Origin of the sequence: Prosthecobacter algae, assembly GCF_039542385.1 — a bacterium.
GTDB lineage: Bacteria > Verrucomicrobiota > Verrucomicrobiia > Verrucomicrobiales > Verrucomicrobiaceae > Prosthecobacter > Prosthecobacter algae.
This window is the reverse complement of the sequence record NZ_BAABIA010000008.1, coordinates 114,348-170,936: the sequence shown is the minus strand read 5'-3', so window position 1 is coordinate 170,936 and position 56,589 is coordinate 114,348. Positions and strand designations below refer to the sequence as shown.

51 protein-coding genes and 1 tRNA gene (2 of these 52 running past the window's edge) are annotated in these 56,589 nt (G+C 58.8%); 34 read left to right on the top strand and 18 right to left on the bottom strand.

Annotated elements, in window-relative coordinates:
• A protein-coding gene (locus tag ABEB25_RS18685; protein WP_345737954.1) for a PAS domain S-box protein crosses the window boundary here: on the top strand, positions 1-1,343 show its end. 1,903 nt of this gene lie to the left of the window's left edge; only the last 1,343 of its 3,246 coding nucleotides appear in the window; its start codon lies off the left edge, out of view; its stop codon occupies positions 1,341-1,343.
• An 18-nt stretch (positions 1,344-1,361) separates the two neighbouring features.
• Here ABEB25_RS18685 and ABEB25_RS18680 read toward each other — a convergent pair whose 3' ends face one another.
• Positions 1,362-2,249 carry an MBL fold metallo-hydrolase gene (locus tag ABEB25_RS18680; RefSeq protein ID WP_345737953.1) on the bottom strand — a complete coding sequence of 296 codons (888 nt, stop codon included), beginning with the start codon at positions 2,247-2,249 and terminating at the stop codon, positions 1,362-1,364.
• Between the two features lie 97 nt (positions 2,250-2,346).
• Here ABEB25_RS18680 and ABEB25_RS18675 point away from each other — a divergent pair, with 97 nt between their 5' ends.
• Positions 2,347-2,934 (top strand): LOG family protein, encoded by a 588-nt coding sequence (locus ABEB25_RS18675; RefSeq protein WP_345737952.1) that lies wholly within the window; start codon positions 2,347-2,349, stop codon positions 2,932-2,934.
• A 97-nt stretch (positions 2,935-3,031) separates the two neighbouring features.
• The gene (locus ABEB25_RS18670) at positions 3,032-9,145 is read left to right on the top strand and encodes a Calx-beta domain-containing protein (protein ID WP_345737951.1); all 6,114 of its coding nucleotides are present in this window, start codon (positions 3,032-3,034) and stop codon (positions 9,143-9,145) included.
• A gap of 2 nt (positions 9,146-9,147) precedes the next feature.
• Here ABEB25_RS18670 and cutA read toward each other — a convergent pair whose 3' ends face one another.
• Positions 9,148-9,474: a divalent-cation tolerance protein CutA gene (cutA, locus tag ABEB25_RS18665; RefSeq protein ID WP_345737950.1), complete on the bottom strand. Its 327-nt coding sequence runs from the start codon at positions 9,472-9,474 to the stop codon at positions 9,148-9,150.
• Between the two features lie 12 nt (positions 9,475-9,486).
• Between cutA and ABEB25_RS18660 the strand changes: the two genes are divergently transcribed.
• The gene (locus tag ABEB25_RS18660) at positions 9,487-10,650 is read left to right on the top strand and encodes a two-component system sensor histidine kinase NtrB (RefSeq protein ID WP_345737948.1); all 1,164 of its coding nucleotides are present in this window, start codon (positions 9,487-9,489) and stop codon (positions 10,648-10,650) included.
• Positions 10,647-12,077 (top strand): sigma-54-dependent transcriptional regulator, encoded by a 1,431-nt coding sequence (locus tag ABEB25_RS18655; protein ID WP_345737947.1) that lies wholly within the window; start codon positions 10,647-10,649, stop codon positions 12,075-12,077. Before ABEB25_RS18660 ends, ABEB25_RS18655 begins: the two co-directional genes overlap by 4 nt.
• A 70-nt stretch (positions 12,078-12,147) precedes the next feature.
• Here ABEB25_RS18655 and ABEB25_RS18650 read toward each other — a convergent pair whose 3' ends face one another.
• Positions 12,148-14,358, bottom strand: a complete 2,211-nt coding sequence (locus tag ABEB25_RS18650) for an ABC transporter substrate-binding protein (RefSeq protein WP_345737946.1) — start codon at positions 14,356-14,358, stop codon at positions 12,148-12,150.
• Positions 14,359-14,446: 88 nt separating this feature from the next.
• Between ABEB25_RS18650 and ABEB25_RS18645 the strand changes: the two genes are divergently transcribed.
• On the top strand, positions 14,447-15,499 hold the full coding sequence (locus ABEB25_RS18645) for an NAD(P)/FAD-dependent oxidoreductase (RefSeq protein ID WP_345737945.1): 1,053 nt from the start codon (positions 14,447-14,449) through the stop codon (positions 15,497-15,499).
• On the opposite strand, the gene ABEB25_RS18640 is transcribed toward ABEB25_RS18645, so the two are convergent.
• From ABEB25_RS18640 to ABEB25_RS18625, 4 genes are all read right to left on the bottom strand, one after another.
• Positions 15,496-16,374, bottom strand: coding sequence for an HAD family hydrolase (locus tag ABEB25_RS18640; protein WP_345737944.1), 879 nt, complete (start codon positions 16,372-16,374; stop codon positions 15,496-15,498). The genes ABEB25_RS18645 and ABEB25_RS18640 overlap by 4 nt on opposite strands.
• A gap of 102 nt (positions 16,375-16,476) precedes the next feature.
• On the bottom strand, positions 16,477-17,373 hold the full coding sequence (locus tag ABEB25_RS18635) for a TIGR01777 family oxidoreductase (protein WP_345737943.1): 897 nt from the start codon (positions 17,371-17,373) through the stop codon (positions 16,477-16,479).
• Between the two features lie 51 nt (positions 17,374-17,424).
• Positions 17,425-17,739: a hypothetical protein gene (locus tag ABEB25_RS18630; RefSeq protein ID WP_345737942.1), complete on the bottom strand. Its 315-nt coding sequence runs from the start codon at positions 17,737-17,739 to the stop codon at positions 17,425-17,427.
• 60 nt (positions 17,740-17,799) lie between these two features.
• Positions 17,800-18,267, bottom strand: coding sequence for a GNAT family N-acetyltransferase (locus ABEB25_RS18625; RefSeq protein ID WP_345737941.1), 468 nt, complete (start codon positions 18,265-18,267; stop codon positions 17,800-17,802).
• 465 nt (positions 18,268-18,732) lie between these two features.
• Here ABEB25_RS18625 and ABEB25_RS18620 point away from each other — a divergent pair, with 465 nt between their 5' ends.
• The 4 genes from ABEB25_RS18620 to ABEB25_RS18605 are packed head-to-tail and all read left to right on the top strand — an operon-like array spanning position 18,733 to position 23,316.
• Positions 18,733-21,192, top strand: a complete 2,460-nt coding sequence (locus ABEB25_RS18620) for a hypothetical protein (RefSeq protein WP_345737940.1) — start codon at positions 18,733-18,735, stop codon at positions 21,190-21,192.
• Positions 21,193-21,206: 14 nt separating this feature from the next.
• On the top strand, positions 21,207-21,830 hold the full coding sequence (locus ABEB25_RS18615; protein ID WP_345737939.1) for a GTP-binding protein: 624 nt from the start codon (positions 21,207-21,209) through the stop codon (positions 21,828-21,830).
• 35 nt (positions 21,831-21,865) lie between these two features.
• A complete protein-coding gene (locus ABEB25_RS18610; protein WP_345737938.1) occupies positions 21,866-22,222 on the top strand; it encodes a hypothetical protein in 357 nt (118 codons plus the stop codon).
• Positions 22,219-23,316 (top strand): glycosyltransferase family 4 protein, encoded by a 1,098-nt coding sequence (locus ABEB25_RS18605; protein WP_345737937.1) that lies wholly within the window; start codon positions 22,219-22,221, stop codon positions 23,314-23,316. The genes ABEB25_RS18610 and ABEB25_RS18605 overlap by 4 nt, the downstream gene beginning before the upstream one ends.
• Here ABEB25_RS18605 and ABEB25_RS18600 read toward each other — a convergent pair.
• Entirely contained in the window at positions 23,313-24,170 is an 858-nt protein-coding gene (locus ABEB25_RS18600; protein WP_345737936.1) for an alpha/beta hydrolase, read from the bottom strand. The genes ABEB25_RS18605 and ABEB25_RS18600 overlap by 4 nt on opposite strands.
• Positions 24,171-24,237: 67 nt before the next feature.
• Here ABEB25_RS18600 and ABEB25_RS18595 point away from each other — a divergent pair, with 67 nt between their 5' ends.
• The 7 genes from ABEB25_RS18595 to ABEB25_RS18565 all read left to right on the top strand — a co-directional run bounded on the left by ABEB25_RS18595 (position 24,238) and on the right by ABEB25_RS18565 (position 29,185).
• On the top strand, positions 24,238-24,699 hold the full coding sequence (locus ABEB25_RS18595; RefSeq protein ID WP_345737935.1) for a GNAT family N-acetyltransferase: 462 nt from the start codon (positions 24,238-24,240) through the stop codon (positions 24,697-24,699).
• A 55-nt stretch (positions 24,700-24,754) separates the two neighbouring features.
• A complete protein-coding gene (locus tag ABEB25_RS18590) occupies positions 24,755-26,008 on the top strand; it encodes a type II secretion system F family protein (protein ID WP_345737934.1) in 1,254 nt (417 codons plus the stop codon).
• A 68-nt stretch (positions 26,009-26,076) separates the two neighbouring features.
• Positions 26,077-26,526, top strand: a complete 450-nt coding sequence (locus tag ABEB25_RS18585) for a type II secretion system protein GspG (RefSeq protein WP_345737933.1) — start codon at positions 26,077-26,079, stop codon at positions 26,524-26,526.
• A gap of 30 nt (positions 26,527-26,556) precedes the next feature.
• A complete protein-coding gene (locus ABEB25_RS18580) occupies positions 26,557-27,018 on the top strand; it encodes a pilus assembly FimT family protein (RefSeq protein WP_345737932.1) in 462 nt (153 codons plus the stop codon).
• Positions 27,019-27,023: 5 nt separating this feature from the next.
• A complete protein-coding gene (locus ABEB25_RS18575; protein ID WP_345737931.1) occupies positions 27,024-27,467 on the top strand; it encodes a type II secretion system protein in 444 nt (147 codons plus the stop codon).
• 12 nt (positions 27,468-27,479) lie between these two features.
• Positions 27,480-28,247, top strand: a complete 768-nt coding sequence (locus ABEB25_RS18570; RefSeq protein WP_345737930.1) for a prepilin-type N-terminal cleavage/methylation domain-containing protein — start codon at positions 27,480-27,482, stop codon at positions 28,245-28,247.
• On the top strand, positions 28,247-29,185 hold the full coding sequence (locus tag ABEB25_RS18565) for a type II secretion system minor pseudopilin (protein WP_345737929.1): 939 nt from the start codon (positions 28,247-28,249) through the stop codon (positions 29,183-29,185). The genes ABEB25_RS18570 and ABEB25_RS18565 overlap by 1 nt, the downstream gene beginning before the upstream one ends.
• A gap of 9 nt (positions 29,186-29,194) precedes the next feature.
• On the opposite strand, the gene ABEB25_RS18560 is transcribed toward ABEB25_RS18565, so the two are convergent.
• From ABEB25_RS18560 to ABEB25_RS18550, 3 genes are read right to left on the bottom strand one after another with little or no spacing between them, the layout of a single operon-like run.
• Positions 29,195-30,415, bottom strand: a complete 1,221-nt coding sequence (locus ABEB25_RS18560) for a DUF1501 domain-containing protein (RefSeq protein WP_345737928.1) — start codon at positions 30,413-30,415, stop codon at positions 29,195-29,197.
• Between the two features lie 4 nt (positions 30,416-30,419).
• Complete coding sequence (locus ABEB25_RS18555; RefSeq protein WP_345737927.1) at positions 30,420-31,919, bottom strand: DUF1800 domain-containing protein; 1,500 nt, start codon at positions 31,917-31,919, stop codon at positions 30,420-30,422.
• A 9-nt stretch (positions 31,920-31,928) separates the two neighbouring features.
• Complete coding sequence (locus ABEB25_RS18550) at positions 31,929-32,435, bottom strand: hypothetical protein (RefSeq protein ID WP_345737926.1); 507 nt, start codon at positions 32,433-32,435, stop codon at positions 31,929-31,931.
• A gap of 132 nt (positions 32,436-32,567) precedes the next feature.
• On the opposite strand from ABEB25_RS18550, the gene ABEB25_RS18545 reads away from it, so the two are divergent.
• The gene (locus ABEB25_RS18545) at positions 32,568-33,806 is read left to right on the top strand and encodes an alpha/beta hydrolase family protein (RefSeq protein WP_345737925.1); all 1,239 of its coding nucleotides are present in this window, start codon (positions 32,568-32,570) and stop codon (positions 33,804-33,806) included.
• Positions 33,807-33,848: 42 nt separating this feature from the next.
• Here ABEB25_RS18545 and ABEB25_RS18540 read toward each other — a convergent pair whose 3' ends face one another.
• Both ABEB25_RS18540 and ABEB25_RS18535 read right to left on the bottom strand, forming a co-directional pair.
• Complete coding sequence (locus ABEB25_RS18540; RefSeq protein WP_345737924.1) at positions 33,849-35,003, bottom strand: AraC family transcriptional regulator; 1,155 nt, start codon at positions 35,001-35,003, stop codon at positions 33,849-33,851.
• A 12-nt stretch (positions 35,004-35,015) separates the two neighbouring features.
• Positions 35,016-36,158: an ROK family protein gene (locus ABEB25_RS18535; RefSeq protein ID WP_345737923.1), complete on the bottom strand. Its 1,143-nt coding sequence runs from the start codon at positions 36,156-36,158 to the stop codon at positions 35,016-35,018.
• Between the two features lie 164 nt (positions 36,159-36,322).
• Between ABEB25_RS18535 and ABEB25_RS18530 the strand changes: the two genes are divergently transcribed.
• From ABEB25_RS18530 to ABEB25_RS18520, 3 genes are read left to right on the top strand one after another with little or no spacing between them, the layout of a single operon-like run.
• Positions 36,323-37,477: an LLM class flavin-dependent oxidoreductase gene (locus ABEB25_RS18530; RefSeq protein WP_345737922.1), complete on the top strand. Its 1,155-nt coding sequence runs from the start codon at positions 36,323-36,325 to the stop codon at positions 37,475-37,477.
• Positions 37,478-37,505: 28 nt separating this feature from the next.
• Positions 37,506-38,552, top strand: coding sequence for a Gfo/Idh/MocA family protein (locus tag ABEB25_RS18525; protein ID WP_345737921.1), 1,047 nt, complete (start codon positions 37,506-37,508; stop codon positions 38,550-38,552).
• A 46-nt stretch (positions 38,553-38,598) separates the two neighbouring features.
• Positions 38,599-39,870 (top strand): MFS transporter, encoded by a 1,272-nt coding sequence (locus tag ABEB25_RS18520; protein ID WP_345737920.1) that lies wholly within the window; start codon positions 38,599-38,601, stop codon positions 39,868-39,870.
• 3 nt (positions 39,871-39,873) lie between these two features.
• On the opposite strand, the gene ABEB25_RS18515 is transcribed toward ABEB25_RS18520, so the two are convergent.
• Entirely contained in the window at positions 39,874-40,899 is a 1,026-nt protein-coding gene (locus ABEB25_RS18515; RefSeq protein WP_345737919.1) for a hypothetical protein, read from the bottom strand.
• Between the two features lie 801 nt (positions 40,900-41,700).
• On the opposite strand from ABEB25_RS18515, the gene ABEB25_RS18510 reads away from it, so the two are divergent.
• Positions 41,701-41,997 (top strand): hypothetical protein, encoded by a 297-nt coding sequence (locus ABEB25_RS18510; protein ID WP_345737918.1) that lies wholly within the window; start codon positions 41,701-41,703, stop codon positions 41,995-41,997.
• A 24-nt stretch (positions 41,998-42,021) separates the two neighbouring features.
• On the opposite strand, the gene accD is transcribed toward ABEB25_RS18510, so the two are convergent.
• A complete protein-coding gene (gene accD, locus ABEB25_RS18505; RefSeq protein ID WP_345737917.1) occupies positions 42,022-42,906 on the bottom strand; it encodes an acetyl-CoA carboxylase, carboxyltransferase subunit beta in 885 nt (294 codons plus the stop codon).
• Between the two features lie 90 nt (positions 42,907-42,996).
• Entirely contained in the window at positions 42,997-43,791 is a 795-nt protein-coding gene (locus tag ABEB25_RS18500) for a ComFC family protein (protein ID WP_345737916.1), read from the bottom strand.
• Between the two features lie 75 nt (positions 43,792-43,866).
• Between ABEB25_RS18500 and ABEB25_RS18495 the strand changes: the two genes are divergently transcribed.
• Together ABEB25_RS18495 and ABEB25_RS18490 are read left to right on the top strand one after the other, a co-directional pair.
• Positions 43,867-44,673, top strand: coding sequence for a fibronectin type III domain-containing protein (locus ABEB25_RS18495; RefSeq protein ID WP_345737915.1), 807 nt, complete (start codon positions 43,867-43,869; stop codon positions 44,671-44,673).
• Between the two features lie 8 nt (positions 44,674-44,681).
• Entirely contained in the window at positions 44,682-44,969 is a 288-nt protein-coding gene (locus ABEB25_RS18490) for a hypothetical protein (protein ID WP_345737914.1), read from the top strand.
• Positions 44,970-45,058: 89 nt separating this feature from the next.
• Here the strand turns inward: ABEB25_RS18490 and ABEB25_RS18485 are convergent, their stop codons facing one another.
• A complete protein-coding gene (locus tag ABEB25_RS18485) occupies positions 45,059-45,958 on the bottom strand; it encodes a sigma-70 family RNA polymerase sigma factor (RefSeq protein WP_184204544.1) in 900 nt (299 codons plus the stop codon).
• Positions 45,959-46,452: 494 nt separating this feature from the next.
• Between ABEB25_RS18485 and ABEB25_RS18480 the strand changes: the two genes are divergently transcribed.
• The 7 genes from ABEB25_RS18480 (at position 46,453) to ABEB25_RS18450 (ending at position 53,083) form a co-directional block, all read left to right on the top strand.
• A tRNA-Gly gene (locus ABEB25_RS18480) sits at positions 46,453-46,526 on the top strand.
• A 183-nt stretch (positions 46,527-46,709) separates the two neighbouring features.
• A complete protein-coding gene (locus ABEB25_RS18475) occupies positions 46,710-47,120 on the top strand; it encodes a hypothetical protein (protein WP_345737913.1) in 411 nt (136 codons plus the stop codon).
• Positions 47,121-47,168: 48 nt separating this feature from the next.
• Entirely contained in the window at positions 47,169-48,365 is a 1,197-nt protein-coding gene (locus ABEB25_RS18470; protein WP_345737912.1) for a DUF481 domain-containing protein, read from the top strand.
• Between the two features lie 113 nt (positions 48,366-48,478).
• Complete coding sequence (locus ABEB25_RS18465; RefSeq protein ID WP_345737911.1) at positions 48,479-50,671, top strand: exopolysaccharide transport family protein; 2,193 nt, start codon at positions 48,479-48,481, stop codon at positions 50,669-50,671.
• An 18-nt stretch (positions 50,672-50,689) separates the two neighbouring features.
• Entirely contained in the window at positions 50,690-51,253 is a 564-nt protein-coding gene (locus ABEB25_RS18460) for a polysaccharide biosynthesis/export family protein (RefSeq protein ID WP_345737910.1), read from the top strand.
• Between the two features lie 5 nt (positions 51,254-51,258).
• A complete protein-coding gene (locus tag ABEB25_RS18455) occupies positions 51,259-51,705 on the top strand; it encodes a YkgJ family cysteine cluster protein (RefSeq protein WP_345737909.1) in 447 nt (148 codons plus the stop codon).
• A gap of 49 nt (positions 51,706-51,754) precedes the next feature.
• Complete coding sequence (locus tag ABEB25_RS18450; protein ID WP_345737908.1) at positions 51,755-53,083, top strand: c-type cytochrome domain-containing protein; 1,329 nt, start codon at positions 51,755-51,757, stop codon at positions 53,081-53,083.
• Position 53,084: 1 nt separating this feature from the next.
• Here ABEB25_RS18450 and rtcR read toward each other — a convergent pair whose 3' ends face one another.
• Positions 53,085-54,668 carry an RNA repair transcriptional activator RtcR gene (gene rtcR, locus ABEB25_RS18445; RefSeq protein ID WP_345737907.1) on the bottom strand — a complete coding sequence of 528 codons (1,584 nt, stop codon included), beginning with the start codon at positions 54,666-54,668 and terminating at the stop codon, positions 53,085-53,087.
• A gap of 493 nt (positions 54,669-55,161) precedes the next feature.
• Here rtcR and ABEB25_RS18440 point away from each other — a divergent pair, with 493 nt between their 5' ends.
• The 3 genes in view from ABEB25_RS18440 to ABEB25_RS18430 are tightly spaced (at most 56 nt apart) and all read left to right on the top strand, a layout consistent with a single transcriptional unit that may run on beyond the window.
• On the top strand, positions 55,162-55,896 hold the full coding sequence (locus ABEB25_RS18440) for a slipin family protein (RefSeq protein WP_345737906.1): 735 nt from the start codon (positions 55,162-55,164) through the stop codon (positions 55,894-55,896).
• A gap of 56 nt (positions 55,897-55,952) precedes the next feature.
• Entirely contained in the window at positions 55,953-56,495 is a 543-nt protein-coding gene (locus tag ABEB25_RS18435) for a hypothetical protein (protein WP_345737905.1), read from the top strand.
• Positions 56,492-56,589, top strand: the beginning of a protein-coding gene (locus tag ABEB25_RS18430) for an RtcB family protein (protein ID WP_345737904.1). 1,390 nt of this gene lie beyond the right edge of the window; the window shows 98 of its 1,488 coding nt (coding positions 1-98); it begins with the start codon at positions 56,492-56,494; its stop codon lies beyond the right edge, outside the window. Before ABEB25_RS18435 ends, ABEB25_RS18430 begins: the two co-directional genes overlap by 4 nt.

Sequence of the window (56,589 nt, the reverse complement as noted above, 5' to 3'; positions counted from 1 at the left end):
TTGACCGCTGGTATCATTCGGTGAATACGGGGGAGTCTTTTGATAGCCGGTTTCGCCTGCGGAACCAGTCCACAGGTGAGTTCCGCTGGTTTCTCTCACGGGCACTGCCTTTGAGAAATGAGAGGGATGAAATCGTGCGTTGGTACGGTACCTCTACAGACATTGATGACCTGGTGCGCGCCGAAGAATCCACCCGGCAGGCCAGGGCAGAGGCTGAGCGCGCGAACCGAGCCAAGGATGATTTTCTAGCCGCGCTGTCGCATGAGCTGCGCACTCCCCTGACCCCCGTCTTGTTGGCCGTAGAGGATCTCTGTGGCGATCCTAACCTGCCCGCCAGCGTGAACTCAACGCTGCGCATGATGCAACGAAATATTGGACTGGAAGCAAGGCTGATTGATGATCTTCTGGATCTCACCCGCATCGCTCATGGCAAGATGGTGCTCCGGCTACAGGAGGGAGATGCGCACATACTCTTTGATCATGCTCTGGAAATCGCCCGTGAGGATGCCCAGGCAAAAGGGCTCGCCATTCGCGTGGATCTCTCCGCTACAAAGACACTCGTCCGTTGCGATCCGGCGCGCATCCAGCAGGTGTTTTGGAATCTTCTCAAGAACGCCATCAAGTTCACTCCTACCAACGGCAATATCACCGTGCGTTCCTATGATGAAGGCGGTTTCCTCGTCCTGGAAGTTCGTGATACAGGCATCGGCATTGCTGCGGAAATGGTGGAGCGTATTTTCAGGCCCTTTGAGCAGGCGGACCTGACGACCGCTCATCGTTTTGGCGGGCTCGGACTGGGGCTTTCCATTTCGAAGGCGATTGTGGACATGCATGAAGGGCAAATCACAGCGGAGAGCGCAGGGGCAGATTCGGGTGCCACCTTTCGGGTTAAACTTCCGTCCGTCGGTGTTTACAAGGAAAAGGCTGCCTCATCAGGCTCAGGCCATGGAACGGCAGCCCGATCCTCGCAGATCGGTCACACCCGTTCATTGCGGCTGCTGGTGGTGGAGGATCATGAACCCACATTAACCGTTCTGGAGCGGCTGCTGAAGCGTGCCGGACATCAGGTGACCTGTGCAGGCAGTCTGGCCACGGCGCAGGCGGCTGCCACTGGCTTAACTTTCGACTTGGTGGTCAGTGACATCGGCCTGCCCGATGGCACGGGGATGGATCTCATGAGAAGCCTGCGGGAGCTCTATGGCCTGCGCGGAATCGCGCTCACCGGCTACGGCATGGAGGAGGACCTCCGTCTAGCCTATGAAGCGGGGTTTGTGGCCCACCTGACCAAGCCGGTGGAGTTCGTCGAATTGCGCCGTCTGCTGGCCGGGCTGACTCCTGGCTAGGCTTGAGGAAGGCCGCAGTTACGGATTTTTCTCCACATATAGCCGCACTCCGTCCGCACACATGCCGGTGGCATTGCTCATCTGGTGGAGTTGCCAGTCTGCGGGGGAAAGGCCGGTAGCGGTGGCCAGTGCGTGCTCCGTTTCGCCGTAACGTTTTTCGATCTCCGCAGGCGTGCAGCCTTGCTGCATCCAGGTGCGGACGTTTTGATGAACTTCCTCAATGCGCTGTCGATAACGGCTGAGATGGTCCTTCACATCGGTGACTTCACCAAAATGAGTGAGGAAGAGCTGCTGGAAATTGCCAGCCAGTAGACGGTCCACCGAGGCAACGTAAGCGGGGGGATCAAACTGCGGAGGGGCGGCCGTCACGGAAAGATAGGGGCTGCCCGCCAGACGAAGGCCGGCAACATCGCCCGTGAAGCAGGCATCGCCGACGACGAAAGCATGGTGGTGGCGTGCATGCCCTGGGGTATCCCATGCTGTGAACTGTACCTCGCCCACGCGGATGCATTCATTGTCCGCCAGGGCGGTCACGCGCTCTTCCGGGGCGGGCAGCATCTCTCCCCAGAGGGTGTCCATCCGCTCTGCATACACGCGCCGGGCACTGTCCATGAGACGGCTGGGATCCACCAAATGACGGGCGGCGCTGGGGTGGCAGTAAACCTGGGCCCCCTGCTGGGCCCACCAGCCTGCGGCCCCTGCGTGGTCAAGGTGGATGTGGGTGACAAAAACATGCCGTACATCTCCCGGTTGGAATCCCTTCGCCTGCAAGGCCTGGCGCAGGGTTGGCAGCGTGGAACCGGGGCCGGTCTCGATCAGGGCCAGTTCATGCCCGCTTTCCACCAGATAGGCGGCGATGAGGCCGGGAGTGTTTTGGAACTGGAGATCGAGGGTGTGGACGCGCATGAGGGGCAGGGAAGATGAATAGAATGCCACCTGAAGCCAGAGATTCCAGGGCCGTTTCCATTCTTGATCCCCCGTGAGAAATCGTGGACAAGGCGGGATGCGAATTGCCATCTACTGCGGAGCCAACGGCGGAAGCGACCTTTTATACCGGCAGGCTGCCGCCGGGGTGGCGGCCTTTTTGGCTGGCGAGGGCATCGGTCTGGTCTATGGAGGTGGCAATGTCGGACTGATGGGTTGCATCGCGGATGCGGCCCTGAAGGCCGGGGGCCAGGTCATCGGCGTCATTCCTCAGTCCCTCATGGAAAAGGAGCTGGGCCATGGTGGCGTGACCGAGCTGCATGTGGTGCGCTCAATGCATGAGCGAAAGCAAATGATGGTGGACCTCAGCGATGGCTTCATCGCTCTTCCTGGTGGATTTGGCACCCTGGATGAACTCTTCGAAACGCTCACTTGGCTGCAACTGAGCTTTCACGCGAAGCCTGTGGGGCTGCTGAATGTGAACGGCTTTTTCGATGGGTTGCTGCTCTTTTTGGACCACATGACCTCCCAAGGTTTTTTAAAGCAAGAGCATCGGGAATGTGTGCTTGTGGCGGAAGATCCCGCCGAACTGTTGGCCAAGATGCGCAGCTTCCGTGCTCCTGAACTGGGGAAATGGATTGAAAAAATGGTTTCTACGGAGCGTTGAATGAGGGCTTCCACTTTCGGTCGCCCCTGTGATTTTAATCTGGCTTTGCTGTAGGAATCGGGGCATGAATTAAGATTCCACCCTCTGTTAAATTCCTATGCGGCTCTATCCTAGTTCTCGGTTTTTCAAGTCACTGGCCTTCATTCTGCCTCTGGCGGTAGGAGGTGGGGTGTGGTGGCTGGCTGGCCTGCAATCTCCTCTAGGAGAGCAACCCGCGCATACGGATGCGCGTGCAGCAGTGGAAAAGCAGGTGCCCCTCATGCCGATGACGCGTCTGGGTGGGAGCTTTGGGCTGCCTGCCGCCGAAGTGCAGGCGGAGGATGTTTTCGCCAAATTCGAAGCCTGGGCAGCCTCTTATGATGACAAGAATGCCACCGAAACCCTGGCGGAAGGTGTTCAACTGGCCCAGCAAAGGCGAGATGCTCTGAAAACGCTCATCCAGACGGATCCACGTGCGGCCCTCGCGCGAGCTTTGCCGTGGACCTTGCGCAACAAAATGCCGCAGGAGGTGACTCCGTTGCTGGAGCAGCGGGTTTCTGCTCTGGCGGAATATTCGGTCAAGGGGGCACGCATGGCTCCTGAATCGAGGGTGAAGGTCGCCCCGGTCCAGCGGCATGCGGTGATTGATGGCCAGATCTATGAGGCTTACGTTTATGGGCGGCGTGAATGGCTTGGCTCGAAGAATGACCTGCCTGTGGAAGGCATCGCCGTGGACCAAAGTCTGGCCATTCTCGAGCGCCCGGTGCGCGAAATGGAGGCTGGCGAACCGCAGCCTATCCGGGGGGTGAAACCTGCCGCGCAAGACGAGCACCAGACCAATCTGCCACCTGCGGCACCTCCTGTACTGGTCTCTGGTGGCCAGGGCTACCAGACCTGCTGTTCTACCCATGCCTCCGCGATGGAAGCCAGCCTGGGAGAAATGGAAAACAGGCTGGGGCCGAACATGGGCTATGACGTGGCTGAGTCTGCGTGGACAGAAGGGGCCAAGGACATCCTGGTCATTCGTGTGGACTTTTCGGACGTGACCGGCGCGCCGCAAAACATCAACCCCGTGGTAACGATCACCCCGAATTTTGCCACCAATCTCATCAACGACGTGACCAACACTTTCATGTCGGAGGTGTCCTATGGGAAGACCAGTGTCAATCTCAACACGGCAGATGTCACCCCGGTGCTGAGAATGCCCAGGACGGCTGCTTTTTATGCCGTGAATAATGATGCTGACCGTCTCCGTCTGGACAGTTTGGCCGCAGCCACGGCCGCAGGCTACGTGGTCGGCGACTATGACCGCCAGATGGTGGTGTTTAGCTGGATTGGCACCAGCCGCGTTCCCAACTCACGGTTTGGCTGGGCTGGCCTGGGCCAGATCAACGGCCCGTTCACGTGGTACAACGGCTACTTTGATGACCGTGTGGTGCCTCATGAACTGGGACATAACCTCAGCCTTTGGCACGCCAATCTCTGGCAGGTGGGGGGCACGAATCCGGTGGATCTGGACGATGGTTTTGCTGCCGAGTATGAAGATCCCTTCGATGGCATGGGGAACGGTTTTTATGCTCCGATCAATCTGCTGCACTTCAACCCCTGGTTCCTCAACCGCATCGACTGGCTGCCGAACAGTGCCGTGCTGAATGTCGTCGCTCCCGGAACCTATCGGATTTACCGTTTTGACCACCCAGGTGCTCCGCTGAGCCGACCACTGGCCATCAAGATCACCAAGGACGCCACGCGCAATTACTGGATCGGCTACCGTCGCCGTTTCGCAGGCCTCAGCGGCAGTTTGGCCGATGTTTCTGCCGGGGCCTATATCGTCTGGGGATTTAATTCCAATCGAGGCAGCGAGCTGATTGATGTGGATACCCCCGGCTTCAATCCCAACGACGCTTCTCTAAATGTGGGCGGCGTCCTACGCGATACCGATGCTGGCCTCGTTATGCGGGTGATTTCAGCCGGTGGCACCGGTGTGGATGAATACATTGATGTCCGGGTGGACCAGGACAATCGCATCTACCCGCTGCAGACTACTTATGACGTGGATGAGTCGGCTGGCACGGTAACACTTACCTTGGCCCGTTCGGGTGAACCGAATGAAACCTCGACCGTCAGTGTTTCCACCCAAGACGGCAGCGCCGTATCTCCTTCGGATTACACGGCCACAACGACGACGGTGACTTGGATCGGGACGGACGTCTCCAACAAGACCGTGACGATCCCCATCACGGCCAATGCGGTGCGCGAAGGACCAGAAAGTTTCCTGGTCAACATCACTCTCACGGTGGGGGTAACTTCCGTGGTCTCCGGCAGTCCGGTGACGGTCAACATCCGGGAGCCTGGCATGACGGACTCCTCGTTTGTTCATGGAAGTTTCTCAGCTTCCGGCAGCGTGCGGAATGTGGTGGTGGAGCCCGATGGCCAGATTGCCTTTGTAGGCGGGGCCACGATTCTGGGGCCAACGAGGATTGATGGTTTGGGTCGATTGTCATCGGCAGGCGTTTTGGACATGACATTTAACCGCAGTGAAGGGGCCTCCCCGCTGCCTGTGCTGGCCCTGGCGCGGCAAGCGGATGGAAAGTTTGTGATGGGGGGGGTTTTCACCAGCCTGCGTGGCCAGCCGCTTGCAGGCATTGGCCGGGTGGAAAACGACGGCGGAATTGACTCGAGCTTTGATCCTGGATCCGGTGCCCAGGGGCCAGGGGCGACAGGCAGCACGGTTCGCGCCATCGCCATTCAGGCAGATGGGCGCATCCTCGTCGGGGGAGATTTCACCATTTTCGACGGGCAGGCCCGGCTTGGATTGGCCCGGCTATTGCCAGACGGCTCCCTGGACGACAGTTTCCTAGCCTCAGCGATCCCTGGCATCAGTGAAATGGAGGTGGAAGCCATCGTGCTGCTGCCGAACGGCAAGATGGTTGTCGGTGGGCAGATTCGCACCTCAGCGGTGGATGAACTATTTCAGGGTGGCTACAGCAGCGGCGTGCTGCGCCTGAATGCGGATGGCAGCGTGGATACCAGCTTTGACATCGGTGCAGGTGCTCATCTCGCCGGCAACTTGGCCAATGTTCAGCGAGTGACGTCCCTGGCCTTGCAGCAGGATGGCAAGGTGCTGGTGGGAGGCATGTTCACAGCTTTCAATGGCACTTCAGCCTCACGCCTAGTGCGGCTCAACACAAACGGCAGCCTCGATACCGCCTTCCAGACCGCGTTAGGTGTGGCTGGCCTCAACGGTCTCGCTCGGAGCATCGAGGTCCAAGGAGACGGGCGTATCTTGCTGGCGGGCGACTTTACTTCGGTCTCTGGCACCGCGCGCAATTTCATCGCCCGCCTGCAATCTACCGGAGCGATGGACACCGGCTTTGATGTGGGACTACCCCTGCTTTATGGCGGCGGCAGCTTCAATGTCGCCCATCAGGTAAAAATGCAGCCCGATGCCCGCATGCTTCTGGCCACAGATGCCACAGGCAGCGGGGATACCACTGTCCGGCGTGTTTTCAGCGGTCAGCTTGGCAGGTCCGGTATAGTGGAATTTGTCAATGGTTCAGCCTCTGTCAATGAGGGCAGCCAGACGATGGTGGAGGTCCGTCGCACAGGCGGCAGCCTAGGCACGGTCTCAGTGAATTATGCTCTCGTGGCAGGTTCCGCAAATGCCACAGACTATGCTGAAGCCAGCGGTACCCTGACTTGGGCAAATGGAGACACGGCATCTAAATTTATCCCTGTTCAGGCGACAGGGGATGTCGTGGCTGAAAGCACCGAGTTTTTCAATGTGCAGTTAGGTGTTCCTGTGGGGGGAGTCTTCCTGGGGGACCGCGCGCAGTCCACCATCTCGATCATCGATCCAGGAGCGGCAGGCTTCTCCACCGTCCAGTTCGCTGTGGACTCAAGCACCTTGGATGAATCGTCCACAGCCACCCGGATCGTGACGGTGGAACTGTCCGAAGCCGCCGATGAGACGGTGATCGTCCCCGTTGTTTTGGGAGGCTCAGCCACCAATGCCGGTGTGGGAAGCAACGGTGATTACCGAATTTCTCCTGCGCCGCCGCTGGTGTTTACAGCCGGTGAGACTTCGAAGACGCTGACGATTACTTCCTTGCAAGACAATGCGGTGGAAGGCACGGAAACGCTGACGCTGCGGCTCAACTTCCCCACGGGTCCCGCGTTGGTGGGCAGCCCCAACCTGCACACGATGACCGTGGTGGATGATGACCAGCCTCCGGTGGTCAGTGGCCTGCCAAACCATCTGATTGTCGCTCTTGGAAGGCCAGCGGGACCTTTTGAGTCCAATGTTGCCGGCTCCCTGCCTTTGACGTTGGAGTGGTACTTGAACAACAAGAAGATCCCGGGGGTTTCGGATCAGGCCTACACGGTCCCTGCAGCCACACTGAAAGATGCGGGCACCTATTTCATGAAGGCGAAAAACCGTCTCGCCGAAGGCGTCGGTGCGGCGTCTGAACTGGTGGTGGTGGATGCAAGTACCCGCACCATCGTGCTGCCAGTGGGGACCAAGGCGACTTTCAAAATGGATGCTGCCGGCAATAACATTGGTTATACCTGGCGCAAGCTGGATGCCAATCTAGCGGCCAATACAAGGGCCACCACCCGCTTTGACAAAAGCATCTCCATCTCAGGCCTGACGTTGGAAGATTCCGGCACCTATGTGTGCCGGGTCAGCAGCCCGTTGGCGGTCAATCCGCTGGGCGAGATGCCTAACGAGAGGTTCATGGACGGCGCGGTTCACATCCTCAAGGTTGTGGATACTGCACCTGAGTTCCTGACGCTCGAGGATGGGGACTTCCTGCCTGGGGCCATTGTCAGCGGATTGTACGAATATGCGATCGAGGTGAATCCCACCGTGAATAAGGCCCCCATGTCCTACACGGCTGTGGGCCTGCCTGCCGGATTGAAGGTGGATGCCGTCAGCGGTGTGATTCGTGGCCGTCCGACGGTGCGGAAAGATGCGGCCTATGATGTCACTCTGACGGCTGCCAATAAGGCCGGACGCGCAACGGTGAAGGTAAAGCTGCAGGTGGATGCCTTCCCCGCCAATGTGGCTGGTGACTACGTGGCCGTCCTCGGTCGCCAGCTCAATTTGAACCAGGAAATTGGCGGACGTCTGGATCTTAAAATTACATCAACCGGTGCCTTCAGCGGCAAGCTGGTGCATGGGGGCCTCACTCACACGTTGAAAGGTGTGATGGATGTTTTCAGGGCAGACTCGCAACCACCTTTGCGCCTTCCTTCGGGCAGTCTGCGCATCGTGCGCACGGGCAAACCGGTGCCGCGCCCGCTCGACCTCTATTTTGAGATTGATCCTGGCACTCGGCGTCTCATCAATGCCACTGTCGGCGATGGATTTTTCTCCCTGAACTTCAGTGGCTGGAAGCAGACCTGGGATGCCAAGAACAATAAGGCCGACGCCTTTGATGGCTACCATACCTTTGCCCTGGAGATGCCGGATGCGATCCCCAACGTCCCGCGTGGCTATGGCCATGGCAGCATCTCCGTCAGCCTTGCCGGAGTGGCCAGCATCGCTGGGAAAACGGGGGATGGCGAGTCCATCACCGCAGGCAGCTTCATCAGTGAAACGGGGGAGGTCGCCTTCTTCCTGCCGCTGTACAAGACCAAGCCAACGGGCTCCATGCTAGGCAAGCTGCAGCTTGATCGCGGAACTTCGGAAACCGATGATGCCGACAATCGTCTCACAGGTCTGCTGGACTGGCTGCGGCCGGAAACCAGGACGGCCAATGCCCGCATGTATGCAGCCGGTTTTGGCCCTGTGGAGATCCGGGCCTTTGGCGGGCGTTATCTGCCGCAAACGCTGGCATTGGGCCTACCTGTTCCAGGCCAGGGCCGTGTCACCTTTACAGATGCCGGGCCTGCCCCTTCGCGAAATCCAAATGCGACCTTTGATCTAGGGTTGAAAAACAAGGTCACTCTGGTGGGCAGCAATGCGGCGCTCACTTCCCTGAAGGTGGATTCTGCCAAAGGTTCTTACAGTGGCAAATTCACGCTGGAAGACACCAATCCGCGCCCCCCACCCCCCACGGTGAAGCGCCCCGTGACCTATCAGGGCATGGTGGTGCCAACGGAGAATGGTCTGCGCGGTTATGGCTACTTTACGCTGCCACAATTGCCGATGGCTGATCCGCCTACGACACCGACGACTTCCCCGATTCTGTCTGGCAAGTCGCTGTTTTCTCCTGTTGAGGAGTGATTTCAGGCTGGGCTGAGCACTTCTGCCGCCACCCACTGGGCATACGCCGCTGAAGCGTGCCCGGCGGGGATGGCCACGATCTCTGGCACCTCGTAGGGATGCAGTTCACGCAGGCGTTGCTCCATGGCAGGATAGGTGGTGGAGGTGGTCTTGAAGATGGCCAATACTTCAGCGCCCGTTTCCACTGCGCCTTTCCATCGGTAGATGGAGGTCAGGCCTGGACACAGATTGACACAAGCCGCCAGTTGCGATTCAACTAGCTTTGTGCCAATCTGACGCGCTTTTTCAAGATCAGGAAACGTAGATAAGACCAGCAGTATGTCCGTCATGGCCCCCAGTGTATGAGATCTGCCTTCATCGACAAGCTTCTGAAAAAAATGGACCGCCTGGAGCCTTCCGAGGTGCAGAGCGTGGTTCTGGAACTGATGAAGGAGAAAGGTTTTTTGGAGAAGACCTTTCAGGCTTTGCAGGAGGGCGTCATCCTCTTGGACCCGGAAGGGCGTGTGACTTACGTCAACAGTGCTGCCTGCCAGCTTTTCGGCCTTAAGGCGGAGCAGGTGATCGGGCAAAAGCTCACTCAGGGCATGCGCGGGCTGGATTGGTCGGAACTGCTGAAGCCGGGCACCGTAGTCAGCCGGGATCTGGAGATTTTCTACCCGGAAAACCGTTACCTGAATTTCTACATCACTAGCATAGATGACGACCAGCCTATCGGTTTTGTGATGCTCATCCGGGATGTGACAGAGACGCGCAAGCGCACCGAGGAGCAGATCGAGAGCGAAAGGCTCAATGCCTTTACCCTGCTGGCGGCGGGGGTGGCCCATGAATTGGGAAATCCGCTCAATTCCCTCACCATCCATCTGCAACTGCTTGAGCGGAGGCTGAAAAAAATGGGCAAGCCAGGGGAGCCGCTGCGCGAGCACCTGGATGTGGCCACGGGTGAGATCAAGCGCATGGACGGCATCATCAGCCAGTTCCTGGCCGCCATCCGCCCCACCAAGCCCCAGCTTCAAAAGGTACTGATTTCCGAGTTGCTGCAAGAGAGCCTACGCTTTCTGAAGCCGGATCTGGACCAGGCAAAGGTCAAAGTGCGGCTGGATCTGCGGGCTGACATGCCGGCCATGCCTCTGGATGCTGACCAGATGAAGCAGGCGATGTACAACCTCATTCGCAACGCCTGCCAGGCCATGCCCCAGGGGGGCAGCCTGACGATCCATGGCAGCTACACGGATTTTGAGGTGAGGCTCAGTTTTGAAGACAGCGGCAGGGGCATCAGCCCAGAGCAGATGGGCAAGCTGTTCCAGCCTTTCTCCACGACTCGTGCGACTGGTACCGGGCTCGGCCTACTCATCGTCCGCCGCATCGTCCGTGAGCATGGCGGTGAGATTGACATTGAAAGCCGCGCCGGCAAAGGCACGCGGGTGAGCCTGTGGCTGCCGCTGGTGGAGCGAAAAGTGAGGCTGCTGGAGGCAGGCCCCGAAATTCCAAGTGACAAACATTCATGACCGATCCTGCGACCATCCTCATTGTGGACGATGAAAAACATACCCGTGACGGGCTGCGCCTGTCGCTGGAGGATGATTTTGACTGCTATGTGGCCTCGAATGCGGCGGAGGCGATGGAGCATCTGAAAAACGACCACGTGGACGTGATGCTGACAGACTTGCGGTTAGGTGAGGATGACGGGATGAAGTTGCTGGAGGCCGCCCTGCACCTGCCGCATGCCCCCGTTTGCATCATGATGACCGCCTATGGCAGCGTGGACACGGCGGTGGAGGCCATGCGCCGCGGAGCCTATCATTTCGTCACCAAGCCGTTGAACCTCGATGAAGTGGAGCTGCTGGTGAAGCGCGCCTTGCGCAGCCGTAGCCTGGAGCATGAGAATAAGGCCCTGAAGCAGCAGGTGGAGCAGAAGTACTCGATCGAAGGCATCCTGGGCAAGGCGGATACGCTGAAACCCATCTTGGAAACCATCCAGCAGGTGGCCCCCACCCGGGCCACCGTGCTCATCGAAGGGGAAAGCGGCACGGGCAAGGAGCTCGTGGCCCGCGCGGTGCACAACTTGAGCGGACGGCCGAAGTCAAAGCTGGTGACGGTACATTGTGCGGCCTTGTCGCCGCAGATCTTGGAAAGCGAGCTTTTTGGCCATGAGAAGGGCTCCTTTACCGGTGCCCAGGAGCGGCGGATCGGGCGCTTTGAGCTGGCCGATGGAGGCACGCTTTTTCTCGATGAGATTGGCGAAATTGATGCGAGCACCCAGGTTAAGCTGCTGCGTGCCCTGGGCGAGCAGACGATTGAGCGTGTCGGTGGCAGCAAGCCCATCAAGGTGGATGTGCGGGTGGTGGCCGCTACCAACAAAGATCTGGCGAAGATGGTGGAGGAAGGGAAATTCCGCGAGGATCTTTACTGGCGGTTGCGGGTGGTCACCATCCACATGCCACCTCTGCGGCTGCGAAAGGGGGACATCCCGGTGCTGGTCGAGCATTTCCTCAAGGATCTGGCGACAGCCAATGGCAAGAGCTACAAACCGCTGGGCGAGGATGCCCTGCCACTGCTGATGACCTATGACTGGCCAGGAAACGTGCGTGAACTGCGCGCCGCCATCGAGCATGGCGTGGTGATGAGCAACAGCAGCCGGGTCATGGCGAAGCATCTGCCTGCCTACCTTTCCCAGCCGGGCGGCCTGGGCTGGCGACTGCCATTTCCAACGGCCACCCCTGGCACGGGCAGCGATACTGGCCTCGCCCAGCCGCCAAAGGCAGCGCTGGACATCCACGAGATGGAAAAGCAACTCATTCTAAAGGCGCTCGAACAGGCGGACAATAACCGCAGCGAAGCGGCAGAACTCCTGGCCATGAGCCGACGCACTCTTCAGCGGAAGCTCAAGGAAATGGGCATGGTGCGCAAGCACCGCAAGCGCGTAAAGTCCTGAGCCGGACAACGATCTGTCCGATCGTTTGTTAGGTTGCTGCGAAGCTGTGTTTGCGCCACCTGCTGTGGCGTCACTTTTTCAGCACTGGCAGCAGCACGCGGACCGTTGTCCCTTCGCCGGGGCTACTTTGGATCTTGATGGTGCCCAGGTGGCTTTTGACAATGCCGAGCACGGCGGCCATGCCCAGTCCTCGGCCGGTGAACTTGGTGGAGAAAAAGGGGTCGAAGACCATGCCGAGGATCTCCTGGGACATGCCTTGGCCCCGGTCCGCAATGTCGAGGTAAAGATATTCACCGGGTGGTGGGGCGGGGTCCACGTGATTCTCCTGAAGATAGGCGACGTCGCAGTCCACCGTCCCAGTGCGGAGATGCACGGTGCTGGCACCTTCGGCAGCCTCGGAGGCATTGGTGAGAAGGTTGATAAGCAGGTGGCGCAGGCTTTCCCCGTCTGCGTGGATGGAAACGTCGGGTCCCTGGTGCTGCCACTCCAGCAGGTGGGAGGATGGCAGGCAGCACTTCAGGGTGGGCAGCGACTCTTCCATGAAATGGCGCAGGGATGTATCCTCAAACTGGTGCATGCCGTGTCCGGTGCAGGTGAGCAGGACCCGGTTCAGAGCGGCCACGCGCTGGCTTTCCCGGAGCACGCCGTCCATGAAGTCGCGGGTCTGTCCTGCGGGAGACTGCATGCGGGCCAATTCGGCATAGCTGGTTAGGGCCTGCAGGATGTTGTTGGAGTGGTGACATACGCCGTTGGCCAGGCGGTGCAGACTTTCGTACTTTTGGGACTGGATGAGGCGGTCCTTCAATCGGGACTGATGGCTCTCGGCCATCTTCAGGGAGGTGATGTCCTCGATGACGCTGAGCAGGCCGATGATTTCGCCTTGATCGTTTCTGAGAGGTACCTTGCTCTGATAAAAGGAGCGCAGGTTCCCCCCTGCGGTGCGAAAGGTTTTGTCGCTGAGCAGGACGGAGCGTCCCTGGTCCATGACCTCGTCATCGGAAAGGTCGTTGGTCTCAGGAGCATCCTGCCAGGGGAGGCGGTCGCTGGTGAGGCCACGTGCATTTTGTGGACTGCCAAAACCGGCATAGTCGGCAAAGACTTGGTTGCAGCCCAGGATGCGTGACTGACGGTCTTTCCAGACCACGCCGACGGGAATGGTGTTGATGACGGTCTGTAGCATCGCCTGGGCTTCGCGCGCCTGGCGTTCAGCATTGGTGATGCGGTTGTTGACCCGGATGAGGCCGAGCACCAGGGCCGCCAGCAGAAAGGTGCTGCCCATGGTCCCTCCCAGTGTCCACCAGAGCCATGAAAGATCCTTCTTGGGATCCCGCTCGTAGAGAAAGCCGTCGAGCGAGTAGCCTTCTGGTAGCATGCCCAGTCGGACGTAGGTATCACCAATGTGCCGCCAGCGGCCTTCATTCATGTGGCCGATGTCGATGAGTTCGGAGAACATCAGCCGGGCCATTTCATCGGCTTCATAGTGCAGGCCCTCGCGGCTGATGGGGCACTGGTAGCGGGACTTGAGGAGATCAATGATTTCCTCGCGGTGGCTCATGGCGTACTGCCAGCCTTTGAGTGTGGCATCAAGAAAGGCGCGTACGCGGGCCGGATGCTGGCGGATTTCTGCCTCCGTCGTGTAGAGGCAGTCGCCATAGAAGTCCACCCCATAGTCGCGTGGCTGCAGGAGCCGGAAAGGGATGCCCCGTTCGCGCAGTAAGAAGGGTTCATTGATGGTGTAGGCCCCCATACCGGCGATGACGCCGCTGAGCATCTTTTCTGGGCTAAACTCATAGGGGATGGTCTTGACCGCATCCGCCGCGAGGCCCTCGTTTTTAAACATGGCCAGCAGGGCAGGGGTGTCCTCTGGAGAAACGGCGACGGTCTTACCGGCCATCTGGTGTGGCGTATTGATGCCGCTGGCACCTGGTACCAGCAGGACTTCAGGCGAGTGCTGCAAGATGGCGGCCAGGGCGACTACGGGACTGCCCTCGTTGCGATGGATCACCATGGAGGAAAGGGCCACGGCATACTGGCAGTTTCCGGAGGTGAGTTCATCGGCAAAATGGGTTTCTGGCCCGCCTTCCTTCAGCGTGACATCCAGCCCCGCTTCCTTGTAGAAGCCCTTTTCCAAAGCCGCATAGTGGCCGGCGAACTGGAAGGCGTGTTTCCACTTAAGTTGTACGGTGATTTTTTCCTGCGCATGAGCCGCAAGGGAGAGTAGGAAAAGGCAGGCCAGCAGGACTGGCTGCAGAGCTCCTCGGAGGTTGGGGGGATGCAACATCACAGGTGGACAGCCTCCCATCTTCCGGCGTTTGAATCCAGCAGGATTTGCCTTTCATGATCGTCTGCCTGAAGGATGTGCCACATCCATGAAACCACGTTTTCTCATCATCGGCCAGGGGCTGGCGGGCACAGCCCTGGCCTGGCGGCTGCATCAGCGTGGTCGGCGCTTTTTGATTGTGGACCGGGACGTGGCACAGACATCTTCCAAGGTGGCGGCAGGCTTGGTGACACCCATCACGGGCATGCGGCTGAACCTCAGTTGGCGCTATGGCACGCTCTACCCGGAAGCCCTGGCTTTTTATCAGGAGATTGAGACCCTCTTGCACCAGCGCTTTTATCATGAGGTGCCCATTGTGCGCCTGCTGCGGGATGAGAAGGCGGCGGCTCTCTGGGAGAAGCGGCGTCTGCAGCCAGAGGTGCAGCCTTATCTTGCCAATCCCTCTCCGGGGCCGCTGGTGGATGAGATCTTTTTTGCCAATCCCCACGGTGGATTCCAGCAGCAGCACAGCGGGTGGTTGGACACTGCAGCCTTCCTGGCGGCAAGCCGGGAGCATTTTCAAAACCTCGGGGCCTGGCAGGCTGGGGAGGTGGTGCCGGAGTCGCTGGGTATTGAGGCCTCCGGCGTGGTCTGGCAGGGCGAGACCTTTGAGGCGGCTGTTTTCTGCACAGGCTGGGAGGCGGCGTTGCATCCTTGGTTTGACTGGGTGCCCTTTCGTTCGGCGCGGGGCACCGTCCTCAGCCTGAAAGCAGAGACGGGGAACGAGCCCCGCATCATCAATCGCGGCTGCTGGCTGCTGCCCCGGGCAGATGGCAGTTTGCGGGCCGGACCCACCTATGAGCTGGACTTTGCGGATAGTGAAACGCCCGCGCCAGAGGCCCTGGCGGGTCTCGACAAAAAGCTGCGGGCACTTCTAAAACAAGACTTCACAGTCACCAGCAGCCAGACGGGAGTGCGCCCGATCATCCGAGGCCATGAGGCATTGATTGGCCGACATCCGGGGCGGCCTCAGATCGCCTTTATGAATGGCCTGGGCTCCAAAGGAGTCTTGCGCGCTCCATGGGTAGCGCGGCAACTGGCGGAACACTTGGTGGACGGAAGTCCTGTCGAGGCCGGTTTGGACCTCTCCGGTAACGTTTAAAAATGCGGAGCGGAGACGGTGCCTTCCTCAATCTCCAGCTTCTTCCGGCGCACGATGTTGTCTGCGATGCTGAGGACCATTTCCTCCAGCAGCAGGCGCAGGTGGCTGCCGGGCCGGTAGTCTGCCGGGGCGATATGTTTCACCCGGTCTGCCAGGGCGCTGAGCTGGTAGCATTTGCGGAAGCTGGCGCGGTTCGATTCATCCGGGTTGTAAACGGCGATGGCATGGCCGCCATAGCGTTTCATCAGGGTGAAGCAGGGCACATCGGTGGGGCCATCACCGACATAGATCATGTTTTCAAAGGGGATGGGACGCAGCTCCGGGTCCATGTGGTCGTTCACATCTTCATGCGGTTCCAGCATGCCTTTGTTGATGCGGAAGATGTACTGAGTCTTGGTGGTGTGGCTGATGACGCGTTTGGGGAAGCTGATGCGGCCATCTTTGTCCTGGCCGAATTCGCAACCAAAGATGCGTTTGACGAAAGGGGCCAGGGAACTGCCATCTAGCAGGATCTTCAGGCCGGAGGAGATGATATAGTGCTCGATACGGATGCCTAACAAACGATGCTGGCTGCTGAGGACGCCGTTCATCTCATTGAAGATTTCCGGCACGCCCTTGTAGTAGCGCAGCTTGGCACCCAGGATGCGAAGCTCTTCATTGGTGGGCCGGTCCATCTCCAGGTAGTCGAGCATGCACTTCAGGTAGGCCAGTTCACCATCGTAACCTTCCTGGTCCACCAGCTCGCGGCTTTTTTTCCAGAACTGGCCGGGGTTGATGCCGAAATGCGGGAAGAGCGTCTCGTCCTGCATGTAGGTGGGGCTCAGCGTCTGGTCGTAGTCGTAGATGATGCCAATCGTGGTCTGGAGGGCGGCCATGGGAAGTGAATGCGGGAGGAATTTGCTGCGGGGCAATGTGCGGCGGTTTTCCCAGGGAGCAACCCCGGCCCGTGTGGGCGGATGGATGCTGCGGCGGCTGCCTCAGCTCAAGGCCACAAAAGCATCTTCGAGCTTCGGGTAGGCGAAGCGGTAGCCCAGATTTGTCGCCTGATTGGGGATGGCACGCTGGCTGCAGAGAAGCATCTCTTCAGCCATGCCACGCAGCAGGAGGCGAAGCGCCAGGGCCGGCGCATGGAGAAAAGCGGGCCGCTTCAGGCTATGGGCTAGCTTGGTGGTGAAGTTGCAGTTCAGCTCCGGATGGGGTGAGCAAAGATTCAGCGGGCCAGTGACCTGACTGTTTTCAATAGCCCAGAGCATGAGGGCGGCTTCGTCCTCGACATGGATCCAGGACATCCACTGGCGGCCTTTGCCCAGCCGACCTCCTAGACCATAGCGAAAGGCGCGACTCATCAGCGGATAGGCCCCGCCGTTTTCGGCCAGGACCATGCTGGTGCGCAGATGGACGACGCGCGCTCCCCAGGTGGTGGCCTGTCTGGCGGCCCCCTCCCACTGCCCGCAGAGATCGGCCAGAAAACCAGTCCCTTGCGAAGACTGCTCATCCAGTAGACTGTCTCCCCGGCTGCCGTAGTAGCCGATGCCCGAGGCTGCGAGGACGGTGGTGGGCCGGTTTTCTGTGCTCCAGCTCTGGAGGTGGGCCATGATGGCCTGGGTGAGGTCTACCCGGCTCTTCCAAATGCGGTTCTTCTTGTCAGCGGTCCACAGACCCATCAGCGATTCACCAGCAAGATGGACGAGGACATCCAACCGGGTTTCTGGCAACTTGGCGGGCGTTTCGGCGGGCAGTTGCAGCGTGTGGGCCGCATCGCGCAAAGGCGTTTTTTGACGGCTGTAGGCGATGACCTCGTGGCCGCTGGCGGTGGCCAACTTGGCAAAGGCTCGACCGATCAACCCCGTGGCTCCTGTGATGCCAATACGCATGTAGTATTTTTACGTCAGTGCCCCGCAAAAGGGAACCCGAAAAAAACGAGGTCAGCGTTTCCACCAGTCGGCCTGTCTTTCCCAGGAAGGACTGGGGGGAGATCGTTCGGCCGATTTTTCATCGGCTGTCTGGATGATTTTGTCTTCATCGCTGTCGGCCAGTTCCATCAGCAATTCAACGTGCGGAGCTGGCCGGGTGCTGCGTCGCCAGATTTGCCAGGCGGCCATGGCAAAGCAGCCCAGCAGGAAAAAGAAGAAGCACAGGGTGGCGATGACAAACCAATCCATGGCCTCTGTGTTGGCCGCATAGGCGCCGCCTGCCGTCGGGTGCCGGAGGTAGAGGGGAAAGGCGAGCGGCAAGTTCACGATGGAGAGAATGACGAGATGATTAGCAGCAGGTCTTGCGGGCTCCTCCATAATGGGAGGTCACTCAAATACGAGCCGCATCGGAATCATGCTGGAGAAAGTGAAGCCGTGCTTGGCAAAAAAGGTCTGGGATTCCGCACTCAGCTTGTCTGTGAGCAGGGTGATGCGGCGGAAATGTTTTTCGCGGGCAAACTCAATGGCATGTTCCAAAAGCCGCCCCCCATAGCCCATACGCCGATGCTGGGGATGCACGATGACGTCCTCCATGAGGATGACGAGTCCGCCCTCAGCGGTGCTGATGGTGAAAAGCAGGTTAACCATGCCAATGACCATGTGGTCGGTCCGCAGGACAAAGATGCGGCCACGGTTGGGCTGCTCCAAAATGAGGCGCAGACCGTGCTCCTGCTTGTTCTTGTCGGGCCGGAAGTCCGCTTCTTCGCTGAAAAGCGCCACCAGCAGCTCGACGAGCTGTGGCATGTCTTCAATGGTTGCCGGCTCGATGCGCGGCTCGGAAGTAAGGCTGGACATTGATTGTAATTTAGCCGGGGCTGAAGCAACCGCAATCAGCTTCATGAGTAGCTGAGGGCAGGAAAAACGGTTGGGTTATTTTTCTGAAGACGGAACTCTCATCGCAGGCTGCATTGTTTTGTGGATGGTAGGATCGGAGGCAATCAGGCAAATCTCCCGGAGGAAAAGTCTGGACTTAAGAACTCTTGATTATTATGTTGTGTGAATGGCGTGCCTCAGCTTGAGGCTAGGCCTGTCCGTTTCGACCGTTGAGTTCAATTCAATCGCCTTTGGCTTTTTAAACAGCACCCGCTCCCGATGGGATTTTCGTTTCGCAGCATGTTTCAATCGGCCACTGATCCCCAAGGTCAGCCTCCGGAGGCGACGTCTGCCCAGGGCTTTGGGGCAGGAGGCCCGCAAGCCTTTTCGCCACAGTCCCCGAATACTGCTTCGCCATTTGGCAGCACCAACCCGCTTTTCAAAACCGTGACAGGAGAAACCATGCAGGCGGCTCCGATCCAGGCCTCACCTTTTGCAGCTCAGGGGGCGGCTTCTGGCAATGCCCTGCTGACGGTGGGGGATGTGCTTCCGCAACTGCCTCCGGATCTCGTGCGGCTGAATGCCCTCTCGCCGGACCAACCTGTTGCCGTCAGTGCGCAGGTGCTGGATGCAGCCCTGCGCAGTGGCCAGGCGGCCCTGCCCATTTTTGAGATCTACCGGGTGTGTCCGGCGCTGTTCCAGACGCCGGTGTCTCCGCAAGACCCACGTCTGGTGCCGCTGCCTGCCTCGAAGCTGCCTCGCCTCATTGCCAGCGCTCAGCAGGCTGGAGCACCTGCTACAGCCCAGCCTTCGCCATTTGCGACGGCACAACCCGCAGCCAGCCCATTTTCCTCCACTTCCGCCTCTGGTAGCCCGCTGAATGTGTTGCCTCCCCGGCGCAACGGGCCACCGCCTCCCCTGGCGGATATTCCCCGTGAGACTGCCTCCCCACTGTCTCTGCCCACAGCGGGGAATCACCCCGTGTTCCCAGTCAGCCCGTTTGCCACCATGGCTCCGGCCGCTAGCAGCCAGGGTGAAACTTCTCCCGCGTCACCTTTCAGTGCCCGGCCGCCAGAACCCGCTGCCGCGCCGCCAGCCAGTCTTTTTGCCAGTGCCAGCCCGCCTCCATCTGCACAGGTATCCTTTGCCGCCCCTGTTTTTGAAAACACAGGAGGGGCCACACCTGCTTCGCCATTTGCGGCCATGACGCCCGCTGCCCCCGCCACGGCTGTGCCTGCGGAAACACCATTTGCCAGCCTGTTTGGTCCGAAGGCGGTGCCCACCGGCCAGCCTGCGCCCGATGCCCCCGCACGGTCTGCGTCGGCTCCGCCTGCGTTTGCCAATCCGGTCTCCGCGAACACGCCGAATCTGCGCATCAGCCTCGCCAGCCTGCTGCGTGGCTACAGCGTGGCTGAACTGGGGTTTGACCCCATCATGGTGCCGACCTGGATCATGACCAGCCAGCCAGCCTCCCTGGTGCGGGAATGGGCGCAGTCTGATACGCCGCTGGCGGAGCTGGGAATGCTGATTGATGGAGTGACGGATGTGGGCTTCCGCAATGTGCTGAACCATGCAAAGCGGGATTTTCAGCTACGCATTCCGCCGCAGGAAATCACTGTTGCCCTGGCTGGTACGGCTGCCTCCACACTGCCCAATCTGGCCAGCATGGGCCTCGCGGGGCATACCACTTCTCCCGCTGCCCCCCCACCGATGAGGGTGGAGGCTCAGGCCCCTGCCGCATCCTTCACGGTCAGCCCGCCATCGAATTTTGGTGAGGCTCCTTCTTCGGGTTCTCCTTTTGCAGCACCGGCTGCCTCAGCATCCGTTCCTCTTTTTAGTGCGCCAGAAGCACCTTCTGCCCCTGCTACTCCGACGTTTGCGTTCGCACCGCCTTCGCAATCAGCTTCTGCTTTCCCGGCGGCCCCCATGGCAAATTTGCAGGCTGCGCCACCTGCCTTCGCCAATCCTTTTGCTGTGCCTCTAGCTGCCTCTGTGCCTCAGGCCCAGGATGTCTTTGCCGATGAGCCGCCTCAGTCGCCGGATCATTCTGCGGGCCTTTCAAATTCCTTTGCAGCTCCAGTGCAGGCTCCTCCTTTCCAAGGCCGGGATGTACCTTCAAATCCCTTTGCTGCATCGCCAACACAGGAGAGTCCCTCGGCCTTTCCGCCATCGATGCTGACAGCGGAAGGTTTCAGCAGCGCCCAGCTTTTGGGCAGCCCGCTGCCCGAGGTGCCTCCAGCACCGGCACTTCCGGTGACCAATCCTTTCACCGGCAAGACCGCGACTCACATCGTGGATGTGCCGGATGAAACCCCGCCGCCTGTGCCCATCATGGCTCCTCCTGCTGAAACACCTGCGCCCGCAGCTCCGACGAGGTCGGCGATGGCCTTTATGCCCCCGGTTTCTGAAGCTCTAGAGGAGCCCCTGCGTTCGTTTCCACCAGCCCCGCCGCAAAAGTCTGCTCCCCGTTCGATCCCGACCGCACCTGCCCTGGGCATCCAGTCTCACGATACCAACCCAGATCAAATTCTTCTCCGTGCCTTGCTAGGAACGGATGATGAATTGACGCCGCAGAAGATTGTCGAAATGGTCTGCGGCCTGCCGGGAATCGCCGCCTGCGTGTGTTTGCAGGGTGACCGTGCCATTTCGCATGTGGGGGCGCACAAACCTCAGGCCCGTGAGTTCCAGCGCCAGGCTACAGATCTGGCCCATCACCTGCGCACGTTGGCTCCACTCATCGGGATCGAGGGGGCCGAAACCTTTACCCTGATGTCTGGGGACCGCCTCATGACCTTCTGTTTCCCGGAAGGGGCGATTCTGGGCGTCTTGCATGATGCAGACCCTTCTCTGGGCCTGCGTGATAAGATCACCTTGATTGCACGCGAGCTTTCTCGGATGCTGGATTAAATCCGCGTCCCACCATGCCTGCCATCCATCCCGAGCAAAAGACGGTCAGTTTTAAGATCGTCTATTGCGGCACACCGCTGAGCGGGAAGACCGCGAACTTGCAGCAGATCCATTCAAAGCTGGACCCACATGGGCGGAGTGATCTCGTCAGTCTGTCCACGGCCAAGGATCGCACCCTGTTCTTTGATTTTCTGAGTGTGGAAAGCGCGGCGATCCCTGGTTACAAGACCGCCTTTCACCTCTACACCGTGCCTGGGCAGGTGACTTACAATGCCACGCTGCAGCTCGTGCTGCGCCAAGCCGATGGCGTGGTCTTTGTGGCAGACAGCCAGATGGACCGGCAACGCGAAAATGTGCAGGCTTTTCAGGCCCTGGAGGCCAACCTGCGGCTCAATGGCAGTTCCCTGGACCGCCTGCCCCTAGTCCTTCAGTACAACAAACGCGACCTGCCCAACACCGCACCCGTCGAGTATCTGGAATTTCTGCTCAACAATCGTCCGGTGCCCTGGCTCAGCTTTGAAGCCGATGCCCGGGGCGGTCGCAATATTCTGGCGACGCTGAACGCGATTTCTCAGGCCGTGCTGGCCCAGTTCCAAACTCGGCAAAACCAGCCTGAGCAAGCAGTGGCCCTGGCCTGAAGATTTGCTCCGATGACGAACCTACTTTTGTTCCTTTGATCGCCGCCCTCATCCACCCCGATGGTCACCTGACCGCCCTTCGCGGCACGCTGACTGCCGATCCAGCCAGTATTGCCGCCCTGGGCCATGCCGTCCACGCGGCCGGGCATGAGCTGGCGCTGCGGGCAGGAACGTCAGCAGTGCAGAGCATCACCCTCAATGGGGCCACGGGTTGCCTGACCCTGTTACCAGTACCCCAAGGGGTGCTGCTGATGGAGCATGAAAACTCAGTGCCACCGGAGGTGCTACAGGCCATGGCCGAGGCCTGCCTGGCCCAGCCAGCGCCACCCCAGGTCTCCCCGCCCACGGCTCCCATCAGCCTGGCCGATGCGCTGCATGCCGCTGCCCCATGAAGCTTGCGCTCATCCGCCGTCAATTTGCCGCCACAGGAGGGGCGGAGCTTTACATGCAGCGTCTGGTGGCCGCCCTGGCTGCGGCGGGGCATGAGGTACATCTTTATTCGGAGAACTGGGAAGGCATGCCCGATGCCGTGACGCTGCACCGTGTGAATGTCCAGGCTCCCCGCGCACTGCGGCCGGTGCGTTTCGCGGAAATCGTGGCGCAGATGATGGCTCCGGTGACCTATGATGTGGTTTTCAGTCTGGAGCGCACTGTCTCACAGGATGTCTATCGTGCTGGGGATGGCGTGCACAAGGTGTGGCTGGACCAGCGTCGGCATTACGCCTCCTGGTGGCGGCGCCCGTTTGTTGGGCTGGGGGCTTTTCACAGCAACATGATGGCGCTGGAAAAGCGTACCCTGGATCCCGCCGTGACGAGGCATGTCATTGTCAATTCCGAGATGGTCCGAAGGGAGATCGTGCGTGAGTTCGGGTACCCGGCAGAGCGAATCCACCTCGTGCGAAATGGCATCAATGCAGCCCGGTTTCAGCAGGCGGACCGCGTGGGTACACGCCAGCGCTTCGGCCTTGCGGAGGGCGATTTTGTCATGCTTTTTGTTGGGTCTGGCTGGGAGAGGAAAGGTCTGCACTTTTTGTTACGCCTGATGTCCCGTTTGGAAAAGACGGATCCGCAGGTGAAGCTTCTGGTGGTGGGTAAGGGGCGGCTGGCTGGGCCAGTGCCACGCAACGTGATCCTTGCCGGACCGATGCCACAGGTGGAAAATGCCTATGCCGCCGCAGATCTACTGACCTTCTTGCCCATCTATGAGCCGAGCTCCAATGTGGTGCCGGAGGCCCTGGCCAGCGGCCTGCCCGTCATCACCAGTGTGTTCAATGGCGCGGCGGAGTGGTTGACGGAGGGAGTGAATGGTCACGTTTTGCCAGCCCCAGAGGACACCGATGCCCTGGAAAAGGCGGTGCGTTTTTGGATGGTGCGGCCCGATGCCCGGCCCGTGCCTTGTGAGCATGCGCTGGATCTGGAAACCAATGTCCGTGAAACCCTGCGGGTGCTGGAACGGGTGGCTGCCGAAAAGCGTGCGGAAGGCTAAGGATCAATGGACTGGATGAACTTGATCACCTGCTGAAAGCCAGCATCGCCGGGCTTGGCCATGTTGTGGGCTACCGAGCCATGGTCGCGGTTTTTGATCTTCTTCACCATGATCTTGGGGTGGCCTTCATCCCGCAGGGCAGCAGCCAGTAGCTCGTTTTCTTCTGCCCGTAGGGCCATGTCCTCGTCCGCATACAGGATGAGCATGGGCGGGGCGTCCTTGCGTGCGTGATAAATGGGGGCCGCCAGATCGGCAATCAGACGTTTTTTCGGCAGGCCCCGCTCCTGGCGGATGGTGTAGTGGGTGAGTGTCTGGCCGGCCACTGGGACGAGTCCTGCGATGTCGCTCAATTTCAGGCCTTGGGCGGCAAGATACTGGTCATCCAGCCCGGCCATCAGGGCCAGGTATGCTCCGGCAGAGTGTCCGCCAAGGAAGACACGCCCCGCATCCCCGCCATGGGTGGCGATGTGCTTTTTCACCCAGGCAAAGGCAGCGGCGGTGTCCTGAATGTAGGCCGGGAATTCGGCCTTCGGGCTCAGGCGATAATTGATGCTGGCCACGGCAATGCCAGCACTGGCAAAGTGCCGGGCGATATCGGCCTGATGGGCACCATTTTTACTGCCACCCGTGATGCCCCCGCCATGTAGCCAAACCAGGGTGGGGAAATCCTTTTTCTCCGCTGGCAGGTAGAGATCCAGCTTGCAGCGTTCGGTTTCGTACTGGCTGAGCTTTTCACCATCCTTGTAAAGGAGGTCGGCGATGACCTTGACGGCGGGTTTCTCCGCTGAGGCGAGAGTGGCGGTCAAAAGACCGATTCCGAGCAGGAGAGGGCGGCAAAAAGAGGTGGCGGTCATGGACGTGGCAATTATCAGTATGGGTGGCTGGGCCCGGTGCGGCAATGCCGGATCTGCTTACCCCTGAATGTCTGCTTCATTGCTTTTCCGCGAAGCCACCGAGTCTGACCGGCCTGCCATGGCGGAGATTTATCTGCAATGCCTCGCGGAGGCCGACTGGATGTCTGAAAGCTTCAAGGCCGGGGTGGATTTCGACCGCGATACCGAGGGGGAGCTTCTTTTCGTGGTGGAACGGGGCGGGGAAGTCGTCGGTTTTGTTTCCTTCTGGGAGCCGGAGTCCTTTGTCCACCATCTGTATGTGGCTCCCGCGGCCCAGGAAAGAGGGGTAGGGTCGCTTCTGCTGATGGAGCTTCAGCATCACGTGCGCCTGCCTTGGCGGTTGAAATGTTCCCAGGACAATGAGCGGGCGCATCGTTTTTACCTGTCGCGAGGCTGGGTGCAGGTGGAGCTGGGCGACTCGGATGCCGGGCCATACCGGCTCATGGAATGGGCTGGAAGTCTGTCATCTCTGTCACCAAGAGAATCTTAGGCCCCTCGACAACGTCTTTGCAACAAACGCGGGCTGTGCTTGTCTCACGCCTTCCATGCCCACCTTTGCCTATCAAGCTGCAGATACCTCCGGACGCGATGTTGCCGGGACCATCGAGGCGCAGGACCGCGCCTCGGCCCTGCGGCAACTGACAGGCAAGGGCTTGCAGCCCTTTAAGATCAGCGAGGCGGCAGGCAAGGCAGGACCCGTGAAGGCGGCGGCCAAGACCAAGGCAGGTGAGGTGGTGGATGAAAATGCCCCCATCAAGCTGGGCAACAGCCAGCTTCAGCTTTTCACGGAGGAGCTTTCTGAACTTCTTGAGGCCGGGATGCGACTGGAGGCGGCCCTGAAACTGATGGAGGGCAAAGGCACCACGGGCACGCATAGCCGCATCGCCCGCCGTCTGGGCAATCTTATCCGCGAAGGTCACCCCTTCAGCAGTGCTCTGCGCCAGTCATCGCCCTCCTTCGGAGAGCTTTTCTGCTCCGTCGCTGCGGCAGGTGAGGCGGGCGGTTCTCTGGCGGATGCTATGCGCAGGCAGGCGCAGTATCTGGCGAGCGTGAGGGAGATGCGCAGTCAGGTGGCGGTGGCGCTGATCTATCCCGGGTTTCTGTTTGTCTCCGCGATCGGTGTGACGGTCCTTTTCACCACCTTCCTCATTCCCCGGCTGAGTGTGATGATGTCTCATATGAAGGGCGGTGTGCCCAAGGGGCTTCAGTTTGTGCTGTCGGTCTCTGAATTCATGCAGACATACTGGTGGCTCATCTTGGCGGTGTTGGCGCTGCTATTTCTGGCGTTCTGGGTCTGGTCCCATTCTACCTCGGGTCGGCCTGTGTGGGACCGCATGCGGCTGAAGATGCCGCTGGTGGGCAATGTGCTGATGACGAGCTTTCACAACCAGTTTTTGGAAACGCTCGCCAGTCTTTCAGGTGGCGGCTTACCATTGCTGAAAGGGCTGGAACTGGCCTCACGGGTTTCCTCGAACCAGTACGTGCAGAAGCAGCTCGAGCACGTCATCACCAGCGTGCGGGATGGAGCCTCTCTGTCGCGCGGTCTGGAAAAGACGGCGCTCTTTCCCACCAAGCTTTTGGAGATGGTGCGCATTGGTGAGCACACCGGCGATCTCAGCGGCACGCTGCGCCGCACGGCGGACCGTTGTGGCCGCGAGCTGAGCAAGAGCCTGGAAAAAATGATGGCCCTGCTGCAGCCAGTCATCATCCTGGTCATGGCGGCCCTTGTGGGCGTCATGGCTTACATCATGATCTCAGTCATTTTTGAAACGGTCTCCGCCATGAAAAGCCGTGGCTGATAAATAATGCCTCGCCGATAACTAATCCCGAACGTTTTGCCTCCCGCCCTTCTCCAACTTACCTCAGCATGAACATCCACCCCATCCATTCGCACCTTCCCAGCCGAAGCCTTAACCGCGTTTTCCATCCACTGCGCAAAGCCTTCACTCTGATGGAAATGATGCTGGTGCTGGCCATCATTGCCTTGCTCATCGCCATTGGTGCGGTGGCTTTGCAGAACGTGCAGGGCGGTGCTGAAATCACGGCGGCCGAGGCCCACATGAATACCCTCAAGGTGGCTATTACGCAGTACAAGACCCTGAACCGTACGCTGCCTGGCAAGCTTGAAGATCTGGTCACCCCTCCGGCCAATGCCCGTGTGAAAAAAGGCCTTCTCAAAGAGAGCGGCATCACGGATCCTTGGGGTTCCAAGTACCAGTACCGCAGCCCCGGCAAAAAGAATGGCGAGCCGTATGAAGTCTTCTCCATGGGACCTGATAAAAAAGAGGGCGGCGATGACGATGTCTTCTCTGACTGATCCCATCTTTGCCCCGCCGGGGATCTGGCCATGAAACGTACCCATCCCCGCCCTTCACGCGCCGCCTTCACGTTGCTGGAACTCATCGTGGTGATGAGCATCATGCTGCTCGTCATCGGGCTGGGCTTTGGCAGCTTTTCGCTTCTGGAAGACAATGATCCTTTCCAGAAACCAGCGCAGGAACTGACCGAGATGTCTCGGTTTGCCATCAGTGCTGCGGTGCTACAGCACCGGACCATGACGATTGCCTTTGATAAGGAGGGTTTCCGACTGCTGGGGGCCACGGGCGGGAAAGGCCAAGCCTTTCAGGTCCCCAAAGGGATGAAGGTACTTATCCAGCGGCTGGGCGGAAAGGGCTGGGAAAAGGCGGAGGGACATTTTTGGCCTTTCGGTGAGCAGGGCATCTGTGAACCGATCCGCATCCGCTTTGAATCCACCCAGGGCTCGCGCGAGTTGGCCTTTCATCCTTTGACGGGCAACACGGTGGAATAACGATCATGAACGTCCGCCTGCATTCAGTCTCCGCTTCGCACCCATCCCTCCGAACCAGGGCAGGGATGACGTTGATGGAGGTGCTGCTGGCCCTGGCCGTCTTCAGCATCGCCGCGATGGCGTTGGTAGGCACCCTAACTCAGATCGCCTCAGTCAGTTCCGATTCCCAGCAGTTGCTGGAGATCGAGCAAAGTCTGGAATCCTTGATTGATGAATATGGCAAGATGCCGCAGATCCGGGAGATGGAGGAGCAGATCAAACCGGGTACTGATGGTGTGGCCTACCGGGTGCTCATTCAGCAGGTCAAAGATCTGCAAAACCAGGATGGGCGCTTTCTGCAAAATACTTTCCGCATCCAGGTTACAGCACGCTGGGATGATGGCAGCGGGCCTATCGAAATGAATGCCGAAACTTATCGTTATGCCGGGGCCTTCCTGCCTCTGAACTGAGGCGAACTCTGAATGAAAATCCATCTTCCATCTGCTGCGTGCCGGGCCGCCTTCACCCTCATCGAGATGGTGGTGGCGATGTCGGCCTTCCTCCTGCTCATGGGGGGCATCTTTGCTATTGCCAATGGCACGATGGAGATGGGTAGCGACCTGACCCAGATCCAGGAGCGATCCATCATCCGGCAGAACTTTATTTCCTTCATCCGGCGCTCTTTCCGCAACCTGCCGGGTGAGGCGGAGGTGCGGCTGACGGTGCAGGCCCGAGGGAATACCTATGTGCCGAGCCTGAACTTTGTGAACGGGGGCACGTCCTTTACTCCCGGCACCGCTTTGCCTCCCGATACCAGCGTGGACCTGTTTGCGGAAGAGCGCCCCGGTGGTTACCTGCGGGTGGCCCTGCGGGAACTGGATGAGCGGCAGACGCAGGCCCTGCGCTCGGGCCAAAATGTGCGCTACACGAAGAACCAGGGCATGATCCCGCTGATGGACAATGTGACCCGCTTTGAATGGCGATTTTATGATCCCGCCAGCAACCGCTGGGAAAACAACTGGAAGCAAAACCGCCGCCCCCTGCTGGCAGAGCTGAATCTGAAGCTCGACGATGGTTTTGAAACCCGTGCGGTGTTCTGGATTCCGCCCGTTGTGCCAAATGCGGTCTCGGGTGGGGGAATTTTGCCGCCGGGGACTGGCGGGCCCGGCACCGGCGGCCCTGGAACGGGCAATCCGGACGACGTCATCCCTCCGCCTCAAACCCCTGGCCAGCCGTTGCCACAACCGTGATGAAAAGCTGTCATTCGTCATCTTTGGTTAGGTGTGGTCTCCCTCGCCGTGGGGCTGCGCTGCTGGCTGTCCTGTGGGTCATTGCCCTGCTGATCGGTCTCGTCGCTGCAACGTCACTGCTGCTGATGCAGGACATCGAGCTGGCGGCGGTGAAGAGGCAGGTATTCCGCGCAAGGATGCTTTCGGAAGCGGCTCTGGCCATCGCCATGAATCCGGACATCAAGCCGGATGATCCGCTGCTGCGCCGACAGGTGGCGCAGGATGAGCGTTTTCTGGTGGAGATGACCGGGGAGGACGGGCTGCTGAATCCCAACGTGCTGCTGCAGCGCGAGGACAAGGACACCCTGCGCCGCATTTTCCTCTACTGGGGCATGAACATCCAGCAGGCGAACATGCTGATCGACCGCATGCTGGACTGGGTGGACGGCGATGACTTTGCCCGTGTGCAGGGTGGGGAGCGCAAGCTCTACAACCGCAACGGCATGCCTTTCAATCGGCCCTTCCGCTCCATCGAAGAGATGGCGCTCGTGAGCGGCATGGACATGGTGGAGCAAGGATATCCGCAGTGGCGCGACTGGTTCAGCATTCATGCCAGTGGTGTGCTGGATGTGAATGAGGCACGCCCGGAGGTCATCGCGGCTGTTACTGGTGCCGACATGCGCTTTGCCCAAAATCTGCGCAGTCAGCGTGTGGGCCGCGACGGCCTGCTGAACACGGACGATGACAACCCGATGCCGGATCTGGCCAGTGCTTTGGCCATCCTGGGTATCGCCTCTGGAGATCCTCAGTCCCTGTCCTCACTGCTGTCTGTGAACAGCAGCACCCGCCGCATTTTGGTGAAGGTGCAGGTGGGCGATCTGGAGCGCCAGACTGCCGCCGTGGTGCGCGGTGCCATTGGCCAGGGGGCCACGGCGATTCTTTGGATGGGGGAAAAGTAGCAACTCTCTTTACATCAGGCCGATGTGCTTGGCGGGCATGCCAGGGAAGACCTTGGCCTCCTCATCATCCTTCAGACCCACGCTGCCGCGCAAGACTTCGGCAAAGACCTGCCGGTAGTCCGTTTCAGCCAGCAGGCCGCCGGGACCCGGGGTGTTCACATTGACGTCGTCATCGGCCTGGATGGGCCAGCCGCCCAGCACCTGCCCGCCTTTGACTCGGTCTCCTAGCGCCATGAGCGTAAAGCCCCGGCCATGGTCCGTGCCCAACGAGGCGTTTTCATACACCCGCCGACCAAACTCCGTGGTGACCATGAGAGTGTAGTGGGCACGATGGTCTTTCAAGTCGGTCTCCAGGGCTGCCAGACCTTCGGCCAGGAGGCGGATCTGCCCGGCCTGGGTGCCGCTGCTGTTGCCCTGAAAAAAATGGGTGTCCCAGCCACCGAGATCAATGCAGGCGATCTGGAGGCCGAGCCGTGCCTTGATCAAACGGGCGATTTCGCGCAGACCACTGCCGAATGGAGCAGGAGGGTAGCTGGCCCCATGCTCGGGAGCATCGGCGCGATGCTGGAGGTTGGAGATGCGGCGGAAGAGATCCAGTGTTTCCACCCCTCGTTCACCCAGCAGACTGACATCGGCTCCGTAGAGGGCATTCAGGGCACCCGCCACCTGTTCGGCTTGCTTGCCAGCGGCCTTGAGGCTGATGTCCTCCAGATGCTCCAGCACACTGGCAGCAGGGGCACCACGCAGAGATTCCGGCAGGCTGGTGCCGATGGCCACGGCGGAAAGTGGGGAAACTTTGGCCCCGGTACGCAGCCGCAGGTAGCGGCCCAGCCAGCCTCCACCTGCGGGGATGCCGTGCATGGAGTCGCCATGTTCCATCTGGTCCTGGCATTCAAAATGAGAGCCGCTAGTGTTGTCCACGCCGACGGATTGCACGGCCCCGAGACGACCTTCGTGATAGGCGGCCTCCAAGGGTTTCAGCGCCGGGTGCAGCGCATAGCGGTCCGTGAGGCGAATGGCGGCATCGCTGCCTTTGCCGGGAGCCGGAATGGCCAGGGCAGGGCGCAGACGGTAGTAACGGTCATCGGCATACGGCACCCATAGATTCAGCGTATCCGCCCCTCCTCGCAGGAAGACGTGGACGAGGGTATGATCCCCCGCTGCTTCAGCTACTGGGGCGGCGGCAAAAGCAAGCTTGGATAGGAGGGCGCGTCGGGTAAGGGAGGACATGGGATCAGCACCTCTGAAAGGCTGGGCTGGCCAGGATGAGGCCGATGGAAGATTCTGGGGAGCCAGGGGCAAACTGGTCCAGCGCCGTGATTTCAGGCGCAGTGGGCTGCCGGCCGATGAAGTGGGCAAACCAGCGTGTGATGTCGGCTTCGGCATCCGGCTTTCGAAGTGCGCGGCGGAGAAGCCGTAACTCCACCTTGGCACCCAACTGTTTGTTAGCCGCGAGGGCCAGGGCAAAATTCCAGCGCCACATTAGCGTGCCCATCCAGGGCAGTTCATCATCGGGATAGCCATCGGGCGTGGGGTATTGAAACAGGCCATGGCCCATGCGTTGTAGTGGTTCGAGGATGGTCTTTTCGGCCTGAGTATCTGCGGCCAGTGCCCGGAGGGCGGAGACCATGAATTTGAAGGGGCGCTTGAGAAGCTGTCCCCGGCTGGCCAGAAATTCGTCCGATTTCAGGATCACTCGGAGCAGGCTACGGATGTCTCCCTGCGTGCAGGTGAACTCGTCCGCCACGCGTTTCAGCAGGCTAGCGGGTGGAGTGGGGCTGACGAATCGCCTGCACAGTTTCAGGGCGATGTGCTGGGCCGTGGCAGGGTGTTCGCAAACGATGGCTACCAGCCGGTCCAGATCCCCGGGACCGCCGCCAGCGGGAATGCGGTGACCCAGCACTTGCTTGGCCCCATCATCATGCCAGTCGGGACGAAAATAGGACTCTCCCTGGTTCAGGGCGAAGACTCGCTTGGCATCAAAGGTCCAGCCGCTGAGGCAGCGTGCCGCTTCATAAACATCCTCCTGGGTGTAACCGCCATGCACGCCCAGCGTGTGCAGTTCCATCAGCTCACGGGCGTAGTTTTCGTTTGGCTGGTCGGTGGTTCCTCGGCGCACCTTGTTGGTCTTACCGTCCAGATAGACCAGCATGGCCGGGGACGTGGCTGAGGCGCGGATGAGATCGCGAAAGCTGCCCAGGGCATGCTTGCGGATGACGTCGCGATCATCGCTCGGTTTGAGGTAGATGCAGTCGCCTTTCTCGAGGTCGATGTTGAGGTGGTCGGTCCAGAATTCCACCATGACCTCCAGGAGCTGCCGGCGGCTGTAAATGGCACGCAGCAGCGCATGGCGGGTCAGCTCCTCCCGCAGCACCGGTTTGCGAAATTCATAGGCATCCCCGGCACTGAAGTAGAGCGACTCAAAGCGTTCCGCACGCAGGTCGCAGGCCGTGTCGGAGATGGATTCTGGGTGGAGTTGTTCTTCGATCCAAGCGTCGCGGCCCATTTTTTTCAGGGCGGCCACATCGCCCGGCCAGGGGCCGAAGGCAGCGCGGGAGAGCAGGTGAAAGTCGGTGTCGATCTCCGCGCTTTCCACCGAGGTGAGGTGCGGAGGGACGGCTTCGCCTAACCAATTTTGGTTGATCGCGGTGGTGACGCGCTCGCAGCTTGCCAGAAGGGCACCGCCGCTGCCCAGAGCGGCGCTCTTGAAAAGATCTCGGCGGGCCAACTTCATGAGTGCACTCTAGAGTGAGGTGTTTTCCACCGGGCTGGAGACGGCCAGTATGGGCGCTTTGGAAAACCGGGCACGCAGGGCGATGCCCCAGCCCATCACCGCCAGGAGTGGCAGCAGCACCGCCCAGCCGACGACGGGGAGAAGGGCACAAAGCACCAACGTCAGCCCGCCGTGCTTGGTCTGGCGCCAAGGTTCTGCGTGCGGCCACAGCCGCTCCCCGATGAGGGAGGCGATGCCTCCTGCCCCCATGAAGCCCCAGGCGATGATGATGCCCCCCAGCAGGACGGCCAGCGCTCCCATCTTGGGCGCTTTGGAGAGCACCGTGATGAGAACCACGCTGCCAATGAGCGGGATCAGTCCGAGTAATAAGCATTTAAACAGGCCTTTTCTGGCGGCTTCCTGCTGGCGCAGCACGGTCTCTGGCCACAGACCACGGGCCAGGAGCCAGAGAGCTGGCAACGCGATGACAAACCCGGCTGCGATAAGCAGCCACATGAGAACGGTGGAGAAGAGCATGAGGAAGATGGTGGACGAGTGGCTGAACGCCCAACCTCCATCGGCGGTAACGAAGATTCATCACAGCCGAGTTATAAATGCGGGATTCTGTGGAAACTCGCTTTCATCACGGCGTTATGATGAGTCCTGATCATGAAGTTACTGACCGCTTTTCTTCTCGCATGCACCACCCTTGCCTCGGCTGAGCAGGTAGGGCCGTGGAATCTCGACGAAATCAAAAAGGCCCCCGCCATGAAATGGGTGAACCAATCGGCGCCCGTTCATTCGCTGTTGTACACGGGCGAACCTTTCCTGAACAATCCCACGGAGGTCTTCGCCTTTTATGCTTCACCCATCACGCTTGGAGAGGCAAAGCCTGGCACGAAATTCCCCGGCGTCGTTTTGATCCACGGCGGCGGCGGCACGGCCTTTGCCGAATGGGCTTACCTTTGGGCTAAGAGAGGTTATGCCGCCATCGCCATGGATCTGGCGGGATCTCGCCCTCCAGATCCAGTGTATGACCCCAAGACGGGAGTTCCCAAGGGTCACCAGTCTGAGGCCAAAGAACGCAAGCGCCTGTCCAATGGGGGGCCGCATCATGGGGCGGGAGAAAAGTTCGACAGCATCGGAGGCGTCACTTCGGATGACTGGCCCTTTCATGCGGCCGCCAGCGTGATTCGGGCACACTCCTTGTTACGCTCGTTTCCTGAAGTCCAGGCTGAAAATACGGCAGTGACAGGCATCAGTTGGGGCGGTTATACCACCTGCCTGGTCGCTTCCCTGGATGATCGCTTCAAAGCCGCCGTGCCTGTGTATGGCTGCGGCTTTCTCCATGAAGGTGAATCTGTTCAAAAAGCTTCCATCGATCAGTTGGGGGATCGCCGGGCAGACTGGGTGCGGGAGTATGATCCTTCCAGCCTGCTGCCCCGCTGCCGGGTGCCCATCCTGTTTGTGAATGGAACCAATGACATTCACTACCCCCTGGACAGCTACATGAAGAGTTTCAACGTGGTGCCTGGGGAGAAGCAGATGCGCATTCAGGTAAACATGGCGCATGGCCATCCCCCGGGGTGGGCCCCGCAGGAAATCGGCCTGTTCATTGATTCGAAATGCCGCGCTGGCCAGCCCCTGCCGGTCCCGGGCGTGCCAGTCGTCGAGGGAGACAAGGTCACTCTCAGTTACACGGGCGGCGCAGCTTTGAAGGAGGCCAAGCTGCACTACACGACCGACATGGGTGTGCGGGCCAAGCGCACCTGGAAAAGCGTGGATGCAACGATCTCTGCGGGTACAGTAACGGCCCCCAAACCGCCTGCGGAGGCTAATACTTGGTTCATTACGCTCACCGATGAGCGAGGGGCGATGGTTAGCACGACGGTACAGTTCCAGCCCTGAGGACTCAGGGCTTGGCTGCCTGTTTTCTTGCCAAACAAAGGTTCAGATTTTACGGCGCTGACGATATTGCCCTGGTGTCTCTCCTTGACGTTTGCGGAAGGCTTCGGCCATGTACTGCGGGTGGGTGAATCCAGCACGTTCAGCGATGGCGTCCAGCGTCAGGTCCGTCTGCGTGAGCAGGCGCTCCACGAGGCCAAAACGGATGCGGTTGATCTCTTCGCCAGGCGATCTGCCGATCTGCTTTTTCATCTGCCTTTCAAGTGCGCTGCGGGAAAGGGATGAGGCCCGTGCAACGTCATTGACCCCAATGTTCTCCGTGGCGTGCTGGCGGATGTAAGTAAGCGCACGTGCGAGGCGGGGATCCTCCACGGCCACGATGTCTGAGGACTGGCGCACAATGAAATCCCCGGCGGGGAGCAGGGTGCGTGCAGGCGGGCGGGTACCGGTGTGAATCCAGGCGTCCAGCATTTGTGAGGCGGCATAACCCACGGCCTGTCCCCGCAGTTGCACGCTGGAGAGCGGAGGCCACGCGGTCTCACACAGCAACTTGTCATTTTCAGCCCCCACCACGGCCACTTCTTCGGGGACGGAGATGCCCGCACGGCGGGCGGCATCCAGCAGCCAGAAGCCGAGCTGGTCATTGCTGGCGAACACTCCCACCGGCTTTTCCAAAGAGGTAAGCCAGTCCGCCAGAGCCTGCTGATGCTCATCCCAGCGCGGACGCTGGCTGGGTGAAAAGGCCTCAAAAACCGGGCAGGCGAATCCCTCGCTTTTGACGGTTTCCGAAAATCGCTGGATGCGCTCGCGGAAGAAATCCAAGGTGGGATCCAGGTAGGCGGCGAACCTTTGAAAACCCCGGCTGCGCAGGTGGACGGCCACCCGGACCCCGATCTCACTGTTGTCCATGCCGACAAAGGGAAAGGGCTGGTCCGGTGAGGAGTCGCGCAATTCGATGACGGGTAGTCCAGTGGCCTTCAGTCGCTGGAGCATGGCCGCATCGCCGGTGCGGGCGAGGATGCCATCGCCAGGCCATTCCTCCAGCCAGGCAGGGTAGCTGGAAAGAAGGTCCCGCGGCTCCAGATAGAGCGACCACGGGCCATGCTCTGCCACGTATCGCCGCACGCCTGCCACGATGTCCTGCCCGTAAGTACGGGAGGTATCCACCAGCATGGCGATCTGCGGAATGTGGCCGGGCATGGTCCAGCAGGACTAGAGGGCTTGGACCCCGCTCATTTCAGGAATCCAGGCTTCCATGGCCAGGCTGGCGGCACCTAGCGCACCTGCTTCATCCCCGAGATCCGAAGGCAGGATGACCGGAGGCATGTCCTTGAGAGCCGGGACCATCTGGGCGGCCTGTTGGGAGATTTCCTGGCAAAAACGCTGGCCGAGAGCGGTGAGCGGCCCGTGGAGAAAGTAAGTCTTGGCATCAATGAGCAGGTGGAGCAGGCCGATTACTCGGGCGTAGTCGGCGATGACGAGATCCCAGTGTTTCCCGGTTTCTCCTGAGAGACCTTTCAGGGCGCTGCGCAGATCCATGGGCAGCGTGTCCTGCCTACCAGCCGTCAGCCTGCGCCAGACGGCTGGTGCCGTCATTTCGTCATGGATTTCGCCGCCACCCCCGGTCAGCGGCCAAGGCCAGCGACCGATCTCGCCAGCGGCATGGTGGCCCCCGCGTACGAGCTGGCCGTTCTTGACAATGGCAATGCCAAAGCCGCTGCGAGGCCCCAGGATCACATAGTCATCCAGTTCACGCCCGCCGCCAAACCAGCGTTCGGCCAGGGCGATGGCGCGGAGGTTGTTTTCCAGCGTGACGGTGACCGGGAAATCCTCGCTCAGTTCCTGCACCAGGGGCACGTTTTTCCAATCGGGGATGAAAGCATACTGCATGGCCACGCCGGACTCGGGATTCACCAAGCCCGGAGCACCCACACCCATGCCCAGCAGGGGCCCAGGGGCGAGTTTTCCCAGCCCGACAACGACGCTGCGGATCTCGCGTAGCACGGTCTGGGTGTTGGTTTTTGCTGGCAATGACCTAACCAGGGATGCAACACGGTTGCCAGCGAAGTCCACACGCACTGCCTGCACACGTTCCGCATTGAATTCCACACCAGCAAACCAGCCTGCGTCCGGAAGCAGGCTGAGCTTTCTTTTCGGCCTGCCCATGGGGCCCTGCTCCAGACCCGATTCATTCACGTAACCCAGGGCAATGAGGTGATCCACATAGATGCCCACCGTGGAAGGGGAAAGATTGGTGACTTTTGACAGGCTGCTACGCGAAGACGCATGTTGCCCCCGCAACTGCAGGAGGATGGAGGCGAGTAAAACTGACTGGTCAGCAGGCTTGGTGCGCATGGAATGAAAGCAACTTACTGCATTTCTTCTCAGAAATGCGAAATTAATCTTGCGAAGATTAAACAGGATTATACATAATTCGATACTGCACAAAATGAGGCTATTTAAGATCTCGTCCTTGCAAAGGATTTGACGTGCGGTCCCCCCAAATCCCCCCCCCTTTAATGTCTTTCTCGGCATCTGTTCGCACTCCCCAACGCCAGGCAGAAATTGCCTGGTTCTCCGCCCTCTGCGGCGATGACTATGAATACCTGGGGGTGCCTGACGGACAGTTGCGCAGCAGCTTTGATCATTGCCTTAAGATCGTTCAGCAGGCTGACCAGCATGGCTTTCAGAATATCCTGCTTCCCTCGGGTTGGATTGTCGGGCAGGACGCTCTCAGTTTTGCGGCAGCCACTGCGCCGCAGACACAGCAGATCAACCAGCTCGTGGCGCTGCGGATGGGCGAAGTGTGGCCGCCAATGCTGGCACGGGCCATCGCCACGGTGGATCATCTTTCTAAAGGTCGCCTGTGCCTGAACATCATCTCCTCAGACATGCCGGGAATGAAGGAAAGCAATGAGGTGCGCTATGCGCGCAGCAGTGAGGTCATCCAGATCCTGAAGGCACTGTGGATCACCGAAGGCCCTCTGGAATGGAAAGGGGAGCATTACCAGTTCTCCCTGCCCACCTGCGATCCCGCAAGGCCTTACCAGCAGAATGGCGGCCCGCTGCTCTACTTTGGCGGCATCTCACCGCTGGCGCAGGACCTATGTGCCAAGCACTGTGATGTTTTTCTGATGTGGCCGGAAACCGAAGCTCAGTTGCAGGAAACCATGCAAGGCATGGCCGCCAAGGCCGCCACCTACGGTCGCAAGATTGATTTCGGCCTGCGCATTCATGTCATCGTCCGCGAGACAGAGGCAGAAGCCATCGCTGCAGCCAAAAGGCTCATTTCAAAACTGGACCCGGACAAAGGCCAGGAAATCCGCAACCGCTCCATGGACAGCCAGAGTGCCGGCGTTCTGCGCCAGGATGAGCTGCGTGCCCAGAGCAAGGATCTCTTCATCGAGGACCACGTGTGGTCTGGTATCGGCTTGGCCCGCAGCGGCTGTGGCAGCGCGATTGTCGGGACCCCCGACCAAGTTTTGGCGAAACTGAACCGCTACCTGGATATGGGCATGCGCTCCTTTATCCTCAGCGGTTACCCACACCTGGAGGAGTGCGATCTCTTTGCCCGTCACGTTCTTCCTTACCTGCCTACCTGCCGTCTGAATGAAGTGCAGGGCAGGCTCGTTTCAGATCCTGTCACACCGTTGACCACTGCCCCAAGGATCTGACCCTCCTTCCATTTTTTCTTCCTTTCCTATGCCACCTCCTGTTCGTTTTGCCCTCGCTGGTTTTGGTGCTTGGGGAAAGCTCCATGCCCAGTCCATCGCCGGAAATCCGGAGGCGCAGCTCGTGGCCATCACCGCGCCCTCTGCGGCTTCGCGGGCAGAGGCTCGCCAGCTTTATCCTCAGGCGCAGATTTTTGCCGAGGCGGCGGAAATGATTTCACTGGCAGACTTTGAGATTTTGGACATCGCCACCCCCAGCCACACGCACCGCGAAATTGCCCTGGCTGCCATGGCCCGTGGCAAACACGTGCTGCTGGAAAAGCCGATGGCCATCACGCTAGATGACTGCAAGGCCATTGTGGTGGCCGCTGTAGAACATGGAGTACATCTCGCCGTCGGACATGAACTGCGGCTTTCCTCCCAGTGGGGACAGATCAAAAAAATCATCCAGCGCGGAACCATCGGAGACCCGCAATACGTGCTGGTAGAGCTGTCGCGCAAACCCTACCGCCTGGGGGCCGACGGCTGGCGGTATGATCAAGGCCGCGTCGGCAGTTGGGTGCTGGAAGAGCCCATTCATTTTTTTGACCTCGCCCGTTGGTACCTTGAAGGCAGTGGAGACCCCGTGGAGCTTTATGCCTATGGCAACTCACGCGATCCGCAGCGGCCAGACCTATTTGATAACTTCAGTGCCATGTTCAAATACCCGAATGGCAGCTACGCGGTAGTCTCGCAGACCTTGGCAGCCTTTGAGCATCACCAGACCGTGAAGGTCAGCGGCACGAAAGGTGCCCTCTGGGCCGGCTGGAGCGGGGCGCTGGATCGCACCTTGGAGCCCAGCTACTTCCTCAAGGTCTTTGATGGAGAGAATCTGGAAAACGTGAAGATCGAAACGCACAGTGGAGAGGTCTTCGAATTGCGCGAGGAAATCGCCCAATGTGTGGCAATGGTCCGAACAGGCAAGCCACCTGCCGCCAGTGGGCTGGATGGGCTTTGGTCCGCCGGATTGTGCTTGGTCGCAGAAGAATCCATCCGTCAGGGTAAGCCCCTGCCCGTGGGAGAATGGCTGAAATTTTAGCCTCGCAAGAAATGACCATTTGCCGAAGCATCTTTTCCTTCCAGCCATGACTGCTTCTTCCAAATGGTACACTGGTGTCACACGCTACCAATGGCTGGTGCTCATCGTGGCTTCGCTAGGCTGGGTGTTTGATGCCTTCGAGGGGCAGCTCTACAACATCACGCGGGCCGATATGCTGCCGGATCTCCTCCAGGTGAAGGGGGATGATCCATTGGTGAAACTTTGGGGCGAACGTTTCCTGGGCATCTTTCTCATTGGAGGCACCCTGGGCGGTTGGATCTTCAGTTCATTGGCGGACAAATGGGGGCGCAACCCCGTGATGGCACTGACCATCCTCTGTTACTCGCTCTTCTCTGGCCTAACGTATTTTGCGACGGAAATTTGGCATGTCGGTGCCTTGCGTTTCCTGGTGGCCATGGGGGTCGGCGGGGAATGGGCGGTCGGTGCCGCCTTGGTGGCGGAGGTCTTTCCCAAACAAGCGCGTGAGCGTGCCAGCGGCATCTTTCATGCGACCAGTGTGATGGGGCTCTGGATGGCTGCCGGTGCCAGCCTGCTGGTGGGCACACAGTGGCGCTATGCCTACCTTCTGGGAGTCATCCCGGCGCTGCTGGTGCTGTGGGTGCGCATCAGCATCAAAGAACCCGAGTCTTGGAAGCAGGCCAAACGAGAAAAGGCAGACCGCATGGGCAGTTTTACCGAACTGTTAGGCGATCCGCTTTGGCGTCTTCGCGCCTTGCTGGGGGCAGGGTTGGCTATGGTCGGGCTGGCGACCTTCTGGGGTGTGGTCGTTGCGGGGCAGGACCTGGCGGCGGACTTGCTCAAACGCCTGGACGATCCCGACTGGGCCAGCAAATCCAAAATCGCCTTTGGGTTCATTCAGACTGCCGGCGCTGGGCTAGGCATGCTGGCCTTCGGCCCCTTGAGCGCGCGGTGGGGGCGGCGGCGCACCTTCACCGTTATGCACCTGATGGCGCTGATGATGACACCAGTGGTCTGCTGGGTCCCCTCGCATTTCATGAGCTATGGGCTGCTTCTGTGTCTGCTGCCAGTGTTCGGCTTTTTTGCCCAGGGCATCCATGCGGGTTATGCGGTGTATTTCCCGGAGCTTTTCCCCACGCACCTGCGGGCTACGGGTGCCGGGTTTTGTTTCAATACGGGTCGCATTCTCGCGGCTCCGGTTCTCATCTGGCTGTCAGCCTTCATGAAGTCCGCCTTTGACCTGCGGCTGGCCATCACCTGCCTGGGCGGGCTGTTCTTGTTGGGACTGGTCTTCCTCGCCTTCCTGCCGGAGACGAAGGATCAGGATCTACCTGAGTAAGGCTTACTGGGCGGCGGTGGATTTTACCACGTCACGGGCCAGTTTCAGCACTTCCCCGCCATGCTCCATGATCAGTGACTTTTCCTTCGCTGGTTTGGTCGGCAAGGGCGTGGCCGGTGCGCCGCTGGGGTTGTAAGGTTTGATCTCAGGCAGCGGAATGGTTTTCTTCGTAGCCGTGGTCTGAGGACTGCTGGCAGATCCAGTCGCCGAAGGGGCAGGCGGTGGGGTGGTTGGAGCCTGGGCCGTGGAAGGTGAAGCTGCGGGCGGCGGGTTGGGCGTCGGAGGCGCGGCGGGCTTTGGAGCAGGTGCCGGATTTGTGGCTGGGGCGGTGGGGACTGTTGGCGCGGTGGTGGTTGTGGCTGGAGGCACCGTGGGTGCCGTAGCTGTGCCAGAGGCAGCCGCAGGCGAGGTTGCCGGTGCTGTTGCGCCCGCCGTCGGGGCTGGGGTGGTGCTGGCAGGAGGAGTTGTGGCCAGCGTGGGTGCGGTCTTCGTTTTGACGGCTTTGTACAGCAGGTTGTAATTGTGACGAATGGCCGCCGGGAAGGATACCCGTCCTGGCTCCACGATCTTCTCTCGCAGCAGCTTGGAGGACAGGTCAGCCACGAGATCGGTCCCCACTTTGACCGCCCGCTCGATCTGTGGGGCGGCTACGGAGGTGGAGGCCGAGGCCCCGCCTTTGATGAGTTCACTGCTGATGGTGCGTCCCTGCAGGGCGAGGCTGCTCTGGGCGGAAACGAGATCACCATCCGGTGAAAAGCTCAGTTCCAGGCTGGCATGGTCATCGGAGGCGAAGAACCCGCGGCGGTGGTCAATGCGGACGGAAACAAAGATGCCGCCATCCGGGGAAGGGGAGACTTCTGGCTGGTAGGTGCGGTAGCCGGCTTCGGAGATTTCATACTCGGCCGCCTTGCCTTTGCGGGCCAGCCAGCCACCCAGGCTTAGACCAAAGGCCTCCACATCCACTTCCACTTCGGCGTGAACGGGGGTGATGAGCCCCAGGAGGGCGATGACGAGCAGGGGGCGTTTCATCAGAGTCATGGGGAGGTTAACGGAAGCCGTCTTTAAACTGTTTCTTCACAGGTTTTATTCAAGCCGATTCGCCAGGGGGCTAGGTGGGCACACAAAAGAGCGGGCCGGTGTCGTTAGGCCAATAAGCTGATCCTTCAGCCGCAACCCAACACATGGACATGAAACCGACCTACCGAACCTTCGCGCTGGCCCTTCTGGGCCTAGCCGCCAGTGTGGCCTGCCTGCCTGCCCAGGAAGCTGCCCCTGAAAAACCCGCTTCGGAGGTAAAACCTCCGGATGCACCGCCTGGCCCTGCCGCGGAAGCACCGCCTGCGCGGGGACCCGAACGCGGAGGCCCGGCCGGGGATGAGACCCGCCGCCAGACGTCCGAGCGTGGCGGTCCACGCGAGACCCCAGATCGCGAATCCAGCCGTGAACGTTCCCAGCCGGAACCCCGGCGTGACGAAGCCCCTCAGCCCCATGCCGATTCCAGAGGCCCTGAAAAAGATCGTGACTCGCATCCGCCTTCCTCCAGAAAAGAGGACGGACGGATGAATCCGCGCAGTTTAGAAAGAGGCCGCAGTCAAAGCCATACTCGTGGCCACGAAGGGCGGGGTCGCGAGTCTCGCATGAGGCACCGGGGTAACCACCAGAGAGGCCCGGTCCCTTCACGTTCCCGCCATCCGGGAGAAGCGCACTTGGAGCAACGCCTGGAGTTTCGCGGCCCCCCACGTGGCAGCGATAGGCCACACCCTCCCCGTCACATGGATCACCATCAGGAGCGCAACGAAGGACCTCCTGCCAAGCACATGTCCCCACAGCGTGGGCCAGAACCGCATGGCAGGCCGGAATCGTCGCGTGATGGGCAATCTCGTTTTGGGCCTCCGACAGCCCATCATCGTGGCGAGCGGGGAGAACACCGCCCATCAGGCCGGAGTCACGACCCAGAAGGGCATCGAGAGGAAAAATCGCGTCATGAAAGCCCCCGGCGAGGTAATGACGGCCCGCGGGGCGAAGCACCACGTGGGCATCGTGAAGAGCACTCCCGGCAGCAGGGCCGCCAACCTGAGCGTAATGAAGAGCGCGGCGACCGCTTTCGCGGCGTCTGAGTTCGTCTGAAGACCTGTAGCGCGGAGGGGGGAATCAGACCGCCTTCGCGCTGCTGACGTACTTGAGTAGGTTGGAGATGGTCGAACGCATGTCTTTGCGTTCCACGATCATGTCCACCAGGCCATGCTGCTTCATGAACTCAGCCGTCTGGAATCCAGGTGGCAGATCTGCATGCGTGGTTTCCTTCACCACGCGTGGACCGGCAAAGCCGATCATGCATTTGGGTTCAGCGATGATGACGTCTCCCAGAGTGGCAAAGCTGGCCGTGACGCCACCTGTGGTCGGATGAGTCAGCACGGAGAAATAAGGCAGGCGTGCCTCGGCATGGCGGGCCAGCGCACCGCTGGTTTTGGCCATCTGCATCAGGCTGAGAATGCCCTCGTGCATGCGGGCACCCCCTGAGGCTGAAAAGACGATGACGGCCTTGCCTTCTGCCGTGGCGGCCTCAATGGCGCGGGTGATCTTTTCACCCACCACACTGCCCATGCTGGCACCGAGGAAGCGGAAGTCCATGATGGCCAGCAGTACGGGCACGCCCTCAATGTTGGCGCGGCCAGTGACGACAGCCTCCTTCAGGCCAGTTTTGTTTTGGTAGGCCTTCACCTTGTCCACATACCCTTTGAAGCCAAGGGCATCCACCGAGTCGAGCTGAAGATCCATTTCGACGAAGGTGTCTTCGTCCACTAGGCTGGCGATACGCTCGCCGCTGCTGATGGTGAAGTGGTAGCCACAGTTCGTGCAGACGCGAAGGTTCCTCGCCAGGGTCTGCTCAAAGAGGCTTTCCCCGCAGGATGGACATTTGGTCCACAACCCTTCAGGCATGTCCTGTTTCTTTTCACCCAGTTCGTTGACAGTGCGCTTTTTGAAAAATCCCATGATGTGATGTGTCGTCCCGTCTTTCACTAGCAGGCAACTCATTCATCCCCGGATGGCTACCGCAGGAGCGGCTGTGAGAACACCCCACAACCTGAACAAGAAGCCCGATGGTTACCGGACGTGGGGCTGATACTAACCACGAGCTGCGGTAATCACCACCACTTTTTCAACCCTGGCCTCCAGCTTCAGGACTTTTGCACATTCATGGGCCGTGGCACCCGTGGTCAGCACGTCATCCACCAGCAGGATGTTTCGCCCCTGGAGATCCTGTCGCGGCAGCCAAGGGAAAGGGCGTGATAGAGCGAAGGCCCCTTTGAGATTGGCCAAGCGCTTGCGCCGCTGCAGGTGCGCCTGGGACTCCGTGCGCACCTGCCGCGTCAGGGGCTGCGCTGCTGGGATGCCCGTGCTTCGTGAAATCTGGCGGCAGAGTTCCCAGCTTTGGTTAAAACCGCGCCAGATTCTACGGGTGATGTGCAGGGGCACGGGCACCAGCAACCATTGAGTGAGGTCTTCGGCAGCTAGGCGTGGGTCATTCAGCGCCGGAAGCATCAGGTCCGCTACAGCGGCACGCAGTGACAGGTCCCTTCCGTATTTGTAGCGGTGAATCACCTCTCGCAATGGGCTGGTGATCTTGTAACCCGCGACCGCGAAGTCATAGGCAAGGCGGCGGCCTGAGCAGTTGGAGCAGCGGAAAGCCTGGGTCATGGCTCCAGAAAAAGCTTCTCCACAAACGCTACAGTAGGGGGCCTCAATGGCGGTCAGTTCGTCCTGGCAGGGATCACAAAACCAGGCGGACACTCCCTGGCGCGGCGCTTCATCGGGCAGCCTCACTTCACAATGCCGGCAGACCCGGGGATAGAAGCCGTCCAGAACCCGCTGACAGGTTTTCTGCCAGTAGCTAGGTGCATGGGCGGTGGGATAAGACATCAAGGTCAGGGGAATAAAGGATGGGTGCCGAGCGAATCCATGAAAAAATACCGTCCCGCCGAAAGGGCATGACACATGCCTGTCCTTGCCATCCGCTGGCTTGTCTGCCTTACTGCGGGCATGAGACATCTGTTCGGGTTGGTTGTGATGCTTTGCCTCAGTTCCCTGGCCCAGGCTGTGGAACTGCTGGGGCCGCCGCAGGTGCGAATCCAGGCTACGACGGCGACGTTGACTTGGAAGACCGATGTCGCTTGCGGCACGCGTGTCAGTTATGGCTTGGCCACGGGCAAGGCGGATCAAAAAGCAGAAGGCCCGGTCACCGCCCTGCACGAAGTGACCCTCACGGGACTGAAGGCAGGTGCGACCTACCAATACACACTGGGCAGCGCCCGCCAGCAGTTGCATGCAGGTCGTTTTGAGGTGCCTGGCAGTGAAACCGCCACGGCACCGCCCGCGGCTTCAGCTCCGGCTCGCAAATCCATCCTCGACAAAGTTTTTGGCATCCTCAGTCCAGAGGACAAGCCAGCCTCCAAGGCTCCTGCCACAACGGTTCAGTCACGTGCGCCACCCACCCGCGAAACTTGGGGCCGCATGGATACCCTGCAGGACCATTTTGTCCGCCATGGGCCTGATTTCCAAAGCCGCAGTCCTGATGAATATGCGGCCCAGGCTTGGCTGCTGCTGCAACGGGGCAAGCGCGGCGAACTGCCCATGAAGTGGGATGATGCCGATGGCACCCTGCGGGTGTTCGATCCGCAGACGCGGGCCTTTGCCGCCTATAATAGACAGGGCATGACCAAGACCTTTTTCCGCCCTGGCAACCCCTCCTACTGGCAGCGCCAGCCTGGTCGTGAGGTCAAAGCCTCCAACCTGCCCTTTTAATATACCCGATGAAAGATCCCCAACACTCCTGCCCCGTCTGTGGTTTTGCCAAACTCAAAGAATCCCCGCGCAGTGCCTCCGGGGGGCCGAGCTATGAAATCTGCCCGGCCTGCGGTTACCAGTTCGGTGTCAGTGATGACGATGACGAAATCAGCTACGATGAATGGCGGGAAGAATGGGTGGGAAGTGGCATGGAATGGACCAGCCTAGGCATCGCCAAACCACGCGGCTGGGAAAAGCAGAAACTGGTTCTGCTGCCCAAGGTGGAGAGCAAGCCGGCTTCCAAGAAACGGTGATCAATCATTCTCCGGCCTAATCAGAAATAAAAAAGGCAGGTCGCGATGACCTGCCTTTTTTGTTAGAATGTGTCTTGGTACACCAAGCCTCAGCCCAGCATCTTGTCTTCGGCGGCAGCCTTCTTTTTCTTTTTGGCTCCCGCATTGCGCAGCGCTTTTGGGATGGGGTCTTCTTTCTTCTGCAGCGCACGGCGCAGCTTGCGCAGCGCAATGTTCTGAAGCTGGCGGATACGCTCACGCGTCACGCCAAATTCCTGACCCACTTCTTCAAGCGTGCGTGGTTTTTGACCGGCAAGGCCAAAACGTGCATCAATAATCTTGCGCTCACGCTCATCCAGGACCGTCAGCAGGCCATCGAGCTGGCCATGCATGTTTTTGTGGCTGAGGAGATCGAAAGGCGTCTGCGCATTTTCATCGCCGACGATTTCACCGAACTCAGTGCTGTCATCATCGCTGATGGGCGCATCCAGGGAAGCCGGACGCATGGAGGCGACTTTAAGCTGGCTGAGCTTTGCGCGATCAATGCCGATTTCTTCAGACAGTTCGTCGTCCGTTGGCTCGCGACCGAGTTCCTCAGACATCGCCATGGCCACGCGGCGCATCTTGCTGATCTTGTCCACCATGTGGACGGGCAGGCGGATGGTCTTGGACTGGTTGGCCAGGGCGCGTTTGATGGACTGTTTGATCCACCAAGCGGCGTAAGTGGAAAGTTTGCCCCCCTTGTTGGGGTCAAAGCGTTCCACCGCCTTCATCAGGCCGATGTTGCCTTCCGAGATGAGATCCAAAAGCGGCAGGCCATAATTGGCGTAGTCCTGGGCGATCTTGACGACCAGTCGGAGGTTGGCGCGGATCATGTGCGAGCGCGCTTCTGGGTCGCCGCGCTTGATGCGCTCGGCGAGTTCGACCTCCTGCTCAGGAGTCAGCAAGTCGGTCTTGCCGATCTCCCTCAGGTAGATCTTGATACCTCCGTCGAGTTCCATGTTAGACATTACAGATTTAAATACGGTGCAGTTTTGCTTTTCTTGACGCCCTGCTCAAAAACAGGGGGTCGGCAGTATAGCATAAGGATGACTGACTTTCTCCTCATTTTTTCAAAGCAACTTTTCTGCCAAATTGTGGTGGTAGGTTTGGCGGCTGGATTCACGGTCTCCGGCGCGCACGTTCTGACACCCTCGTTGAACTAAAGTTTAAAACCATCGTCAACAAAATTTGCAAATAATTTTAACATTTGTTAACAAATCGAAAAATTCAGATCAGTCGGGCACAACTCTTCTACGCGATTTCTCGGGATCGGTTACAACTTGATAAATCAGTCTTGCCAGATCATCCAGTCCTGCTATTTGTCGCCTCGGAAGGAATGGCAGGATGTTTAAAAATTTGGTTTTGTTGATCTGTTAGCAATTCTAAATTTTAAAACTTTTTGTGTTAATTCTAAAAAATATCTTGCAGGCCTAAGAGACAGTCGGTTATTATAACTTCAATCGCGGGTATAGCTTAGTGGTAAAGTTCCAGCCTTCCAAGCTGGCCATGTGGGTTCGATTCCCACTACCCGCTCCAGTTGTAAATAATCTCAGTTTTCCTTCTCTTATGAGAGTTTTTAACGCTCTTCGATCTGCTGTTTGCCTTTTTGGGCTGGCCCTCAGTGCCGATTTTTCCCAGACTCTGGCTCAATCCAGCGGTTGTGACGACATCTCGAGAGATGTGGCTGCCGCCATTCAAAAGGATCCATCAAAGGCTCTGATGATCGTTGAAGACGCCCTCGTTATCAATGAATCGTGTGCTTGTGAAATCATCAAGGCGGCGATCGTGGCTTCCCAGGCCGACAGTGCCATGGTGAATCAGATCGTGCAGACGGGAATTGCCGTAGCCCCCAAGATGTCGGGTGTAATCATGGACTGCGCGACCTCTGTTTCTCCAGGTGCGGCCATCACCAATGTGACTTCAACGACTTCCGTTGATCCGACAGACTCTGCGAAAAACCCTTCCAAGAATCCCTTGCCTGTGGCCCCTGTGGAAGAGGAGTTCATCCCGACTCCCAGCATCCGTGGGGTTTACTTGATTCAGCCTCCTGCAACCAGCTTCATCCCTTGTGATCCCAAGCACCGCAAGTGCGGTAAGGTGCCTACCTCCCCCTGCAATTGCAGTCCATGATTTTCGGTTAACTGTTGAGTTCCCATCACCTTTCAACATCTCCCGACCATGCGCTTTCCCAACGCTTTGTTTTTTGCGGCCCTGATGGCACTCTCCGCCACTTCGGCTTTTTCCCAAGGGCTTACAGCCGTTCGGGATTTTTCGGGTGATTTTGGTGAGGATCAGCCTTTAACCTGGAGCCTTTCGGCGCGTGGGGGCTATGACTCGTTGAGCTATGAGGTGCCGTCTCCGTTTTTACAGGATTTCGAATCCTACTATGCGCAAGGGGGCGTTGGGATGACCTATGCTGATGCAGACCCGACGACGCCCTGGAGCATGGCCCTTGATTTGGGCGTCATCCATTACCTCGATGGCATTCCGCGCTACGATGACACGTTTTACAATGCTCGAGTGGCTTTTAACATTGCCCACCAAATCTCGCAGCGTCTGAAAATTAGCAATAATTTCTATCTTACCTATGAGGCGGAACCGAATTTTGCAACGGGCGGCTCCACGACGCTATACAATGGTCAGTATCTCTACGGTTTCAATAATTTCAATGTCAGCTACGCTTGGTCTCAGCGCTTCTCGACCACCACCTCATTGACGGTGGACGGCATTTCTTATGAGGATGAAGTGGTCTCGGGTCTCGAGGATCGTCTGTCAGTCCTCATCGCGCAGCAATTCAGCTATGCTTTGTCGAAGCGCACCAGCTTGGCCGCAGAATATCGTTACCGCATCACCGATTACCGTGAGCGTGATGACGTGGATGCGCAGTCTCACTTTGCTCTCGTCGGTGTGGATCATGCCTGGAGCGAACGTTCCACTGGCTCGTTCAGAGTCGGCGCTGAGTTCTTCAAATCGGACCGTGCTGAAAATACCTCGCCCTATGCCGAAGTGGCCTACAGCTACCTGGTTGCCCGCCAGACAACTGCCCGTTGGTTCGGTTCTGTCGGTTATGATTCCGCTGAAATCGGGGGTTTTGACACCCGCTATGCCTTCCGCACAGGCCTGAACGTGAGCCACCAGATCAACAAGCGTGTGGCCGTCAACGGCGGCGTGTCTTACGCTTACAGCACTTTTGATGGCGGTGCAGGGACCGATGTGACAGAGCATTCGTTGCTTCTTTCCACCGGCATCTCCTACCAGATGCTCGAAAACCTTTCGCTCGATGCCCGTTATTCTTATTCGATTTTGCAGTCGGACGATTCGCTGCGCGAATTTGACCGCAACAACATCTCTTTAGGGGTTACGGCCTCTTTCTGAGATCTGGATTTATACCAACAGCTCAACCCATTCGCCAGTGATCAGCCTTGCGTTGACACTGGCGAACTGATGAAATTTCAGATTCCTAACTTTTCCAGACAATCAACATTGTTATGCATGACACCGGAAACGAGCTTCAACAGCAGGCGCTAGATTCCTGGCAGGTCATTCGGAATCGTTTTGGCCTCATTATCCTGTCCTTTCTGCTCGTTTTTGCGACGGCTGCCATCATCACCTACATCATGCCACGCAAATATCGCGGGCTGGTGGAAATGAAGATCGAGCGCATGCAGACGAAGGTGCAGGTTTTCAAGGGAAGCACCGACGACTTCATGGCACCTAGTGATGTGGTGATCAAAAACGAATTTGAGAGCATCACCAAACCTGAAACACTCTATCCGGTGGTGGACAAGCTGGACCTACAGAAGCGCTGGTCCCTTCCGAACAGGCAGTCGGCCCTGGCCAAATTGCGCGGGAATCTTGACACGCAGTCAAGTGTGCGTTCGGACTTTGTCACCATCGAGTTCTATGATCAGGATCCCAATGTGGCTGCCGAAATCGCCAATGCGGTGGCTCAAAGTTACATGACGCGTCGTGTGGAAGTGGAGTCCAAACAGAAGAATGAGGCCCTGATCATGCTCGGCCAGCAGATCGCCGAACAAGAACAGTCGCGGGATCAAGCCCGACTGAAAATGCAGGAGGCAAAAAAGAAGGGCGGCATTGTTGGGGAGTGGTTTTCCAATGGGACCAATTCTACCACTCCGGGGGCCAATCTGCGGACCACGGAAGACTCCATGGTGGTGACTCGTGAGCAAGCGCTGTTGCAGGCGGAACTGGAAGTGCAGTCTCTCAGTGCGGAAATTGATGAGCTGAGCAAGCTCGAAGGAGATCAGCTCGTGGCACGTGCATCGGGCCTGAAATTGGAGAATACCAATGTTACCAGCATGATGGCCGACCTCAATAAGCTGCAGGTCACCCGTGAAGGTCTGGTCAATGCCGGGCGTGGGCGGAAGCATCCGGAGGTGGAGGGGGTGGACAGCCAGATTCTGCTTTCCAAACAGCTCATCCTTGATGCCGTCAAATCGCATCTTTCGGCTTTGCAGACTCGCATGGACTTCGCGATCAAGCGCCGTGCCTCCTTGCAAAGTTCCAACGAAGATGCAAAAAAAGGCATGCTGGATCAGCAGTCTGCCCAGAATGATTACAAGACGGCAGCCGATGAAGTGGCCTATATCGAGAGCCTGCTCCTGCAGCTCAAGTCCACCTATTTTCAGACCAAAGCGGAACTCGAGTTGGTGAAATCGCCCGCCACCATTTATGCTATCGCTACGCCAGAGGGCAAACCGGCCAAGCCGAATGTGGCGCTGAACCTGGCTCTGGGTGGCGTGCTGGGGCTGATGCTGGGGGTGGGCCTGGCCTTCTTCCTCGAGTACATGGATACCTCGGTGAAAAGCCTGGATGATGTGGAGCGGTTCCTCGGCGTGCCGGTCCTGGCGGTGATCCCCAAGGATGTCGCGGTGCTGCACCGGGCCAGCGGCTTTAATCCCGATGCCGAGGCCTATCGCATTCTGCGGACTAACATTGAGTTCAATCGGCGGAACCCGGATGCCAACTGCATCACGGTGACCAGTGGCGGGGCAGGGGAGGGCAAGTCCACCACGCTTTGCAACCTGGCCTTCGTTTGCGCCCAGGGCGGATACAGTGTCTTGCTCATCGATGCAGATCTGCGCCGTCCGCGGATGCACACGCTGTTTGACGTCAGCAACTCGGTGGGGCTCACCAATTTCCTCACCACGAATGTGCAGCTTGAGGAAGTAGTCGTGCGCACCCCGGTGGAAAATCTATACTTTCTGCCCAGCGGCATGCTGCCGGCGGACAGTGCCGGCGTGCTGAATTCCCAGCGCATGTCGGAACTCATTGCCGATGCCAAGAGCCGCTTTGACCTGGTGCTGATTGACTCACCGCCGATCCTCGGTGTCAGCGATGCGTCCGTTCTGGCCAATGAGGCTGATCTGACACTCATCGTGGTACAGCATCGGAAACTGCCGCGCCACATGCTGCTGCGGGTGAAGCAGACGGTAGAAAATGTAGGCGGCACTGTCCTGGGCGTGGTGCTGAACAATGTGGATCTCCGAAGCGATTCCCAATACCAGTATTACACCAGCTACTACACCTATTACTCGCCCGACAACATGGCGGCACCGGCGGACAAAAAACCGGAACGACGTAAAAAACAGTCCCCCACTGGCCAGCCCAACTCAGGGGTCGCTGCATCTTCGAACACTCCGCGAGGAGACCTTTTCTAATTCTCAGTCCTTTTGGTTATGAACAAATCGTTTTTACTTCTTCTGGCCTGCCTGGGGCTGCTCCGCCAGGCCTCCGCCCAGAGCGGCGAACTGCCTCTCCGGCCTGGAGACCGCATCACCATTTCCGTCGGGGCCATCCCGGATAACGAAGTGGCGCAGATCAAAGGTGTGTACACCATCAGTGATGGTGGGACGATCAATCTCCTGCACATTGGTGAAGTGCGTGCGCTCGGGCTGAAGCCCTCCGCTCTTCAGCGAACGATTGAGCAGACCTACATCAGTCGTGAAATCTACACCCGGCCTAACGTCCTGGTATCCATCGACGGTGTGGGCGATCCCACGATGCGACAAGTGATGGTGACGGGGGTCAACAAACCCGGAGCTGTGCCTTACAAACAGAACATGACACTTTCCCAGGCCATCATGACCGCAGGCGGTCCCACGCCCTTCGGCAGCATGAGAAAAGTGAAGCTCGTCCGTGCAGGTCGTGCCCCCACTGTTCATAATCTTTCCTCGGGCACTGGCAATCCCAGCGTGGATGTGCAGGTGCAGCCGGATGACCAAGTCATCGTGCCAGAGTAATCGCCGTGGCACGCAAGCAGCCTGACCCCGCCCTCCGCGCCACCTTGGATGAGGTGAAGGCCGTGTATGCGGAACTGGAAAAACGCCCCTTGCAGCGAGACTGCCAGATGCGCACCCAGTGCTGTCATTTCCGGCTGACCGGCAAGACGCCGTTCCTTACTTTGGGAGAAGCGATCTACGCGGCCCAGGGCGTGCGTGCCAGTGGGCGCAAGGTGATGAAACCGCATCCCGAGGGTGCTTGTCCCCTGTTGGGGAAAGAGGGGCGCTGTACCATCTATGCGCACCGTCCTTTCGGCTGTCGCACCCACTTTTGCCAGCCTGCGGGAGGGATGTATCCGCGCAAGCACATTGCCGACCTCATTCATCGGCTGGAGGCTCTGGATGAAAAACTGGGCGGCGATGGTTCACGTGAACTCGAGCCTGCGGTGGCGGATGCTCTGGATGACCGCTGACGGCACATTTCATCTGTTCAAAGTGTCGAGTGGCAGACGTTCTTTCTTCGTGAGGTTCATCATCGCCAGCTTTCTCGCTTCCAGTTCCGCCCTGGCTGCACCAGTTTCATTTTCGAAGCAGATCGCCCCCATTTTGGCAGGCCAATGCCTGGAATGTCACCGCGCCGAAAAGGCCAAAGGTGGCTATCGGCTCGACACCTTTGAGCAACTGCTCAAAACCGGGGATAGTGAAGAGGCTACTGTGGTTCCAGGCAAGGCGGAGGCTAGTGAGCTGTATGAACTCCTCGTTGTTCATGACGATTCAGACCGCATGCCCAAAAAGGCCGATGCCCTGCCGGAGAAAGACATCGCATTGATCCGTCAATGGATCAGTGAAGGGGCGAAGTATGATGGCTCCAATGCCCAGGCTTCCCTCACAAGTCTGCTACCGCAGAAGGTGGCGCAGACACTGGAGAAGTATCCGCGTCCCATCCCGGTAACGGCGCTCGCTTTGAATGGTGATGGCAAGGTGCTGGTGACCAGCGGTTACCATGAGGTGCTGAGCTGGGACCCGGCGACTGGTAAGATGCGCGGGCGGCTGGCAGGCATGCCGGAGCGGGTGCTTGGTCTCAGTTTTGTTCAGGGCGGCCCGTGGCTTGCAGTCGCCGGAGGCACCCCTGGGCGCAGTGGCGAAGTGTGGCTGGTAAACTACGCCAAACCTGCGGAGCGCAAGCGGCTGGCCCAAATGCGCGACTGTGCGCTGGATGCGGTGACGTCTCCCGATGGAAAGTATTTGGTCACCGCAGGGGCCGACAACCGGGTGCGCTGCTTTGCCCTGCCCGAAGGCAAGGAAATCTGGAACCTTGAGGCCCATGCGGACTGGATTCTTGGCTTAGCGATCAGTCCGGACGGCCAGCACGTGGCGACCGCCAGCCGCGACCGCACGGCTAAAGTCATGAAGACCGCCACGGGAGAAATTGAAGGCACCTTTACCGGCCACAGCGTGCCTGTGCTCAGCGTGGCCTTTGCCCCGGATGGCAAGGAAGTGATCTCTGGTGGCCAGGATGGTGAGGCCCGGCGCTGGACGCTAGATGGCACGGGAAAGAAGGATAGCACACTACGCCCGGCAGGCCGCACGGAAGTGCTGGCCCTGAGTTACCTGAACCAGGATACACCGATCACCGCCAGCGGCAGTGGGCAGGTCAGCGTGATTGATGCCAAGGCCCGAAAGACCAAAGCCCGGTTGGTCATGCATGGTGACCGGGTGAATGCCATGGCCCTCCTCGGGGGCGGTGATGGGCAGGCCGTCATCACAGCCAGTCATGATGGGGAGATCCGCATCACCCAGATGGTGGATAACAAGGAGTTGCGCAAATTTGTCGCCAGTCCTGGCTGGTGAATTATTTTACGCGCTCCCAGGTCAGGCCAAAACGGGTGAGGTATTTTTTGAGGCGGTCCGCATCGTTGGTCTTGGCTTTGCTCTCGCGAGAGATGGCAAAGAGTTTCCGGCCGGCATCGGAGAGGGTTTTGCTCTCGCGGCAGATGCCGAGCACATAGTCCAGTTGCACGAGGTCAAAGGGGTCGATCTGCGACCGCTCTTCATTGCTGAGGACGGAGTCCTGCCGCTGAGGTTCGCCTTCCTGCCACCCGTTCAGCAGGCGGGCTTTCTCCTGCTCCACACAGTCCACGGTGATGCGGCCTTTGGGGGCTAGGGTGGCCATGCGGGTGACGGCGGCGTTGAGGTCGCGGAAGTTGGCGTTCCATTTGGCCTCGGGGCTGCGAGCAAATTTGAGAAAGGCTTCACGAGCCTCTTTGTTGAAGCGCACTTGCCTGCGGTGAGATTTGGCAAAACGTTCTAGCTCAAAGTCCAGGTTGGCGCTGATGTCCTCGCGCCGCTCGGCCAGGCTGGGCAGGGTGAAGGTCCACAGATTGATGCGGGCGAGAAGATCGTCTCGAAATTTTCCCCCTTTCACCTCCGCACGCAGGTCGCGATTCGTGCCGGCGATGAGTTGGAAATCGCTGGAGACGGCCTTGTCAGCACCCAGTGGGAGAAAGGTTTTATCCTCCAGAGCACGCAGCAGCATCGCCTGTTCATCCAGGCCCAATTCGCCGATTTCATCCAAGAAGATCAGGCCTTTATCGGCCTCCTTTAGCAGACCGGGGCGGTCCGCTTGCGCACCCGTGAAGGCTCCCCGGCGATGACCAAACAGAGTGCTCATGGCTTGATCCCCGCGCAGGGTGGCACAGTTGACTTCGACAAACCTTCCGGTTAGGCCTGCGCGGGTAGCGCGTAGATCATAGATGCGTGAGGCCAGCAGGGACTTGCCCGCGCCAGTGGGGCCCATGATCAGCATGGGAGCCTTGGAATTCACGGACACGAGTTCGATCTGGCCGATGAGCTGGTTAAAGGTCTTGCTCTTGGTAGCAATGCCGCTCTTCAGGAAATCCAGCGTCTTTTCCTGCTCTTGGGCAAATCGCGTGGCCAGGCGATCATACTTGGAGAGGTCCAGATCAATGATCTCATAACGCCCAGCGGCAGTGGAGTCACGTCCTTCACGCCTAACGGGTGAAGTTTGCAAAAGACGGGCTGGGATGAAGTTCGCTTCATTCAGCAGGAACCAGCAGATCTGCGCCACATGCGTACCGGTGGTGAGATGGATGAGGTAGTCTTCCTTGTCCGTCTTGAACGCATAGTTGGTTATCAGGTCGTAGAGACCTTCGTAAACCTGCTGAAAATCCCAGGGATCGGCAAAAGAGACCTCGTGAACCTTCACCGCCGTTTCTGGTGATACTTGGCGGATGTCGGCAATGACCTGCTGGGCCATGTCCAGGAACTTGGGTTCCACAAGCAGTTCCATACGTGAAACGAGAAGATCCTCCTGCTGGCACATGGCCACGGTGGGCCGCCATCTGGACCACCGATCCGCCCCTTGAGCACGGTCCAGAGAACTGCCCAGGAAGCCAAAAACAACGGTGGATTTCATGAAAAAGAAAGACGGGATCAAATTCGCCCATGAAGATATTAAACACTTATCCAAAAAGATAAAATTTTATCTCAATGAATACATTATTGGATAATTATTGTTGAGACGTTTGGGAGGTTTGAAGACGGATAAAATTTTCTTTCCCTTATTCTATAAGGTTTCCAGCGTCATTCGGCACCTCCGTGCCAAAACTTGGCACGGTCCTGGCAATACTTCTCCTCGTTCTCCAACTCCATGCAGCAACCTGAGGCGATAGGCCGATGAACGCTGCGCATCGGTGAGGAGGTCAATGCCCCTGAAAAGGCACTACAACTCAAAAAACTCTTCCCGGATGGTCGGGGTGAAAGTCTGCTACGGCAGGCAGACACAACGGCCTGATGACTTTGCGAGCTGTCGGGTGTCGTGGCGAAAGCCGCCACGTTTGACCCCTTCAGTTCCCGTCATCGGTCCGCCGATCCAGCCGGGAGGAACCTCTTATAAAACTCTCTTTTTTATGACCACCTTCATTTCCATTTTCCGTCCTCTGGCCTCCCGTAGCTTTGTCGTTCAAGATCATCAAACGGCCCTGCATTTCAAAGATGGGCGTTACGTCGGACTGCTGGCTCCTGGTAAACATCGTTTCTGGACTTCGGGTCACGAAATGAAGTGTGTGGACATGCGTGCCCAAGCCATCCTGGTACAAGGGCAGGAGCTCCTGACCGCAGACCAAGTGGCGCTGAAAGTCAGCGCGTTGGCGACCTTTCAGGTGGTGGATGCTCTGGCGATGCATCGCGCGACTCAGGATGTGAGCAGCGCCCTTTATACCGACATCCAGCTTGCCCTTCGTCAGATTGTCGCTGCCGATGTTGCCGAGGTGTTCCTTCAACAGAAAGGGGATCACGGCACCAAGCTGCTTGCGCTAGTGGCGGTGAATGCTGAGGCCCTGGGGCTAAAAGTCGCTCGCGTGGACATCCGCGATGTGATGCTGCCAGCCGATCTCAAACGCAGCTTTATGTCTGCCCTCCAGCAGCGACAAGAAGCGCAAGCCGGACTCGAAAAAGCCCGTGCTGAAACGGCTGCTCTGCGCACCTTGGCCAATGCTGCCAAGCTGATGCGTGACAACCCCGAGTTGCTTCAACTCCGTTACTTGCAGACTCTGCAGGAAGTGGGAACCAGCGCGGGGAATACCCTGGTGCTGGGGCTGACGGATTATGGTAAGCTAACAGCTTCAGCGCCAGATAGACTCTAATTAAAAGACAATCAAAAAGGACTCTATTAGTTATTATAACAAGATATTAGATAATAATGAAATCGGAAATTATAACCAAGTTGGATGCAGCACAACGTCAATTGGATACATCCTTTCGTCTCTGGTTTCTGGAAGAAGATGTAGTTTCTGTTTTTACCCTCGCTGCTTCCGCACACCAAATCATTCATGACCTCAACCAGAGATTAAGAGGCGAAGATCTGCTTTTTGATTCACTAATCATCAAGGAAGAATTTCGTAATCAGTACGTCGCCCATTTAAAGCGGCCATGGAATTTCTTGAAGCACGCAGATAATGATCCCGACGGTGTTCTCAAGATAGATGAAAATTCAGTACACGACTTTTTTTTGTTTTCGGCAAAGGGCTTAAAACAGTTAGGCCAAAATACATCTGGGATAACGCTGGTATTTCTTCTCTGGTTTGGAATTCATTTTCCAAAGTATCTTCGATCAAAAGAGAAGTTCCTCGCTGACTTTGGAATTGATGAATCAATGGAGGATTCTCTAAAGGGGCTATCAAAGCCCGCCTTTCTTCACTACTGCACTTCACGATTATCATTAATTTCTCCAGATAAACAATGACCTCTCCTTTTCAAATCATCAACGAAGCTGAAGCCTTTATTCCTGCCCGCAATAATAAGGGCAAACCGATCACGGTGATCGGGACGGAGGCGAT

Coding starts and splice junctions, on each gene's coding strand:
- ABEB25_RS18525 (WP_345737921.1), top strand. CDS start 37,506: ATGCCACCTCCTGTTCGTTTTGCCCTCGCTGGTTTTGGTGCTTGGGGA.
- ABEB25_RS18495 (WP_345737915.1), top strand. CDS start 43,867: ATGCCTGTCCTTGCCATCCGCTGGCTTGTCTGCCTTACTGCGGGCATG.
- ABEB25_RS18670 (WP_345737951.1), top strand. CDS start 3,032: ATGCGGCTCTATCCTAGTTCTCGGTTTTTCAAGTCACTGGCCTTCATT.
- ABEB25_RS18460 (WP_345737910.1), top strand. CDS start 50,690: ATGAACAAATCGTTTTTACTTCTTCTGGCCTGCCTGGGGCTGCTCCGC.
- ABEB25_RS18655 (WP_345737947.1), top strand. CDS start 10,647: ATGACCGATCCTGCGACCATCCTCATTGTGGACGATGAAAAACATACC.
- ABEB25_RS18545 (WP_345737925.1), top strand. CDS start 32,568: ATGAAGTTACTGACCGCTTTTCTTCTCGCATGCACCACCCTTGCCTCG.
- ABEB25_RS18650 (WP_345737946.1), bottom strand. CDS start 14,358: ATGTTGCATCCCCCCAACCTCCGAGGAGCTCTGCAGCCAGTCCTGCTG.
- ABEB25_RS18465 (WP_345737911.1), top strand. CDS start 48,479: ATGCATGACACCGGAAACGAGCTTCAACAGCAGGCGCTAGATTCCTGG.
- ABEB25_RS18645 (WP_345737945.1), top strand. CDS start 14,447: ATGAAACCACGTTTTCTCATCATCGGCCAGGGGCTGGCGGGCACAGCC.
- ABEB25_RS18680 (WP_345737953.1), bottom strand. CDS start 2,249: ATGCGCGTCCACACCCTCGATCTCCAGTTCCAAAACACTCCCGGCCTC.
- ABEB25_RS18555 (WP_345737927.1), bottom strand. CDS start 31,919: ATGAAGTTGGCCCGCCGAGATCTTTTCAAGAGCGCCGCTCTGGGCAGC.
- ABEB25_RS18490 (WP_345737914.1), top strand. CDS start 44,682: ATGAAAGATCCCCAACACTCCTGCCCCGTCTGTGGTTTTGCCAAACTC.
- ABEB25_RS18535 (WP_345737923.1), bottom strand. CDS start 36,158: ATGCGCACCAAGCCTGCTGACCAGTCAGTTTTACTCGCCTCCATCCTC.
- ABEB25_RS18570 (WP_345737930.1), top strand. CDS start 27,480: ATGAAAATCCATCTTCCATCTGCTGCGTGCCGGGCCGCCTTCACCCTC.
- ABEB25_RS18605 (WP_345737937.1), top strand. CDS start 22,219: ATGAAGCTTGCGCTCATCCGCCGTCAATTTGCCGCCACAGGAGGGGCG.
- ABEB25_RS18560 (WP_345737928.1), bottom strand. CDS start 30,415: ATGTCCTCCCTTACCCGACGCGCCCTCCTATCCAAGCTTGCTTTTGCC.
- ABEB25_RS18500 (WP_345737916.1), bottom strand. CDS start 43,791: ATGTCTTATCCCACCGCCCATGCACCTAGCTACTGGCAGAAAACCTGT.
- ABEB25_RS18485 (WP_184204544.1), bottom strand. CDS start 45,958: ATGTCTAACATGGAACTCGACGGAGGTATCAAGATCTACCTGAGGGAG.
- ABEB25_RS18435 (WP_345737905.1), top strand. CDS start 55,953: ATGAAATCGGAAATTATAACCAAGTTGGATGCAGCACAACGTCAATTG.
- ABEB25_RS18470 (WP_345737912.1), top strand. CDS start 47,169: ATGCGCTTTCCCAACGCTTTGTTTTTTGCGGCCCTGATGGCACTCTCC.
- ABEB25_RS18675 (WP_345737952.1), top strand. CDS start 2,347: ATGCGAATTGCCATCTACTGCGGAGCCAACGGCGGAAGCGACCTTTTA.
- ABEB25_RS18625 (WP_345737941.1), bottom strand. CDS start 18,267: ATGTCCAGCCTTACTTCCGAGCCGCGCATCGAGCCGGCAACCATTGAA.
- ABEB25_RS18530 (WP_345737922.1), top strand. CDS start 36,323: ATGTCTTTCTCGGCATCTGTTCGCACTCCCCAACGCCAGGCAGAAATT.
- ABEB25_RS18660 (WP_345737948.1), top strand. CDS start 9,487: ATGAGATCTGCCTTCATCGACAAGCTTCTGAAAAAAATGGACCGCCTG.
- ABEB25_RS18580 (WP_345737932.1), top strand. CDS start 26,557: ATGAAACGTACCCATCCCCGCCCTTCACGCGCCGCCTTCACGTTGCTG.
- ABEB25_RS18615 (WP_345737939.1), top strand. CDS start 21,207: ATGCCTGCCATCCATCCCGAGCAAAAGACGGTCAGTTTTAAGATCGTC.
- ABEB25_RS18640 (WP_345737944.1), bottom strand. CDS start 16,374: ATGGCCGCCCTCCAGACCACGATTGGCATCATCTACGACTACGACCAG.
- rtcR (WP_345737907.1), bottom strand. CDS start 54,668: ATGAAATCCACCGTTGTTTTTGGCTTCCTGGGCAGTTCTCTGGACCGT.
- ABEB25_RS18595 (WP_345737935.1), top strand. CDS start 24,238: ATGTCTGCTTCATTGCTTTTCCGCGAAGCCACCGAGTCTGACCGGCCT.
- ABEB25_RS18635 (WP_345737943.1), bottom strand. CDS start 17,373: ATGCGTATTGGCATCACAGGAGCCACGGGGTTGATCGGTCGAGCCTTT.
- ABEB25_RS18590 (WP_345737934.1), top strand. CDS start 24,755: ATGCCCACCTTTGCCTATCAAGCTGCAGATACCTCCGGACGCGATGTT.
- ABEB25_RS18520 (WP_345737920.1), top strand. CDS start 38,599: ATGACTGCTTCTTCCAAATGGTACACTGGTGTCACACGCTACCAATGG.
- cutA (WP_345737950.1), bottom strand. CDS start 9,474: ATGACGGACATACTGCTGGTCTTATCTACGTTTCCTGATCTTGAAAAA.
- ABEB25_RS18515 (WP_345737919.1), bottom strand. CDS start 40,899: ATGAAACGCCCCCTGCTCGTCATCGCCCTCCTGGGGCTCATCACCCCC.
- ABEB25_RS18440 (WP_345737906.1), top strand. CDS start 55,162: ATGACCACCTTCATTTCCATTTTCCGTCCTCTGGCCTCCCGTAGCTTT.
- ABEB25_RS18565 (WP_345737929.1), top strand. CDS start 28,247: ATGAAAAGCTGTCATTCGTCATCTTTGGTTAGGTGTGGTCTCCCTCGC.
- ABEB25_RS18585 (WP_345737933.1), top strand. CDS start 26,077: ATGAACATCCACCCCATCCATTCGCACCTTCCCAGCCGAAGCCTTAAC.
- ABEB25_RS18540 (WP_345737924.1), bottom strand. CDS start 35,003: ATGCCCGGCCACATTCCGCAGATCGCCATGCTGGTGGATACCTCCCGT.
- ABEB25_RS18575 (WP_345737931.1), top strand. CDS start 27,024: ATGAACGTCCGCCTGCATTCAGTCTCCGCTTCGCACCCATCCCTCCGA.
- accD (WP_345737917.1), bottom strand. CDS start 42,906: ATGAGTTGCCTGCTAGTGAAAGACGGGACGACACATCACATCATGGGA.
- ABEB25_RS18475 (WP_345737913.1), top strand. CDS start 46,710: ATGATCGTTGAAGACGCCCTCGTTATCAATGAATCGTGTGCTTGTGAA.
- ABEB25_RS18550 (WP_345737926.1), bottom strand. CDS start 32,435: ATGCTCTTCTCCACCGTTCTCATGTGGCTGCTTATCGCAGCCGGGTTT.
- ABEB25_RS18600 (WP_345737936.1), bottom strand. CDS start 24,170: ATGACCGCCACCTCTTTTTGCCGCCCTCTCCTGCTCGGAATCGGTCTT.